Below are 56,831 nucleotides of genomic sequence, written 5' to 3' on the forward strand. Positions count from 1 at the left end.
GCAAGTGGCCCGACTCCACCAGGCGCACAACTTCCAGCCGGACGGCCATTGAATAAATCTCATATTTCTGGCGCTCCTTGCGCGGCCGATTCTCGTTCATGGAATTCAGAACTAGTGTACAGCTCTGGACGGACGAGACACAGCCAAGTAGTGTGACGGCACCCTTGGTGCCAGCGCGACGTGAGATATTCCGTTACTTTCGCTTGACACTGGTTTATCAGCCCGGTCATACCCTAATTCACACGTCGCTTTGTCTAAAAATCTAATTCGCTTCATGTCCTACCCTCAAACTGAGCCACCAGCGCCATTTGTGGAGAAGATAGTTTCAGTGTTCCGTCAGCATTTAGACGCCATCGGTACAATCGAACTGAAGAAAGGATTATCCAGTGACGCTGTACTTGCTCTTCTGCGCGACGACTTGTTGCTCCTGGGCTTCGTGGCTGAGGCAGGCAAACGTGCTACAGAGAAAATTGCGCGTCCTGTGTTTTTCGGTGAGAACGGCGTGCCCAGCCTGCGCTATGAAATTGATGCGTTTCACAGCGAATGGCGGTGCGGCTTAGAAATTGAAGCCGGTCGGGCATGGATGGGCAATGCCGTTTATCGTGACCTGATTCAAGCATTGGTAATGGTCGAAGTAGACACACTTGTACTAGCGGTGCCCAACACTTACCGCTATGTTACTAAGGACAAAGGTGTCATAAGCAAGGACTACGAGAACACCGTTTCGATAGCAAATGCGCTTTACGGTCACTCCCGGATGCGTTTACCCTATAATCTGGTAGTTATCGGCTATTAGCCAATCATATATACTACAGCGTCGGCTCTCCATCGTACCATTCACCTAACACCGCCCGCCACGCATCGAGCACCGCCGGAGCCAGCAGCCGCGCCTTGTCCTTGGCGTATCGGTCCGTCACGTCCTCGTCGGCGTGCCCGAGCACCAGCTTAGCCAGAGCCTTGTTTCCGTTACTGACCTGCTTCAGCAGCGTGCCCGCCGTGTGCCGCGCCGTGTGGGTGCTGATGACCTGCCAGATGGGCCGCCAGTTGTGCATCACCTTGCCGCCCGTAATCAGCCGGTCATCCCATTCACGGGTGAGGCCCGCCCCCTGCGCTATTTCCTTAATCCAATCTCCGCGCTGCTGCCAGTTGCGGGCCGGAAACTGCCAGCCCCACCGCTCACCGATTTTCAGGGCAATGGGAGGCAACGGTACGGCCGCGTCATTGCCGGTTTTACCCTGCGCGTGGAGCAGCGCAGGCACTTGGCTGCCATCTTCCAAGGTCAGCGTGATTCGTTCGCGCTTGTCGAATTTTTCCAAGTCCTCGTAACGCCGCCCGCTGAATAGCTGAAACAGCCACCGGTCCCGCTCCTCCGCTAACTGCTCGGAGGTCGGCCGCCACCGAATCAGTTTGCGCACTTCCTCAATCTCCAAATCCAGTTGCGGCGCGTTCTTGGCCGAGTACTGCAGCCATGCCATGTCGGCCGGTAGCCCCAGTTGCTCCAGGCATTTGCGGATGCCTCCAAAATGCACCTTCACCGTCGCGTCGGATTTCTGCAGGTCAAGCAGGTGCTGCTGATACTCCTTCGCTACTTTCTGCGTCACCTGGTCCGGCCGCAGCTCCGGCCGCCAGACTTCCATCATCGTAGCCAGCTGGTCGTACTTGCGTAGTGAGTCCTTGGCCAGGTTGCGGTTTTCCGCTTTCCATTCTTCCAGTACTTGCCGGAAGGTGCGGCTCACCGCCGGCACAGCTTTTGGCGCAGTCTTCTCTTTACCCGGCACCAACTCTGCCGCCAGCACAGCTTTAGGAATTCTGCCCGGCTCTCCATTGTCAAACAACCGGTAGAAGGTGTCTTCAACTGTTTTCCTGCGCGACATGAGATGCGCATTGATGTTGGTAGCCGTGTCGGGGTGCGTGGGTACGGTGGCCATTTCTTTCAGGGTCAGCTTTCGCTCATCCATTGCCCGCTGCGCCTTGGTATCCCACAGCGCTTCGACCCCTTGACCGTTCGGACCAGGCCGCTCCGGCAGCACCAAAACTCCGGCATCTAACTGCAATTCCTGGCCGTGCCACCGCAATGTCATGCGCACCGGGCAGTACCCGCGCTTGTTTCGGGCGGCCAGCCGCAGGTAGAACTGCACGCTGATGGTGCGCTTATAGAGGGTAGGAGTGAGCATCTGTTTGGCCTTTATCCCAGGTTCTGTCCCGGTACGTGTCCCGGTTTATGTCCCGGTCTAAGCCAAAGTTAATCGGAGATGCCCGCAGATGCAAACTGTAAATGTGCCCTGGGTGGCCTGAAAACGAAGAAAGTCCGCCTGGATGGGCGGACTTTCTAAGCTGTGGCGCTCCCTCCTGGGCTCGAACCAGGGACCCTCTGATTAACAGTCAGATGCTCTAACCGGCTGAGCTAAGGAAGCAATTGTTTACCCGAAACCCGGTTACTGTTGTTTCGGACTGCAAACTTACGACCTTCTCCAAAAAGGCACAAGCTGAAATCGTATTTTTTTCTATAAACTTGCTCCGGCAGCCTAGTTCGTGATACTGAGCAGGGTACCCTGTAAGCTGGTACTGTATTGCTTTAAGGGTCTCGGGGCCGGGCCGCCGGTAATTTGCCCGCGCAAATCGAATTGTGAACCGCAACAGGAATCGCGCATGAACTGCCGCGAGTTTCGGTCTACGCTCACCACTGCGCACGCGTCGTAGGGCTGGTACGGACAGTTACGCTCAAAAGCTAGGTAGCTGCCCGCGCTTTGCCGCACCACGATAACACCCCGAACCCCCCCGGTGCCCGCGGGCCCAGTCACCGGCAACGTCACAGCGCCGTTGTCGAAGCGCAGGGCAGCGTATTGCTGGTTGGTGGTGTTGATGATTAGGTTTACGGGGGCCTCGGGAATCAGCGGCTGGTCACCGTTTTTGGACCCGCAAGCGGAAGCAATGAGAAATGAGGAATGAAGAATGAAGAATGCACATCGGCGGCTGGCGAGACTCAATTGGTAATTCTTCATTCCTCATTCTTCATTAATAAATATAAAAGCCCCGGCCCGTTTTGCGGCCGTGGTGGCCGGCGTCCACTTTTTGCTGCTGGATGCGGCTGGGCCGAAACTTCGCGTCTTGGTGAAAGGAGGCGAACATGGCGTTGGTGACCGAAAAGTTCGTGTCGACGCCAATCAGGTCCATCAACCGGAACGGGCCCATTTTGAATCCACTGGCTTCCAGCAGTTCGTCCACCACCTCAAACGGGGCCACTTGTTCCTCCACAATTTTCAAACTCTCGACGTAGTAATGCCGGGCCACCCGGTTCACGATGAAGCCCGGCGCATCGGCGGCGCGCACCGGAGTTTTGCCCAGGCGCCGGGCCAGGGCTTCCACCGCGTCGGCCACGGCCGGGGCGGTGGCCACACCGCTGATTACTTCCACCAGGGGCATCAGGGGCGCCGGATTGAAAAAATGCAGGCCCACCACTCGTTCCGGGTGCGGCACGGGCGCGGCCAGTTGGGTGATGGGGAGCGAGGAAGTGTTCGAGGCCAGGATGGTTGCCGGCCCGTTCAGAGTCGCCAGTTCCTGGAACAGGCGGTGCTTCACGTCGAGCCGCTCCACCACGGCTTCGATGATGAGGTCGGCCCGCACCAGGCTCATATCAGTTGTTGCGGCGAGGCGGGCCAGGGCCGCGTCGCGGGCCTCGGGGGTAAGCTTGTTTTTCTCCACCAGCCTGCCCAGCCCAGTGGCAATGGCTGCCTGCGCCTTCTCCAACGCCGCCGGATTCAGGTCGAACAAAACCGTGGGCAAGCCGTGCTGGATGGCCAACTGGGCAATGCCCAGCCCCATGGTGCCCGCCCCCACAACGGCTATTGTCAGTACATCATTCATGGCACGAAAGTAAACGGCCCGCCCCGGCAGGTGTTGCTTGCCGAAACGGGCCGCGTGGGTGGCTCCGCTTGCTCAGCCACTACTTTTTGAACAGGGAATCGACGAACGTGTGCCGGTCGAACAGTTGCAAGTCGGTCATCTTTTCCCCCACCCCGATGTAGCGCACCGGAATGCTGAACTGCTCCGAAATTCCGATGACCACGCCGCCGCGGGCCGTGCCGTCGAGCTTGGTGATGGCCAGGGCCGTGACTTCGGTGGCTTTGGTGAACTCCTTGGCTTGCAAAAACGCATTCTGGCCGGTGCTGCCGTCCAGCACCAGCAGCACTTCGTGCGGGGCGTCGGGAATTACCTTTTGCATCACGCGCTTGATTTTGCTGAGCTCGTTCATCAGGTTCACCTTGTTGTGCAGGCGGCCGGCCGTGTCGATGATGACCACGTCGGCGCCCAACTCCACGCCCTTGCGCACGGCGTCGTAGGCCACGGAGGCCGGGTCGGTGTTCATGCCGTGGCTCACCACGGGCACGCCCACCCGCTGGCCCCAAATGATGAGCTGGTCCACGGCCGCGGCCCGGAAGGTATCGGCCGCGCCCAGCACCACTTTTTTGCCGGCACTGTGGAAGCGGTGGGCCAGCTTGCCGATGGTCGTGGTTTTGCCCACACCGTTCACGCCCACCACCATGATGACGTACGGTTGGCCGGAGCTGCCCGCGCTGTCGAGCACCGCCGTCGAGCCCGCGTTGTTGTCCTCCAGCAAAGCCGCAATTTCCTCGCGCAGAATGCGGTCCAGCTCCGAGGTGCTCACGTACTTGTCGCGCGCCACCCGGGCCTCAATGCGGTCAATAACTTTCACCGTCGTTTCGATGCCCACGTCGGCGTGCACCAGCAGGCTTTCCAAATCGTCGAGCACGGCTTCGTCCACGGTGTTCTTGCCCACCACGGCCTTGCTCAGCTGCTCAAAGAAATTGGTTTTGGTTTTTTCCAGGCCCGCGTCCAGCGACGCTTGCTGCGCGGTGCTTTCCTTGTCCTTTTTAAAAAAATCGAAGAGGCCCATAGACTATTCTCATCCCGGGCATACCGCGGATGTAGCGGTGACGAAGGCCCTTGTCACGCCCACGCCGCCGGATTCACTAAATATGACGAAAGCAGCCGTGGTGAGACGCTTCCTTGGCCGACGCCGACCTTCGGTTCGTCAGCATGACAGACGCATTACACGCAAAAAGTCCCACGAAGGTGGGACTTTTTAGCCTTTTACGAAGCCGAAGCCGGCGGGCAGTTACTTGTTACCGGTGGCCAGGTACTCCTGCACTTTGTCGAGGAGCACCATTTCCTCGCGGAAGGTGTAGGCGCCGGTCTTCTCCGATTTCACGGCGCGAATCACCTTTGCCCAGTTCTTGGCGTTCTCTGTCGATTTCAGAGTTGCTACTACTTTCTTAGCCATTGTTCAGGTTATTTAATTTCCTTGTGAACGGTCATTTTCTTGAGGATGGGGTTGAACTTCTTCAACTCGATGCGCTCGGGGGTGTTCTTGCGGTTCTTGGTGGTGATGTAGCGCGAGGTGCCCGGCATCCCCGAGTTTTTGTGCTCGGTGCATTCCATGATAACCTGCACCCGGTTTCCTTTCTTGGCCATCTCGACGGGGGTGTGTTTAAAATTTAGGACTGCAAAGGTACGGGGCTTTTCGGAAACGACCAAGGGAAAGCGCCGGCAACTTTCAGACGGCGAAGCAGAACGCCGCGAAAAAGTTATGCTCATCTGGCGTCCGCTTGCCGAGACATCTCGCTCGCATCGTTGAACGATTGAATTACTTCCCCACGCAAGATGCTTCGGCTGCGCTCAGCATGACGTGGTTTTTTCGTCTGCTGTCAGCCTACTTCAGCACCGGCAGCTGCCAGGCTTCGAGCGCGCTGGGCACGGCCATTAGCTGTTCGATGTCGGCCACGGTGCGCGGGGCTTCGGCCGAGAGGTTTTCGTAGCCGGTGGCCGTAATCAGCACATCGTCCTCGATGCGCACGCCGATGTTCCACCACTTGGGGTCGCAGGGCGAGCCGGCGGGGATGTAGATGCCGGGCTCGACGGTGATGACGTTGCCGGCCTTCAACGGGCTGTAGCTGCCCCGGTCGTGCACGTCAAGGCCCAGGTAGTGGCTGGCCCCGTGGGGGTAATACTTTCGGAATTCCTCCTTCTTCTTGCTGATGCCGAGCTTAACCAACCCGCTGGCCACCACGTCCTGGGTGGCTTTGTTGGGGGCGTCGAAGTCGGCGCCGGGACGGCAGGCGGCGAAGCCCGCTTCCTGCGCGGCCAGCACCAGCTCGTAAACCTGGCGCTGCGCCGGGCTGAAGGTACCGCCGGGCGGCGCGGTGCGCGTGACATCGGCCGAGTATCCGTGGTATTCGGCGCCGCAGTCCATCAGCACCAGGTCGTTGTCGAGGCGCTGGCGGTCGTTGGTTTCGTAGTGCAGCACGCAGCCATTGGCCCCGGCGCCCACGATGCTGGGGTAGCCCTGAAACTCGGCGCCGTAGCGGCGGTACACGTATTCGTGCAGGCCCTGCACGTCCATTTCGCCCATGTCGGGGCGCATGAGCTTCATTACCTCGCGCTGGCCCACGGCGCTGATGCGGATGGCGCGGCGCAGCAAGACCAGCTCTTCGGGCGTTTTCACGGCGCGCAGCGCGTCCAGGGCGTCGTTCAGCACGCCCTCGTCGAAACGGCCGGGCGGGTTGGCGTTGATGGCGGCCTGACGGGCCGCGTCGGTGGCGGCGGCCAGGTAAGCTTTGATTAGGGGCGCATTGGCCAGGGCGGGGTTTTCCTTTGCTTCGCTGGCAACGTACCCGCTCACGCCCTTGGCGTTGCGGATGCCGTTGCGGCGGATGACGTTGCTGAGTTCCGAGACGGTGGAATTGTAGTCGGCCGGCACGCCCGCCTGCTGCCGAAACGTGGCCACCAGGCTGTGCAAGTCGCCGGCGTCGCCGGCATCGTCGCGGGTATCGGTGGGCAGGTTGGTGAACAGGACGTGGTCAAAATCGGCCCAGTTGATGCCGGCCGCCGCAAACTCTTTATTGTCGGCGGCAAGCTGCAGTCCCAGCTGCTTTTTGGCTCCCGCGGCGCCCAGGCGGCGGCCCGTCCACTGCTCGCGGGCGGGGTTGCGGGGCTGGGTAAACAGCGCCTCGGTGACGCCCGCCTGCCCGGCCGCGGTGCGCGCCTCTTTGAAGAGCAGCAGCACGGCGTCGGGCTCGGGGTAGCCGGTCAGGTAGTAGAGGTCTGGGTTTTGGTGGTAGATAAAGTCCACGTCGTTGGCCCGGTTGCGCACGGGCGCGGCAAACACCACGGCTACGCTGCGCGGCGGCAGCTGCGCCCGCAGCAGTTCGCGCCGCTGCTTGTGGAAGGCGGCCGGCAAGAAATCGGTGGGCCGGGCGGGCGCCGCCGCCAGCAGCGGCTCGGGCACGGAAACGGGTTGCTGAGCCGCGGCCGCGAAGCCAGCCAGCAGCAGCCCACCCGCCAGCAGCACCCGAGAGGTCCGGCGCCACGCGGGCACCGGCAGCAAAAAGGAGAGGAACAGACGTTGCATACGATTCAGAATCAGCAGAAAAATCAGGCGATAGTGCAAGATACCCGCTAACGGACAAAGCCAGCGCCGATACCGTTGCCGCGAGGGCAAGCGTATCGGCGCTGGCTTTGTATCTGGCTGAAAACAGGCTGCGGACGGGTGTTAGTCGAACCCGACTCGTGCCTACTATCAGCTGCTTACAAGTAGTTAGTACACGATGAAGCCCTGCTCTTTGGCCTTCTTCAGCACGGCCATGATGCCGTTCTTGTTGATGGTGCGGATGGTGGACGTGGCCACTTTCAGGGTTACCCAGGCGTCTTGCTCGGGAATGTAAAAGCGCTTTTTCTGCAGGTTCGGGTAGAACTTGCGCTTGGTCTTGTTGTTCGCGTGCGAAACGTTGTTGCCAACGCGGGTACGCTTGCCGGTCAAATCACAAACACGGGCCATGATATCGGAGGGTTAATTAATTACAAAGCAGGGAAACGGGCCGCAAATATCGGTAAAAGTTTGGCAATCGCCAAATTGCTTTCTCAATTAGGCTGGGAAACAGGCCGCTGTCTGCCCACTGACAACGTCCCCAACGAACCCGGGAGCGGAAGGATGCCAGAACTTGGGGAAACCCGTAGTTTTGCAGGCTGCTGGCGCAATTGGCCCGCGGCCGTATCTGCCCTGTTATATGCTCAAAGAACTATACCGGTTCGTTTCGCCGAAATATCAGAACCTGTTTCTGGACTATAAAGTCGCCTTCGAGCCGCGTTATGGCCACGGCAAGCCGCCCCACCAGCCACTGTACGACCTCATCGACGGCCACCGCACCACTTACCGGGAATTGCTCGTCGGCATGCTGGCCTACCAGCCCGCTTTCGAAGGCATCAAGGACGCCAAGGCCGAAACCGACCCCAGCCAGCCCACCTGGAACAACACGTTTTTGCCGGGCCTCGACATTGTGGGTATTTACGGCATGCTGGCCCATTTCCGGCCGGCCCAGTACGTGGAAGTGGGCTCGGGCAACTCGACCAAAGTGGCCGCCAAGGCCGTCCGCGACCAGGGCCTCGCCACCCAGATTACGTCCATTGACCCCTACCCGCGGGCCGAAATCGACCAGCTCGCGCAACGCGTGGTTCGCCGGCCGTTCGAAGACATCGACTTCTCGTTTTTGTACGAGCTGCGGGCCAACGACATTCTGTTCATCGACAACTCGCACCGGGTGCTGCCCAACTCCGATTCCACGGTGTTCTTCTTGGAAGTGCTGCCCCGGCTGGCGCCCGGCGTCATCGTGCACATCCACGACATCTACCTGCCCTACGACTACCCGCAATTTATGTGTGACCGGGCGTATTCGGAGCAATACCTGCTGGCGGCTTTCATTCTGGCCAACCCCGCCAAGTACGAAACCATCCTGCCGAATTATTTCATCAGCCAAGACCCGGAACTAAGCACGATTCTGGCGCCGCTGTGGCAGCGGCCGGCGCTGCGGGGCGTCGAAACCCACGGCGGCTCTTACTGGCTGCGCGTGAACTAAGCCGGGCCCGGCCGGGTCAGCTCAATGGCTGGTCAGGCGCATTCGGTGCGGTTGGTTTGGCCCGGAAATTCCAGGGGCAGTGGCGGCAGCCGCTCTGGCAGCAACTGCCCCGGCGCCGGTGGTACTGCGCGGTGAAGACGAGGTAGCCCTCGGGCGTGTAATAAAAATCGCCGGGTTGCAGGGGCTGGGGAACGGGGGTGGGCATCGGTGCATCAAAGTTACGGCGGGCACCGTTGGAAGAAAACCGGCCGGTGCCTTGTTATCAATTCCGGCAATTTTCCATGACTAAGCCCCTTCGTTTGGCACTGCTGCTAGCGGCCGCGGCGTGGCTGGGGCCGCAGGCCGGGGCCGCGCAGGCGCCCGCGCCGGTGGTGCTCACGGCGGCCACGGCGCCAGCCAACGTGCGGCCTGCTTTGGTTCGCGACGAATCCGCTTTGGCCGACCCCGTGCGGGAGGCGTTGCGGACCCTTCCCCGGGCCAAAAAGCGGTTTTTGGCCGGCCTGCCCAACGGCGACCAGCTGCTGCTTTCGGTGCGGGTGGTGGCATCGGATACCAGCTTCCGGCGGGCCTCGGCGCGGGTGCTGGGCTGGCGCGGCGGGGCGGTGCAGGCGCTGCTGCTGCCCGGCGCGGCGGCTTCGGCCGGCTCCACCGAGCCGGTACCGGTGAGCTTTCCCGAAGCAGCCGTGTTCGACTGGACGCTGCTGCGGGCCAGCGGCCGCGCAGAAGGAAACTACGTGGGCCGGTACCTCGACACGGCGCGCCAGTTGGAGCGGCTGCCACTGCGCTAAGCCCCGGGCCTGCTGGCTGCGCCGGAAAATCGTAATTTCGTGCCCTCACCACCACTCCCACCCACTTCATGCAAACCACCTTCCCCATCGCCACCGCCAGCCGCGCCGAGCAGCTGATGCAGCTCGAAGACCAGTACGGCGCGCACAACTACCACCCCCTGCCCGTGGTGCTGAACCGCGGCGAGGGCGTGCACCTGTGGGACGTGGCCGGCAAGCATTACTACGACTTCCTTTCGGCGTACTCGGCCGTGAACCAGGGCCACTGCCACCCGCGCATCATTGGCGCGCTCACGGCGCAGGCGCAGCAGCTCACGCTCACGTCGCGGGCTTTTTTCAACGACCAGCTGGGCGCCGCCGAGCAGCAGCTGTGCGCGTTGTTTGATTACGACAAAGCCTTGCTGATGAACTCCGGCGCCGAAGCCGTGGAAACCGCCCTGAAACTGGCCCGCAAGTGGGGCTACCAGGAAAAAGGCATTGCCCCGAACCTGGCCCGCATCATCGTGGCCGAGCACAACTTCCACGGCCGCACCACGGGCATCATTTCCTTCAGCACCGACGGCGACAGCACGGGCGGGTTCGGGCCGTTCGCGCCCGGCTACCAGGTAGTGCCCTACAACGACATCGAGGCGCTGGAAGCCGCCGTGCGGGAGCCGCACGTGTGCGCTTTCATGGTGGAACCCATCCAGGGCGAGGCGGGCGTGATGGTGCCGGCGGTGGGCTACCTGGCCCAAGCGGCGGCCATCTGCAAAGCGCACAACGTGCTGTTCATCGCCGATGAGATTCAGACCGGGCTGGGCCGCACGGGCAAACTACTGGCCTGCGACCACGAGGCCGTGCACCCCGACATCCTCATTCTGGGCAAGGCGCTGAGCGGGGGCGTGCTGCCAGTATCCGCGGTGCTGGCCGCCGACGAGGTGATGCTCACCATTCGGCCCGGCCAGCACGGCTCCACGTTTGGCGGCAACCCGCTGGCCTGCGCCGTGATGCGTGCTTCGCTGGATGTATTGGTGGAAGAAAAGCTCGCGCAAAACGCGGCGAAGCTGGGCGAGGTGTTCCGGGCCCGGATGCGCCAGATACAGGCCCAGCGCCCCGAAGTGGTGGAATTGGTGCGCGGCAAAGGCCTGCTCAACGCCATCATCATCCGGCCCCACGCCGACGGCCGCACCGCCTGGGACGTGTGTGTGACGCTGATGGAGCGCGGCGTGCTGGCCAAGCCCACGCACGGCGACATCATCCGCTTCGCCCCGCCGCTGGTAATCACCGAGGAGCAGCTGCACGAGGCCTGCGACGTGATTGAGGGCGTGATACTGGAGTTCTGAGCGCGAAGTTTCGCAACGTGTTAAGGTAAGTTTCGCCAAGTTTGGTGGTACAAGTTTGGTGGTAAAAAAACGTTGCGAAACTTACTTTAACACGTTGCGAAACTTCGCGCTATCGTACTGGGAACACCACAGTTTCTTCGGCCCGGCCGACGTGGCCATCATTGGCGCGGGACTGGTGGGGCTGACGGCGGCCTTGTACCTGAAGCAGCGCCGGCCCGCCTGGCGCGTGGTGGTGCTGGAGCGGGGCGCCCTGCCCAGCGGCGCTTCCACCAAGAATGCGGGCTTCGCTTGTTTCGGCTCGATTTCCGAACTGATAGCGCAGGAGAAGCGCGGCGACTTACTGGCCGTGGTGGCCGCCCGCTGCGAGGGCTTAGCGCGGCTGCGCGAACTGGTGGGCGACGCGGCCCTGGACTATCAGCCGGTCGGCGGCTACGAGCTGTTTCGCCCCGAGGAAGCGGCATTGGCGGAAGAGTGCCGCGCGAAAATCAGCTACTTCAACGACTTGCTGGCCCCGGTGGTGGGCCACGCCCGCACCTTCCGCGACGCCAGCGGCGAGGCCGGCCGCCTGGGTTTGCGGGGAGTGAGCACCCTGCTTAAAAACGAGCACGAAGGCAGCCTCGACGCCGGCCGCATGATGCGCGCCCTGCTGGCCCGGGCCTGGGCGGCGGACGTGCCCGTGCTTACCAATTGCGCGGTGGAAACCATAGAATCTTCGGCTGCGGGGCACCGCGTGCACTTGGCCAACGGGGCCGTCATCGAAGCCGCTCAGGTGCTGCTGGCCACCAACGCCTTTGCCACCGAACTCCTGCCGGAGCTGGCCGTGACGCCCGGCCGCGGCCAGGTACTGGTGACCGAGCCCCTGCCCGCCGTGGTTTTGCCGGGCACTTTTCACTACGACCACGGCTATGCCTACTTTCGCCAGCTGCCCGACCACCGCCTGCTGCTGGGTGGCGGCCGCAACCTGGATTTCGCGGCCGAGGAAACCACCGCCCCTGGCCTCACCACCCGGGTCCAGGAATACCTCGAAGCGTTGTTGCGCGAGGTCATTTTACCCGGCCGACGGCCCCGCATCGATTACCGCTGGAGCGGAGTGATGGGCTTCGGGCCGGCGCTGGCGCCCCTCATCGACTGGGTGCGGCCGGGGGTGCTGGCCGCCGTGCGCTGCAACGGCATGGGCGTGGCCCTGGGCGCCGGCACCGGCTGGCAGGCGGCGGCCAAGTTGGCCGGGGCGTAGCAGAATCCGTTCCTTGTCCGTACAGCACTGCTCCGATTCAACCCTCAACCATTCCCATATGTCCTCTTTTACGCCCAAGCCCTGGTTGCAACGAAGTCGAAAAACCCTGCTGGTCCTGCTGTCCCTGGGCCTCGTAGGCGCGGGCACAAGCTGTCAGAGCGCCCGGCCCGGCTACTCGTTCCAGCCCGGGCCGCGGGCAGTGCGCGTAGCCGAGCCCTCGGCCCCGCGCGGAGTGGCTGCGGAGGCAAGCCCGGCCGCGGCCGCAACGGTTGCGGAGCCCGCGGCTTTGCTCCGCTCGGCTCGTAAGCCACGCTGGCAAGCGGCAGCCCCAGCCCTTCAACCAGCCCAGTTGCCGCGGCCGCCACGGGCCGTTTCGCGCGGAAAAGTCCGCCTGCCAGTATCTGCTTCTGTGCGGCGTCTGAAACCCGAGGGGCCGGCCGAAGCGGGGCTGGGCACCACGGTGCTGGGCGTGTTGGGCCTGGTGGTTTTGCCGGTGGGGTTGATAGGGCTGCTACTGGGCGGCGGGCTGGCATGGGGCATAATTGCCGGACTCGGAGCCCTGGCTGTGCTGGTGGCCTACCTCGACCCGGACGGACGATAACCGGCATCCTGGATAAACTTTGCGGGCAAATTTTGCCTCTACCATTGCCAATCCGCCCCTCTCTTTGCTGCGAAGACCTGTGGCACGCGTTCCTTGCTTTTTTTGCACCGTAGCCGCGGCCTGCTGGGCGGTTTACTTGGGCTCGGGCTGCTGGCCGGAGGCGGCCTTCCGTGTTAGCTCCGCCCCAGCTTCTTATTTGAAAGAACACCCGCGCGTAGGGCCGGGCCGCCCAAAGCTTGCGACTGAACGCTGCCCGCCGGAGCTGTGCACGGCCCGTCTCGGGGCTCGCAGCACCTGCGACAAGCCCCATCGGCCCCCGGCCCCAAGCCGGCGTCTGCTTCCAAAGGCGAGGGAAACGCCCCGGGCCGTGGGCGGGCGCCGAGTCCGCAAATGCAATCCGCAACCTTCACTAGTTTTCCCGATGGTCCAGCCGCCTTTGTTGTCAGAAGTCCCGGGTAGTTCTCCGCAACCTACCGGGCGGGCAGAAACTCCTACGCAGATGAATGCCGTGTTTTTGTTCTTTCTGGGGGGCGTCGTATTCGCGGTGGCGGGAATTCTGGTGGGCATCGCCTTGGCCAATTGGTGGGGACTGGCGGCGGCGATGGGAGGGCTGGGGGCCGGCTTACTGACAATTATGGCGGGCGTTTTTGGCATTACCGGCCACGGCAGCACCGCTAAGAGCCGGTTCAACCCCGTTACGCTGGCGGGCGTGCTCATTTTACTGGGCGGCCTGGTCCTGGGCTGGCACATCGGCGGCCTGCTCGGGGTGGGGGTGGGTCTGGCAGTGCTCGGATTCGGGGCCCTGGTGACCGGCGTGGGCGTAGTAGTGGGAATACCGAACGAGGCGCCCCCGCCCGCAATCAAATAAACTCCGAGACCCAGCGGCGGACCTTTTTTCCGCGTGCTGGTTGTAAAATCATACGTTTTTGTTTTTTCTCCCCCATGCTCCCCACCCACCGCCCCCGCCGCAACCGCAAGTCCGCCGTCATCCGCGACATGGTGCAGGAAACCCGCCTCACCACCCACGACTTCATCTTTCCCCTCTTCCTGATTGAGGGCCAGAACCAGGCGCTGGAAGTGAAGTCCATGCCCGGCATCTACCGCTACTCGGCCGATAAAATCATCGACGAAGTGGGCCGTTGCGTGGAGCTGGGCATCAACGCCTTCGCCCCCTTCCCGAGCATCAACGACGCCTTGAAGGACCGGCTGGCTAAGGAATCGGCCAACCCCGAGGGCCTGTACCTGAGAACAGTGGCCGACCTTAAGCGCCAGTTCCCGGACATCGTGCTGATGACCGACGTGGCGATGGACCCCTACAGCAGCGACGGCCACGACGGCGTGGTGGACGCCGAATCGGGCGAAATCCTGAACGATGCTACGCTGGAAGTGCTGGGCCAGATGGCCCTGGCTCAAGCCCGCGCCGGCGCCGACATCATCGGGCCCAGCGACATGATGGACGGCCGCGTGGCCTGGATTCGACGGGTGCTGGACGAGCAGGCCTTCCAGCACGTGAGCATCATGAGCTACACGGCCAAGTACGCCTCGGCCTTCTACGGCCCCTTCCGCGACGCGCTGGATTCGGCTCCGAAAAAAGGCGATAAAAAAAGCTACCAGATGAACCCGGCCAACAAGCGCGAGGCCCTGCGCGAGCTGGCCCTCGACGAGGCCGAAGGCGCCGACATGGTGATGGTGAAGCCCGCCCTGAGCTACCTCGACGTGATTCACGCCGTGAAGGAGCGCACCCACCTGCCCGTGACGGCCTACAACGTGAGCGGCGAGTACGCCATGGTGAAAGCCGCCGCCCAAAACGGCTGGCTCGACGGCGAAAAGACCATGATGGAGGTGCTCACCAGCATCAAGCGCGCCGGGGCCGACGCCATCCTCACGTACTTCGCCAAGGAAGCCGCCGCCGTGCTGCGCCGGGGCTAAGAGTCGCATATTTTATTTAATGATTGCTATATAGTACAAAAACGCATCATGATGATGCGTTTTTTTGTTGGTGACTGCTCGCGAGCTGGTAGAGTCGCATCCTCCAAAACGCCGTAACAAAATTTTAACGCGAATATGTGTGCTAAATCAGCTGAAAAACTGTAACTTACCTATCCTTCCGTTGCCGGTATCCTGGTTCGATTTCCTGTCTTCAGCGACGGCGGGTGCCTGCTTTAACGATGTTCACCCCTAGCCACCCTGCCCATGAAGTAAACCCCAATACCCCGCGTTGCCCGCCCCTACTTACGCTTGAAAAGCTGGCTAATGACCAGATTTTAGGCTTTTCCACGCCAGAATTTAACTTACCTCTTCCTTATGAAAACTTCTTTCCCCCGATTACAGTCCGCCGGGCCGCCGGAACAAGCGCCGCGACATTGGCTTGTTATTATCATATTTTTTACCATCATGGTCCTTTCGGCCAGCATGGGGGCCGGGGCCCAGACGTTCCCCGCCGGATTTAGCGCCTCGTTGGTCACCACCGGCATCCAGAGCCCCACGGCCATGGCGTTTGCCCCGGACGGCCGCATCTTCGCCTGCCAGCAAACCGGCCAACTGCGCGTCGTCAAGAACGGCGTCCTGCTGCCCACGCCGTTCGTGGCGCTGAGCGTGAACTCCAGCGGGGAGCGGGGGCTGATTGGCATTGCCCTGGACCCCAATTTTGCCGTCAATCAATACATCTACCTTTACTACACGCTGGCTGGCGGGGCCAACAACCGCATCAGCCGCTTCACGGCCAGCGGCGACGTGGCCGCGGCGGGCAGCGAAATCACGGTGCTCACCCTCGACCCGCTGAGCAGCGCCACCAACCACAACGGCGGGGCCATGCACTTCGGCCGCGACGGCAAGCTGTACGTGGCCGTGGGCGACAACGCCAACCGCGCCAACGCCCAGAACCTGGACTCGTACATGGGGAAGATGCTGCGCATCAACGCCGACGGCTCGGTGCCGGCCGGCAACCCGTACGTGGGCGGCGGCCTCTCGGCCCAGCGCCAGCGCATCTGGAGCCAGGGCCTGCGCAACCCCTTCACCTTCGCGGTGCAGCCGGGCACGGACAGAATCTTCGTCAACGACGTAGGGGAGGGCAGCTGGGAAGAAATCAACGACGCCGGCACCAGCGGGCGCAACTTCGGCTGGCCCTCCTCGGAGGGCTACAACGTGCGAGCGGGCGAGACGGCGCCCTTTTTTGCCTACCCGCACCAGGGCGGCTTTCCCGACGGCACGGGCTGCTCCATCACGGGCGGCACGTTTTTCAACCCGTCCAGCACCAACTACCCCGCGGCCTACGTGGGCAAGTACTTTTACCAGGACTACTGCGGCAAGTGGATTAACTACGTCGACCCGGGCAGCGGCACCACGCCCCCGGTCCGCTCCGCGTTTGCTCAGAACATGCCCGGCGACGCACTAGCCCTGCAAACCGGGCCCGACGGCAACCTCTACTACCTGGCCCGCAACGGCTCGAACCTCTGGAAAGTGGTGTACACGGCCGGCAGCAGCGCGCCGGTCATCACCACGCAGCCGGCCAGCGCCACCGCAACGATCGGCGCGGCGGTTATGTTTTCGGTGGCGGCGGCCGGCACGGCGCCGTTCAGCTACCAGTGGCAGAAAAACGGCGCCAACATCGCCGGGGCCACAGGCAGCAGCTACACCATCGCGGCCGTGGCCCCGGCCGATGCCGGCCAGTACCGCGCGGTGGTGACCAATAGCGTGGGCACCGCGACGAGCAGCGCGGCCACGCTGACCGTGACGGCGCTTAACAACCCACCCACGGCCCAGATTCTGACGCCCGCCAGCGGCACGACGTACGTGGCGGGCACCGAAATTCAATTTTCAGCCGATGCCACCGACCCGGAGGACGGCCCGCTACCGGCCAGCGCGTTTGTGTGGCAGGTTGATTTTTACCACGACACCCACAAGCACGACGGCACCCCATTCAACCAAGGCAGCAAAACCGGCATTTTCGCAATCCCCAACTCCGGGGAGCTGGCCGACAACGTGTTCTACCGCCTCATCCTGACCGTGACCGATGCGGGCGGGCGGCAAACCACCACCTTCCGCGACATTCTGCCGCAGAAGTCCACCATTGGCTTGGCCACCAGCCCCGCTGGCTTGCAGCTCAATCTCGACGGCACGGCCCGCGCCACGCCGGCCTCGGTGCTGGGCGTGGAAGGCATATTGCGCACGCTGGGGGCGCCTTCGCCCCAGACCGTGGGCGGGGTGACCTACGAATTCGTGTCGTGGTCGAACGGCGGCACGCAAAACCAGACCATTGCTACCCCCCCGGACGACGCCACCTACACGGCGACGTTCCGGGTGGTGCCGGCCTCGGCGCAGGCCGTCGCGTCGTTCACCCTGATTAATGCCGACACCGAACTGCCCATTGCCGGCTACGACCCGCTGCCCGGCGGCGCCACGCTCAACTTGGCCGCGCTGCCCACGCGCAACCTCAGCATCCGGGCCAACACCAACCCCGCCACGGTGGGCAGCGTGCGCTTCGGTTACGACGGCAACGCCAATTACAAGCTCGAAAACGCGGTGCCCTACGCCATTGCCGGCGACAACGGGCCCAGCGACTACCTGCCGTGGACGCCCGCCGTGGGCAGCCACACCCTTACGGCCACCCCCTTCACCCAGAGCGGCGCGGCCGGCAGCGCGGGCACTCCGCTCACCATCAGCTTCGCGGTGACCGACGCCGCCCTGCGCCCGGCCGACAATCCCGCCAACACCACGGCCGGCCTCAATTACGCCTACTACGAGGGCAGCGGCTGGAGCGTCCTACCCGATTTTGGGGCCCTGACCGCGGCCAAAACCGGGACCACGACCGACGTGAGCCTGGCCCCGCGGCTGCGCAACGAAGATTTTGCCTTTCGCTACACCGGGTACGTGAGCGTGCCCGCCGGCGGGGTGTACACGTTTTACACCACTTCCGACGACGGCTCCCAGCTCTTCATTGGCTCGACGCTGGTGGTGAACAACGACGGGCTGCACAGCGCGCGGGAGGCGGCGGGCAGCGTGGGTCTACGGGCCGGGCTGCACGCCATCACGATTACGTTTTTTGAGCGGGGCGGCGACGAAGTGCTGAACGTCAGCTACGCCGGGCCGGGCCTGAGCAAAACCGCGGTGCCAGCCGGGGCCCTGTTCCGCACCAACCCAGGCCGGGCCCTGGCAACCACCGCCAGCGCGGACCACGCGCTGGCGGTGCAGCTCTACCCCAACCCGACCCGCGACGCCGTCACCATTCGCCTGCAAGCGGCTACGGCGCAGGAGGCCCGGGTGGATGTGCACGATGCCTTGGGCCGCCGCGTGGCCGGCCTAACTCGGCTCACCCACGCGGGCCCGAACGAGCTGCTGCTGTCGCTCGACGGGCTGTCCAGCGGCTTGTACACGGTGACGGTGCAGCACGGGGCCGCGCGCAGCGCGCAGCGGCTGGTGGTGGCCCGGTAGACCGGCCATGCTTTACACATTAAAAGGGGCTGCCTGCGCAAGGCAGCCCCTTTTTTTCGTGGTTACTACCCAGCGGCCATTGTGAAGTACCTGTCTGATGCTCTTTACAAGGGTAGGTCAAATACCAAAGAAGAAGTGAAACAAGGCTTGTGACTGTACTGTAGACTTTTTTCACCCTGAATTGAGATTAGTTAATAACTAAATAAATTAGTAAATTTTCACTTAAAGCTTGCGAGTGCATCCTAATTTATGTAGCTTCGCATAGAAAATCACTCTCATTATTTCTCACTTAATTAGCAAATCCAATGACCCCGACCAGCTTTTTGTATCGCCACGGCGATGTCCTCATTGCGCCCGTTGCGGCGCTGCCGACGGGCGCGGTACCCCGGCCCGGCCTGGTGCTGGCGCACGGCGAGCACACTGGGCATTCGCACCGTATTCGGGAAACCGGGACGGCCAGCCTGTACGTCTACGGCAAGGACCTGTACTTGCTGATTTCGGCCCCGACGGCTACCTTGGTGCACGAGGAGCACCGCGCCATCGAGCTGCCCGTGGGCGTGTACCGCGTCTGGCAGCAGCGCGAGTACACGCCGTCCGCCATCCGAACCGTCATCGACTAAACGGCTTATGTTCAGCATCAACGCTCGGGGCCGGCAGCTGCGCCGGCCGGCCGCCGCGCCCACGCAAGCTGCGGAGCCGGCCGCCACTTTCCGCGCCGGTCCGGCCACTCCGCAGCAGCAAGTTGCCGCGGCCCAACCGGCCGGCCCTCTGCGGGCCACGCCGGAAGCCGCCCGTGCCCTGCTCCTCAGCGGCCGAGTGCCTGATGAGCTAATCGTGAGCGGGGCCCTGCGCCTGAGCCACGAGCCGCGGCTGCGCGAGCTGCCTCGCTGGCTGGAATGCACCCACTTGGACGTGAGCGACTGCCCCAATCTGAACCTGCTGCCCGAGCGCCTGCGCGCCACCAGCGTGCAGGCCGCCCGGACCGGCGTGCGGGAGCTGACCGGCGACTGGCTGGTGCGCGAGCACGTGAACCTGAGCGGCAACCGGCAGCTGCGCCGGCTGCCCGAGCGCCTCACGGCCCGCTCGCTGGACGTGGGCAACTGCGCCGCGCTTGCGCAGCTGCCCGCCACGCTGCACCTCACTAGCTGGGTAGAAGTGGCCGGCAGCGGCCTGACGGCCTTGCCGAGCGGGCTGCGGGTGAACATTCACTGGCAAGGGACGGCGGTGGACGAGCGCACCGCCTTCCGGCCCGAAGACCTGAAAGCCGGGGAGATTCTGAACGTGCGCAACGTGACGCGGCGGCGCGTGCTACTGGAGCGCTTTGGCCTCGACCGCTTCATTCAGGAAGTGGGTGGCCTCGTCATCGACCGGGACCGCGACGCGGGCGGCGAGCGGCAGCTCATCCGCATTCCGCTCGACGACGACGAGCCGGTGGTGGCCCTGCGGGTGCGGTGTCCCTCTACGGCCCATACTTACGTGCTGCGGGTGCCGCCCCACGTGCGCACCTGCCGCCGGGCCGCTGCCTGGCTGGCCGGCTTTGAGAATGAGCAGGATTACCGGCCGCTCATCGAGACCTGAGGGGTTTTCAATTCTCCCATTTCGTTGCTATTTTTCCTCGTTGCCGGCGTTTGCCGCGCATTGCTTTTTGCCTATTTTCTCCTTTTTCTTCCTTCTCATGCAAATCACGCAGCAACCCGCCAGCCCGGTCATCCTCGAAAGTTTGGCCGACACGACCAGCCTCCTGTTAAGCTTTCGTGAAGACGTGCCCAACCCCCAGCGCCGGCCGCTGAACGTGGCCTTGGTTATTGACCGCAGCGGCAGCATGGCGGGGGCGCCGCTGAAGTACGCGCTGCAGGCGGCCGCCGACTTCGTGGACCGGCTCACGGCCGACGACCGGCTGAGCATCGTGGTGTACGACGACGAGGTGAAGACGCTGCTCGACGCGGAGCTGGTGACCGACAAGGACGCCATCAAGCGCCTCGTGCAGGGGGTGCGGGCCGGGGGCCTCACCAACCTGAGCGGGGGCTGGCTGCGCGGCTGCGAACTGGTGGCCAAGCACAAAACCGACCGGCACGTGAATCGGGTGCTGCTGCTCACCGACGGGCAGGCCAACCAGGGCATCACCGCGCCGGGGGTGCTGACTGCCACGGCCGGCAAGAAGGCCGAAGAAGGCATCACGACCACGACCATGGGCTTCGGCGGCCACTTTGAGGAGGATTTGCTGATTGGCATGGCGCGGGCGGCCGGGGGCAACTTCTACTTCATTCAGTCGCTGGACGACGCGGCCGACGTGTTCGGCATCGAGCTGGACAGCCTCAAGGCCATTGCCGCCCAGAACCTGACCGTGACGCTCACGCCCGTCGGGCCCACCGAAATTGCCGACGTGCTCAGCCTGGCCCGCGTGGAACCCCAGGCCGATGGCCGGCTGGTGCTGCACCTCGGCGACGTGCACGAGAACGAAGACAAGCTGCTCGGGCTGCGGCTGCGGCTGCCGGCGCTGGCGGCCGGCGGCCACCCGCTGCTGCACGTCGCGTACCGGGCCGATGCCATCCGCGAAGGTCGCATCGAGTCCATTTCGGGCGAGCACACGGTGCAGGTCACGGCCGGCGCCATTGAGGCCGTGGCGGCGGCCACCGACGGCGGCGTGACGATGGATTTGGCCCGCCTGCGCATTGCCCGCGACAAGGAGCGGGCCGTGGAGCTGGCCGACACCGGCCAGCACGCCGAAGCCGAAGCGCTGCTGCACCAGCTGGTGGCCGAGCTGACCGCACAGGGCCTGCACGAGCACTTCGAGATTGCCGAGGAAATCGACCAGATTAACCACTACGCCCAGCGCATCGCCAGCCGCCACCTCGACAACGAGAGCCGCAAGGAGCTGCGCGACCAGGCTTTTCAGGGCCGCCGCGCCCGCGTGGACCTGTCGGGCCGCGGCGTGAGCGTGGACCAGGCCGCCCACGCCCTGCCCGTGGTGGCCGAGCCGGGGGCTGGCGTCGAGTTGGCCTGCTTCCGCGAGGGCGGCAAGCTGCGGGTGCGGGTGGTGTCGCCGGGCTACGACGATTTGAACATCCAGTTTCCACGGGCCATCCGGGCCGAGGGCGCCCACTACGTGGTAGAAGAGCTGGAACGCAGCCTCGACAATACTTTCTACCGGGCCAAGGGCGTCATCACGCGCCTCGTGCGGCCGGGCGAAACCGACCCGCTGGCCGGCGGCCACCACGGCTCCTCGTCGCGTAGCCGGAGCAGCGCGGCCAGCGTCCGACCGGCCCGCACCCCCACCACCCTCGCCGATTTGGAGGAAACCGACACCATCGGCTCGGGCGTCCTCATCCAGTGCGTGAAGGACGGCAGCAAGCTGCGCGCGCGCGTGGTGAGCGACGGCTTCGACCCGAACTGGAACATGCGCTTCCCGCGCGGCATCCGCGAGGAAAGCATCCTCTTCGTGGTGGACCAGGTGAACACCGCCCCCGACGGCAAGTCCTACATCGCCAGCGGCGACATCAAGCGCTTCGTGCAGACCACGTAATCCTGTTTTGAACATCCACGCGGAGCAGTCCGGCAGTCCTGAAGCAGCAGGCGCGTCCGGGCTGCTTCTTTTGCTGAAATATTGTCGAAGCGCCATTGGGCCTTGGTTTATCATTCCCGTTTTCTATGCTGCTTACCCGCCGCGCCACCGCTGCCGACGTACCGGCCATCCTCGCCCTCATCCGGCGCGTAGTGCCGCTGATGCACGCCAGCGGCAATTTTCAGTGGTCAATTGATTACCCAAATGAAGCAGCGTTTCAGCGCGACATCGAGCAACATCAGCTGTGGGTGGCGGAGCTGGACGGCACGGTAGCCGGCGTGGCGGCCCTCACCACCGACCAGGATGCCGAATACGCCCAGGCCGACTGGGACGCAACAGAAGCCGCCCTGGTAACGCACCGCCTGGCGGTGGACCCAGGTGCGCAAGGAAAAGGCGTGGCCCTGGCTCTACTGGAGCAAGCCGAAAAGCAAGCCCTAGCGCAAGGCCTGCGGGTGTTGCGAGTGGACACCAATTCCGAGAACGCGGCCACGCAACGGCTGTTTCCGAAGCTGGGCTACCGCTTTGCGGGCGAAATCCCGCTGGCGTTCCGGCCGGGACTGCGGTTTTTCTGCTACGAGAAACGGCTGGGGTAATTTTAAGCTGTGGGTTGTTTACTACAACTGATTAAGGTACTGCTGTTGACAGGCGTGTTGCTTTGGCTTATTTTTCCGAGTCAGCTTTTCGTAAAGCTGACTCATTCGGAGCAAAAGAACCTGAGCGACGGAGGCTTCTTTTCCGGTAGGATTGGTGCTAGCGCTTTTTACCGTGATGATGTACCTGGGATTTCGCTCCCGGAATGAAAAGCACTAGCAGCTAGCCAATGAGCCGCGAAGCAACAGTTGACACTTCATTGACATGGCGGGTTGGACAGCTCGTGGTTTGCTCCTGTGACTGATTTTATCCGACTTGGCTTGGTGCTGCTATTGCTCGGGTTAGGCATGGCCTACAGCGTGCGGGCCGGCAAGTTGACCACGGCCGCTGCCGGCACGGGCGGGGCGCTGGGCCTGCTCATATTTCTGGGCGGCGGCTTTCCGGAGCTGGCGCTGCTGGCCCTGTTTTTCGGCTTAGGAACGGCCGCCTCCAGCTGGCGCGTGGCCGACAAGCGCCGCCTGGGACTGGCCGAGGAAAACCGGGGCCGGCGCACCGCCGGCCAGGTAGTGGCCAACGCCGGCGTAGCGGCCCTGCTGGGCCTGGTGGCCTGGCAACTGCCGCGCGCCGCGCCGCTGGCTCAGCTAATGCTGGCCGGCAGCTTCGCCGCCGCCACTGCCGACACGCTGGCTTCGGAGCTGGGCAATCTGTACGGGCGCCGCTACTACAACATTCTCACTTTGCGGCCCGACGCGCGGGGCCGCAACGGCGTGGTGAGCCTGGAAGGCACCGCCCTGGGGCTGGCCGGGACGGCTACACTGGCGGCCGTGTACTGCCTGTGTTTCGGCTGGAGTACGGCGTTTTGGTGGCTGCTGATGGGCGGCACGGCCGGCAACCTAGCCGATTCGGTGCTGGGGGCCACCCTGGAACGGCGCGGGTTGCTGAACAACAACGCGGTTAATTTTCTGAATACGCTGACCGGGGCGTCAGTGGCAGGCGGACTGGGGTACTGGCTGGGCTAGCCGATGCCGCCGGGTTATTTTGCCGTGGCAAAATCGGCTAGCTCGGCCAGCTCACTGGCTATTTGCCTTTCCCATTCCAGCTGCTTGTCCAGAAACAGTCCGTATTTGGTTTCGTCGGAATACTGAATTACCCGTTGGCTCGCTGCTTCGAAAGTGGTTCTCAGCAGCTCACTGGCATCAGGCTTGCCCCACAGAATTATTCTTGTGGCCGCGCCCCGAAGCTGCTGCCGGAGCCGCCGGGCCGCTATTTCGTAAATATCCCACTCCGTTTGCAGATAACGAAGCTGTAAGCTGGTGCTCAGCGTATCGGCCGGGTCCAGGTACGAGCCGGGGCGGTGGACGTAGTTCTGAACGACATGGTTTGCGTTCTTGCCCAGCAAATCCATATTGTTTCCGCTCAGCTGTACGCCGAAACTGGCGAAGCTCTGGCTTAGGTTGTTTCGCGGACGCACTTTTAACTGAAAGTCCTGGGCCTTTAGGCGACGAACGGGGCTCCACAGCAAATAGTCGGCTGACAATACTTTCGCCGGCTGCCAGAATTGCGCCGAGCTTTGAAAACCAGCCAGCAGCCAGAGCAGCAGCAGGGCGTAGCGAGTAATCATAAAAACACGAAAATGAGGTAAACGAAAGCATTATCTACCGTTCAAACGGCCAGCGCTGCAGCCGCCGGCTCCAGAGCAGGAAGGCCCCCACGCCCAACGAGATAACCAACAGGCCCGAGAGCATGAACTTGGCCCCCGTGCTGTAGAACACCAGCAGCCACACGATGATGGCCAGCACCACGGGCAGCGGGTAGAGCGGCATTTTGAACGGCAGGGACGCCGTGCCGCGCCGACGCCGCAGCAGCACCAGCCCCACGGCCTGGCCCACGAACTGCACCAGGATGCGCATGGCCAGGATGGCCGTAATGACCTCGCCGAGCCGGAACAGCAAGCTGAATACGAAGCCCGTGCCGCCCAGAATGAGCAGCGACACGTGCGGAAACTGCTTGGTGGGGTGCAGCCGACCGAAGAGCGGCAGGAACTCGCCGTCGGCCGCCGCGGCGTAGGGAATGCGCGAGTAGCCCAGCAGCACCGCAAACAGCGAGGCAAAGGCCACCAGCAGCACCAGCGCCGTGGCGGCCTGCGCGGCGGCCACCCCGTAGAGCCGTTCCACGAAGAGGCTGACGATGAACTGCGACTTGTCGGCCACGGCGCCCGCGCCGGCGGCCTGCCAGCCCTGCACCTCCTGCCACGGAATAACGGTGCCCACGCTCCAGTTCAGCAGCAGGTACAGGGCCATGATGCCGAGGATGCTCAGGAAAATGCTGCGCGGAATCACGCGCTGGGGGTTCACGATTTCGCCGCCCAGGTGGCACACGTTATAGTAGCCGAGGTAGGAGTAGATGGTTTTGATGGCGGCCTGGCCCATGGCGGCCGAGAGCAGCACGCCCGGCAGGGCCGCCGCGCCGCCCGTGGGCAGCCAGGCCACCGCGTGGTGGGCGTGGGTGAGGCCGCCGAAAATCAGCCAGCCCATAAGGCCCAGCACGCCCACCCACAGCGCCACGCCCAGCCGGCCAATGTCCTCGATGCGGCGGTAGAGCAGCGCGATGAGCAGCAGCACCACGGCGCCCGACACCAGCTTGGGCTGCCACCAGGCGGTCATCGGCACGAGGTAGCCGAAGTACTGGGCGAAGCCGATGGCGCCCGAGGCCAGCACCAGCGGCGACTGCACCAGCGTCTGCCACACGTAGAGAAACGACATCAGCCGGCCCCACTTCTGCTCGCCGTAGGCCAGCTTGAGGAAGCGGTAGGAGCCGCCGGCTTCGGGGTGGGCCGCGCCCAGCTCGCTCCAAATCAGGCCGTCGACCAGGGCCAAACCGGCGCCCACCAGCCAGGCCAGCAGGAAATTCGGCCCCATAAACCCCATAACCAGTGGCAGCGTGACGAATGGTCCTATTCCGACCATATCAATCATATTGAGCGCGGTGGCTTGCACCAGGCCGAGGCGGCGCTGCAGCGTGGGAGTAGAGTCGGGAGTGTCGGGCATAAGAACGAACGAGTGGGGCCGCAAAAGTGGCGCGGCACGGGCCGGCAGCAGCGAAGGTAACGGGCCGCGGGTGCCTAACTTGGCCCCCCTCAACCTTCCTGCTTCTCATGAAAACACCTTTGCATTCCTTGCCGCTGCTGGGCCTGGCGCTGCTGGCCGCCGGACCGGGCGCCGCGCAAACCGCCGCCCCAACCGCCGCGCAGCCGGCCGACGCCTTTGTCGAAAGCATTGGGGTGAACACCCACTGGCAAGCCGGCAACGTGTACACCACCCGCTACGCCGACCTCAAGGCCAAGCTGGTCCGCGCCGGCATTCGCCACGTGCGCGACGGCGACGTGGGCGGGGTCTTCCCGCGGGCCCGCGACCTGTTCGCGACCCACGGCATCCGCACCACGTTCATCACCGCCCGGCGGCCCGACAACTACCTCTCGCCCTTGCAGCCGGCCCGCATCCAGGAAGAGCTGAACGACATCAAAGCCAACGCGCTGGCCGCCACCGAAGCCATCGAGGCCCCCAACGAGTACGACCTATTCCACGACGCGCGCGAAACGGACTGGGTGGGCAAGATTCAGGCCTACACCCGCACGCTCTACGCCCTGGTGAAGGCCGACCCCGCCCTGGCCAGCCGGCCGGTGCTCGGCCCGTCCCTCACCTCGGAGGGGGCCTACGCGGCCGTGGGCAACCTCGACGCCCACCTCGACCACCCCAACTTCCACCCCTACCAGTCGGACCGCTGGCCGGGCTCGCCGGGCTGGGGCGGCAACGGCTACGGCGGCCTCGACTGGGCTTACAATTACCTGCTCGCGCGCCAAAGCCCCTCGGGCAAGCGGCCCCAGGCCACGGAATGCGGCTATTCCAACGACCTCAGCGCCGACGGCCTGAGCGAGGAAGCCGAGGGCAAATACACCGCCCGCATGTACGCCGAGTTTTTCCGGCGCGGCATCGTGCGCACGTTCAAGTACGAGCTGGTGGACGAGGGCACCAGCGGGCGCGAGCAGCTCTTTGGCCTGCTGCGCAACGACCTGAGCGAGAAGCCGGCCTACCGCGCCGTGAAGCAGCTGACTGACGTGCTGGCCGACCCCGGCCCGGCCTTCGCGCCCGGCACGCTGGCCTACGCCCTGGCCGGCAGCACCGCCAACGTGCGCCAGCTGCTGCTGCGCAAGCGCACCGGCGACTTCTACCTGCTGCTCTGGCTCGAAGTGCCCAGCTGGGACGTGAACGCCGACGTGAACTTGTACCCAGCTGCCCAAACCGTGACGGTGAGCCTGCCGCCCGGGGCCGTGACCCAGGCCACGGGCTACACGCTGGACAACAATGCCACCCCGGGCACGGCCACCTACCCGCTCGCCAATAACGCGTTTGCACTGGCCGTGACGGACAAGGTAACCGTGGTGAAGCTCACGACGGCCCAGCCCCTGGCCACGGCCGAAGCCGCCGCGCCGGGCGGAGTCTTCCCCAATCCCCTGGGCCCCGGCGACCGGCTGACGGTGGCGGGCGCCCCCGCCGGCACGGCGGTGCAGGTGCGCGACCTGCTGGGGCGCGCCGTGCGCACCGCCCCGCTGGGGGCCGGCGGCACCCTCGACCTCGGGGCGCTGCCCCCCGGCGCCTACTTCCTGACCGTGGGCGCCGCCGGCCCGGCAGCCCGCACCTACCGGGTGCTGAAAACCGCGCCGTGAAGCCGCGCCGCGCGGCCGGGGGCCGGGGTTGGGCCCGGTTGCCAACGCGGGCCCCCGTTGCTGCGTATGGCGGGACATGAGTGCAAGCGCTTCCTCTTCCAAATTCGCCATTTACGGGGCCATCGGGGCCAACGTCGCCATTGCCGTCAGCAAGTTTGTGGCGGCGGGCTTCACGGGCTCGTCGGCCATGCTCTCAGAGGGCATCCACTCGCTGGTCGACAGCGGCAACGGCGTCCTAATTCTGTACGGCGTGCGCCAGGCCGAGCGGCCCGCCGACGCCCACCACCCCTTCGGCCGCAGCAAGGAGCTGTACTTCTGGGCCCTGATTGTGGCCGTGCTGGTGTTTGCGGTGGGCGGCGGCATGTCGTTCTACGAGGGCATCGAGCACCTGAAGCACCCCGCCCCCATCACCGACCCCACCTGGAACTACGTGGTGCTGGGCCTGTCGCTGGTGTTCGAAGGCATTTCGTGCTACTTGGCCTTCAAGGCCTTCAACCACGAGCGGGGCGACCAGCCGTTCTGGGCCAGCATCCGCAGCAGCAAGGACCCGGCGGTGTTCGCCATTCTGCTCGAAGACCTGGCCGCGCTGCTGGGCCTCATCATTGCTTTGGCCGGGGTGTTTTTTGGGCACCTGCTGGAGAAACCCGCCCTCGACGGCATTGCCTCCATCGGCATCGGCCTGCTGCTGGTGAGCGTGGCCATCTTTCTCATCTACAAGACCAAGGGCCTGCTGGTGGGCGAGGGCGTTGACGACAAAACCCTGGCTGACCTCGACCGCATCGTGCGGGCGCAGCCCGGCGTGGAGCGGGCCGGCGCACCGCTCACCTCCTACCTCGGCCCCAAGGACATCGTGCTGGCCCTCGACGTGGAGTTTGCCAGCGCCCTCACGGCTGAGGAGATTGAGCGCGCCATCGACAAAATGCAGGACGCCATCCGGGCCGAGCACCCCGAGATGAAACGCATTTTTGTGGAGGCCAAGTCCCTGACCAAGCGCGAAGGCCAGCCCCACGTGGCCCCGATTTCCTCGTAACGCCCTGCGGCGCCAAGCGATAGCGGTTGAGGCGGCGGAGTTAATTTCCAGCCGCTGGCGACGGCTGCTTGCGTTATTTTTTACTTATCGCAGTTTTCAGGTTCGTGTGCACCTTTCACCTCACCCCCAGCCCCTCTCCCGCGGAGAGGGGAGCCGCTCCCGACCTACGGTTGGCCCCCCTCTCCGCGGGAGAGGGGCTGGGGGTGAGGTGAAATGGAAAGCAGAACGTACACACTGACCTGGAAACAGCTATAGCGCAGTTTTCAAAGTCCTTGCAGTCGAGTTAAAAAGTGAAGGGTTGAAAGTCAAAATGAGTCAACTGCTTTTTAACTCTTCACTTTTAACTCCAACACACAACGCACACCGATTCTGAAAGCACGACATGACCCCATTGCCCAACCCGGCCAACCCATTTCGCTCGTTCTGGTGGGGCGGCTACGAATGTACCGACCAGCTCAACTGCTTCGGCCAGCGGGTTGACTTTCTGCCGCTCACCGGCCACTTGCAACTGATTGACGAAGACTACGCCGACCTGGCGCCGTTCAACATCCGCACCGTGCGCGAGGGCATTCGTTGGGCCCAGATTGAAAAGACGCCTTACCAATACGACTTCAGCACCGTGCAGGCCCAGCTGGCGGCCGGCCAGCGCCAAGGCATCCAGCAGGTGTGGGACCTGTGCCACTTCGGCTACCCCGACGACCTCACGCCCCTGCATCCGCTGTTTGCCCGGCGGTTCACGGCGCTGTGCCGGGCGTTTGTGGAGTTTTACCGCCGCCAGCGGCCCGACGACGTGCTCATCGTGACGCCCATCAACGAGGTGAGCTTCATTTCCTGGCTCGGCGGCGACGCCCGCGGCACTTCCCCCTACTGCATTCATCAGGGCTGGGAAGTGAAATACGGCCTGATGCGCGCCTACATCGAGGGCGCCCACGCCCTGCGCGCGGCCGACCCCGGCATCCGCCTCCTCACCACCGAGCCGCTGGTGCACATCGTGCCGCCGCCGGGGGCTACCCCCCAGCAGCGGCAGGCGGCCCAGGACAGCCACAACAACCAGTTTCAGGCCACCGACATCCTCGCCGGCCGTATGTGTCCCGAGCTGGGCGGCCGGCCCGAACTGCTCGACATTGTGGGCTTTAACTACTACTACGACAACCAGTGGCAGCACGGCACCGACCTCAAGCTGGGCTGGAACGAGGCCGTGCCCGACCCGCGCTGGTTGCCGCTGCGCGAGCTGCTGCGCGCCGCCCACCAGCGCTACGGCCGCCCCTTCGCCCTCACCGAAACCAGCCACCCCGGCCGCGACCGGCCCCAGTGGCTGCGCATGGTGGCCCAGGAGTGCGCGGCGGTGCTACGCGCGGGCCTGCCGCTGTGGGGCATCTGCCTCTACCCCATCATCGACCGGCCCGACTGGGACCACCTCGACCAGTGGCACCAATCCGGCCTCTGGGACGCCGACCTCACCCAGCCCGGCCCCGCCCGCGTGCTACACCAGCCCAGCGCCGAAGCCCTGCGCGCAGCGCAGGCGCTTTTGCTTAATGAGCAATGAGCAATGAGCAATGAGCAATGAGGAATGAGGAATGAGGAATGAGGAATGAGGAATTTCGCACACATTTGCTAATTCCTCATTCTTCATTCCTCATTGTTAATTAAAATTATGCCCACTGCTTACCTCGATTCGCCCCTGGGCTTGGTGACGCTGGTGGGGTCCGAGGCGGGGCTGAGCGTCGTGAGTTTCCGGGAGCCCGAGGGACACGCGCCCACGGCGTTTGCCGCGGTGCCGGCCTGCCTGCGGGAAGCCCACCGGCAGCTGCGGGCGTATTTCGGCCGCGAACTGCGCGCGTTTGACCTCAGCTACAGCCCCGCTTTTGGCACCGATTTTCAGCGGCAGGTGTGGGCGGCGCTGCCGGGCGTTGGCTACGGCCGCACGGCGTCGTACCTCGACGTGGCCAAGGCGCTGAACAACCCCAAATCCGTACGGGCGGTGGGCGCCGCCAACGGCCAGAACCCGCTGGCCATCGTGTGGCCCTGCCACCGCATTGTGGGCGCCGACGGCAGCCTGACTGGCTACGCCGGCGGCCTGCCCCGCAAAAAGTGGCTGCTGGAATTCGAGCAGCCCACGCGGCAAGGCGGGCTATTCGGGTGACCTCACCCCCTGACCCCCTCTCCCGCGGAGAGGGGGCACCGGTTTATCAATTAAAAATGAAAGAATTAAGAATTAAAAATGGGAGAGGCCGGTCATTTTTAATTTTCTCATTTTTAATTCTTAATTCTTCCCGCCTCCACCATCTTCAGCAGCCCCTTGTAAATAATATTATCCTTCCAGTATAGCTGCAATACCATGGGCACGTGGTGCCGGCCGGGGATGACGGTGTACGGCGCCGGCTGCCCGATGGCCTTGAGCCGGTCGCGGAAGCGCCCCGAGCTGCCGCTGATGCTGGGGTAGGTTTCGCCCCCAATGAAAAAGAGGAACGGCGGAATGCCCGGCCGAATCTTGTAGATGGGCGACTGCGCCTTCCACACGGCCGGGTCGGGGCCGAAGGGCACGAGGTATTCCTGGTCGCCCTCATACTTCATTTCCTTGAGGTAGCTGTACATGTCGAGCCCGGCGGGGTCGTCCATGACGGCGCCGCGCACGGGGTTTTGGGGCAACCCATGGGTGGCGAGCAGGGCGTCGTCGGTGGCCAGCAGGGCGGCCAGGCCGCCGCCGGCCGAGTGGCCCATCACGAAAATGCGGGCCGGGTCGCCGCCGTATTGCTTGATGCTGCTCACGGTCCAGGCCAGGGCGCGGGCGCAGTCGGCGGCCTGCTCGGGCACGTGCACGGCCGGGGCCAAGCGGTAGTTGATGACCACGGCCACCACGCCCTGCTTGGCCAGCCGCCGGCCGATGAAGGTGTAGATGTTCTTGCTGCCGCTGGTCCAGCTGCCCCCGTGGATGAACATTACCACGGGGTAGCCCACCCCGTTGGGCGCCGCTTTCTTGGGCGAGTACACGTCCAGGATGTGCCGCTCCTTGTCGAAGTCGGGGGCGGTGGCGGCCACGTAGGCTACGTCTTTGGCGCGGCGGCTGGGGCGGGCCACCACGTATTCGGTGGCCAATACGATTACCAGGGCAACCAGCAGCCCGGCCGCGGGCAGCAGTAAAAGGAAACGACGCATGAAGTCAGAAATCTGTAAAACCAGCCGCTCAGTGCCGGCGGGCGGTGCACCTACGCCCTGCCGCCCGCCGCAGTTTGCGCCGGGCCGCAGAACGGCCGCGTCCAGGCCCGGGCCGCCGTTGGCTTTATCTTTGCCAACAGCCGCGCCGGGCTCGTTTTTAGCTGGGCCGCGTTCACTCATTATTCGTTCGCATTCTCCTTGATTTCCATTTCCCTCAAATTCGTTTCGCCGGCGCTGGCCGCCGCGCTGCTGCTCGGGCTGCTGCTGGCGGCTCCCGCCCGGGCCCAACGCAAGGGCAGCCCCAACGCCGCCGCCAACCCCGACGGCAGCCTGACCACCGCTCCGGTTGCGGCCCGGCCCGCGCGCTTGCTGCCCTTGTTTGGCGGCCTCACTCCGGCGCAGGCCACCCAGTTGCTCGGCGAGGCGCGGCTCAAGGCCATTGCCGCCAGCTTCGCCTCCACGGCCGAGGCCAGCGCGTTCTTCACCACCAAGGGCTTCGAATACCTGCGCGAAAACCAGCCCGACACGGCCGCCTACCGCTTCAACCTGGCCTGGCTCCTGAACCCGCAAAACGCCGAAGCCTACCGCGGCCTGGGCATCATCGCCAGCGCCCAGCCCAGCCCCGATGCCGCCATCGGCCTGCTAACCAAGGGCCTAGTCCTGGCCCCCACCAGCGGCTTGCTCCTGAGCGACCTGGGCGCCAGCCACCTCATCCGCTACGGCCAGACCAAGAAAAAGAAAGACCTCACCGCCGGCTTGGACCTGCTCCAGCGCGCCACCGTCGCCGACCCCACCAACGCCGTGGCCTGGCAGCAGCTGGCCCGCGGCCTGTACTACCAGGAAAAATACCCCGAAGCCTGGGCCGCCGTGCACAAGGGCCAGGCCCTAAGCGTGAGCAGTCTCGACTTCGAGCTCATCAGCGACCTGCAAGCCAAGCTGCCCGACCCCCAGGGCACCTTCAAGTAGCCGGCACCGCCAAGCGGCGCTGGCCCCGCGGGGGTTTGGGGCTGAGAACGGCACTGCGATTATCCGTGCGCGAGGCCAGGCAACGGCGGGGCGATACGCTCCGGGCAGTAAACCCCAGCGGCGCACCGGTTTTCGGCGTTTTCTCGTTACAGCGATTCCGGGCGGGCGTTTCCTTCAACTTTATTCAGACACCATGCGGGTTCGCACGTTAATTTTTGGGCTGCTGGCGGCCGGAGTACTCGGCAGCCAGCCGGTCCTGGCCCAGCACCAGCGGCAGGTGCGCCACTACAACCGGCAGGGCCGGCCCTTCTACACGGGTCCGTTGCGCGGCACGCTCGGCGGCGGCACGGCCCTCTACAACGGCGACCTCGGCAACCGCCCCGGCGACAACTTTCTGGGCCCGGCCCTGAGCCTGGGCGTGCTTTACCGCCTCACGCCCCACCTGCACCTGGGCGGCGAGTTTTCGTTCGTCAAGCTGGGCGCCCGCGACCAGGCGCCGGAGCGCGGCTTGGCCTTCGTCAGCACCAACGGCCTGGGCACGGTGCTGTTCCGCTTCGATTTGCTGCCCGACCAATCGGTGTTTGCCTCTTCCACCACCGATTCGCCCACGTTCCAGGTGTTCGTGCAGGGCGGCGCGGGGCTGCTGCTCTACAGCCCCGAGTCGTACCGCGGCACCGAACGCGCCACCGACAACACCTCCTTCCTGGCCCCCGAACGCAACGACTACCCCGCCCTGGCCGGCGTGGCGCCCGTGGGCGGCGGCTTGGGCGTGCGCCTCACCGAGCAGCTGCGCGCCAACATCGAAGGCAACTACTACTTCACCACCACCGACCAGCTCGACGACGTGAGCAACCAGCGCCTCGGCGGGGCTTCGGCCAGCAACGACGGCTTCGGCACGGTGCTGCTCAAACTGGAGTATTCGCTGCGCTGACGCCTCGAAAACGGCCAGCTATGGTTGTTTGGGAAGCTGTTGAATGGACCTACAAACGGGGGTAGAGACGCATACTTGCGTCTCGTCATCCGCACCGCGTGTGCCCCGTTCGCTAATATTTACCGAATTGCCGTTCAACGAGGAGACGCAAGTATGCGTCTCTACCCCGTTCCGATATCCTGACAATTATTAACTAACTGCGTAGGGCCCGTGGCCGCTGGTTTCACATCCAAGCCGCGAACAATAATCGGTGACCTTCGCAGCCAATATTCCGGTAAATAAAAAAGCCCCGTCAGCAATGCTGACGGGGCTTTTACTATTGCGCCATGAGAGAAAGTTACTCTTTCACGAAGCGCTGGTGGAATACTTTCTGCCCGTCGCTCACGCTCAGGGTGTACATGCCTTTGGCGAGGCGGCTGATGTTCAGCGTGCCGTCGCTGAACGTGGCGCCGGCCACGCGGGCCCCGCGGAGGTCGGTTACCGTCACGCGGACAGCCGGGGCGTTGCCGGGCAGCACGAGACGCACGGCCTCGGTGGCGGGGTTCGGGTACAGCTCCAGGGTGCGGGCCAACTCGTTGCCGAGCGGGGTGGCGCCGCCCGTGAACGTGGTGGGGCCGGTGGCAATGGCCGCGCCGCCCGTGATGTTCACGGTGTAATCCTCGGCCTCGCCGTAGGTGAAGGTGCCGCAGCTGGCGGTGGCCGCGTTATCGCTCAGGACGAGGCGCAGGCGGGTAGCGCCGGTGCGGGCCGTGGCGGGCACCGTGAAGTTGCTGCTGAGAGTGGCCGCGCTGCTGCTGCTGCCGCTCACCACCAGCTCTCCGGCGTCGGTGAACAGGCCGTTGGCGTTGTAGTCGATGTAGATTTTCCAGTACTCGGTGTAAGCCGTGCCAGCAAACCCGACCGAGAAGCGAATGGTCTGGGCCGAGCCCGCGGCGATGCTGGTGCTCAGGGCCGTGCCGTTGTAGTAGCCGGCGTCGGAACCCGAGGTGCGGTTGATGCTGCCCAGATTCACGAGGTCAATCCACTCATAGGCCTGGTTGTTGCCCTTCACGGTGCAGTACGTGGCACCGGTCGGGGGCGGGGTGGTGCCCCCGGCGGCGGCGCCCACGCCCACGGCAAACCAGGCGTTGGTCACGGCCGTCACTTCGGCCGAGCCCGCGCCGTAGAGGTCGGTGGCGGCCTGGATGGAGAAGGTGCGGGCGTTGGCGTAGGTGCTGTTGCCGGAGAGGTACACGCTTTCGGTGCGGTAGGCGATGCGGGCGGCTTTGTCGATGCCGATGGTGGCCACCGAGTAGGCGTTGCCGATGTCGTTGGTGCCGCTGCCGCCCACGCTCAGCAGGTAAAACCAGAAGTTGAGCACGCCCGAGTTGGTGTGCACCCCGCCGTAGTCGTTGGCGCTGGTGGGGTTGGTGGTAGTGGCGCGCCAGTTGGTGCCCTTGTAGGTGTCGGGCTGGCCCTCAGCGTTGGGGTTGCTCATCGAGCGGAGCGCCGGGCGCACCTTATCAATGTCCTCGCCGATAAGCCAGGTGGCTTTGGCCGGGGCCGCGTAAAACTCCACGGCCGCGCCCCAGATGTCGGAGAAGCCCTCGTTCATAGCGCCCGACTCGTTCTCGTAGGCCAGATTGGCGGTGCGCTCGCACACGGCGTGGCCGATTTCGTGGGCGCACACGTCGAGCGAGGTCAGGGGGCGGAAGCGCGAGGCGCCGTCGCCGTAGGTCATCACCGAGCCATTCCAGTAGGCATTCTCGAAGCCCACGCCGTCGCCGGGGGTGTCGTCGAAATGAATGTAACTCTTGATTTTGGCGCCGCCGTTGTCCCAGGAGTTGCGGCCGTGCACGTTTTTCCAGTAGTCGTAGGTGCTCTGCGCGCCCCAGTGGGCGTCGAGGGCGGCATCGTCGAAATTGGCGTTGTTGTACTCGGTCCAGCTGTTGTCGGCGTCAATGAAATCAACGGCGGCGGTGTAGCTGCTGCCTTTGCGGGCGTTGTAGGTCTCGATGCCCAGGCCGCGGGTCAGCTCGCGCAGGCGGAAGCCGCCGGTGGCGGTTTCGGTGGCGCTGCTGCGCGTGCCGCTGTAGCGGGTGGCGAAAGTGCCCGTGGCCGCCGCGTGCTTGATGATGGCGTCCTGCGACACCACCTGGCCCGACTGCGCGTCGACGTACACGTAGGCGCGGCTCACCGGCTGCTGGGCGTAGATGTTGAATTTCCAGGCCAGGACCCGCTGCCCGGTCAGGGAGCTGCGCACAATCACCAGCTCACCGGCGGGGCGGTAGGTGGCGGCGGGGTTGTCTTCCTGCTGCTTCAAGCCGGCTTCTTCGGCGGCGTCCTGCCACATGTAGCGGCGGGCGCCCACGAAGTCGAGGGCCCGGCTCAGGGCCGCGGCGGCGCTCAGCTTCGGGGTGGTGCTCAGGCCCGCAATCTTCTCAAAGTCGCCGCTGATGCTTTCAATGGCGCCGCCCTTCAGGTGCACGGAGTAATCGGCGCGCTCCACCCGGATTCCCTTGTAGTGCTGGGCAAACTTCTGGTGCGAGAGGCCGAGCTGGTCGGTTTCGGTGCGCAGGGGCAGCAGCTGGTCGTCGGCGGTGAGGGCCAATTGCTGCCGGAGCACCTGCTGAGCATCAGCGGCGCGGTAGGCGGCCTTGCCGGCGGGGCTGAACCGCACCAGCTCGGGCTGGCTGTCTTCGCCCAAAACTTTGGTTTGGATGCGCGCGGCATCCTGGGCCCGGGCCGTGGTAGCGGCCAGGGTACCGAGCATCAATAATGCTGCGGCGGAGTAGTGTTTTTTCATGAACTAAGTACGGCGACGGTGGAAAGAATGGGGTTTGAAGATTTAACGATTTCGTATCGAATCTTATGCAACCTAGTCATTTTTACGGGTTTCGCCGCCCTTCGTTCAAAATTCAACTACAAATACCCGAATTGTATGTCTCCTGCTTTAGATAAATTGCACTCTTATCAATTGAAACATTTCTTTAACCCGAACCAGCCCAACTGGGCCTATTTTTGCGGTGGCAGCTTCGCGTTGAGGTAATCGGCGGCCAGCGTGGCTAGCGTTTTCACGCCCAGCGTCAGGCCGCTCTCGTCGATGCGGAAGCCGGCCGTGTGGTGGTCGGCGGTGGTGGCCGGGTCGGTGCCGGGCGTCATGCCGCCCACGAAGAGGAACAGGCCGGGCACTTTCTCCTGATAGAAGGAAAAGTCTTCGGCCCCGGTCACGGCTTTGATTTCGCGCACGTTGGCGGTGCCGGCGGCGGCCTGCAGGGTGGGCAGCATTTGAGCCGTGAGGGCGGGGTCGTTGGTGGTCACGGGCACGTAGGGCTCGATGGTGACGTCGGCCGTAGCGCCGGCGCTCGCGGCAATGTTGGTGGCAATGCGCCGGATGGCGGCCCAGATTTGCTTTTGCACCCCGGGGTTGAGGGCCCGAATGGTGCCGCTCAGCTCCACGTCGGGCGGAATGACGTTGTAGCGCACGCCGCCGTTGATGGTGCCCACCGTCACCACAGCCGCGTCGTCGATGAGCTTCACTTCGCGGCTCACGATGGTTTGCAGGCCCATAATAATCTGAGCGGCCGTCACCACCGGGTCCACGCTGTTCCAGGGGTAGGCGCCGTGCGCGCCCTTGCCGCGCACCTTGATGGCGAACCGGTCGGACGACGCCATTTCGCCGCCCGGACGGTAGGAGAGGCGGCCCACTTCGGTTTGGGCGTTGATGTGCACGCCAAACACGGCGTCGACCTTGGGCTGGTCGAGCACGCCCTCCTTCACCATGAGCTTGGCGCCGCCCTCCACGCCGGGCAAAGAGCCTTCCTCGGCGGGCTGGAAGATGAATTTTACGGTGCCGGGCAGGTCCTTTTTCACCTGGCTGAGCACCTCGGCTGCACCCATGAGCATGGCCACGTGGGTGTCGTGGCCGCAGGCGTGCATCACGCCCACGGGCTGGCCCAGGTAAGTGGCTTTGGCCTTGGAGGCAAAAGGCAAGTCGTTGGCTTCGGTGAGGGGCAGGCCGTCCATGTCGGCGCGCAGGGCCACCACGGGGCCGGGCCGGCCGCCGCGCAGCACGCCCACCACGCCGGTGCGGGCCACGCCGGTCTGCACCTCCAGCCCCAGCTTTTTGAGGTGGGCCGCCACCAGGGCGGCCGTGCGGGTTTCCTGGTTGCCCAGCTCGGGGTGGGCGTGCAAGTCGCGCCGCCAGGCAATGACCTTGGGCTCTTCCTGGGTAGCCAATTGGGCAATGCGGGCGTTGAGGGCGGTATTTTGTGCCGCGGCGGGCAAGACGCTGGTCAAAACCAAAACGCTGGCCAAAACGATACCGGCCGAGATAAGGAGAGGAAAACGCATGACGGCAATATAGACGACGAATGGAAACCAGCACGGCTGGCTGGCAATGTTACGTCAGAGTTCCCGACCAGCGCGCCGCTGTTCAACCCTTAGCTTGCTTTCGCTCTTTGAGCGGTTGGTTAAGCATCATCCGGCCGGGTTGTGCTCGTGGCAGCGGAATCTGGGGACGGGACCGGCTACAGGTACTTTTCGTAAATACCGGCCGCAATCTTCTCCACCAGGCTTTTGGGCACCACGCTGGTCAGGCCCGCCGACACTTTGTTGAGCACGCCGGGAATGATTTCGGCCTCGCCCGCCAGCAGGCCAGCCACCGCGGCTTCGGCCACGGCGTCGGCACTCATCGAAACCTTATTGGCGGTGGCCTGCAGCTCGGCGCCCATGCCGGCGCGGTCGGCAAAGCTAGTGGCGGTGGCGCCGGGGCACAGGCAGCTCACCGACACGTTGGTGGCCTTCAGCTCGTAGCGCAGGCCGCGGCTGAAGCTCAGCAAAAACGCTTTGCTGGCCGCGTACAGCGTCAGCGACGGCACGGCCTGGTAGGCGGCGGTACTGGCCACGTTCAGCACGAAGCCGTGCGGGGCGCGGTGCAGGGCCGGCAGCAGAGCGTGGGTCAGGGCCACGGGCAGCGCCATGTTCAGTTGCAGCATGTTCTGCTGCTCGGCCAAACCCAGCTGCTCGAACCGGCCCCAGAGGCCGTAGCCGGCGTTGTTGACGAGCAACGCCAACTGATTGGTTTGTTGGGCGGCCCAGGCCACCACGGTTTCGGCCGCGCCGGGAGCGGCCAAATCCAGCGCTAACACGTGGGCTTGGCACTGATGCTTCGCCCTGATTTCCTGGGCCAAGGCGGCCAACTGGTCCTCGGAGCGCGCCACCAGCAGCAGGTCGTAGCCGCCCTGGGCCAGCCGCAAGGAGATGGCGCGGCCAATGCCGCGCGAGGCGCCGGTAACGAGAGCGTACATTTTTTCAGTTAACAGTGAGCAATGAGCAGTGAGCAATTAATAGTGGGCAATAGAGAGATGCTCACTATTAACTGCTCACTGCTCACTGAAATCATTTGACCAGGTGCAGAAAGCGCAAATAAAACGGGGTGGGGCTGTTCTCGCTTTTGGGCTGGTACTTGCCGGCGATGATGGGCACGTAGAGCACGCGGCGGCGGCTGGCTTCGCCGGTGAGCGGCGACTGGGCCACGCGGTGCCACATGCGGCCGTCGTGCACGGTCAGGTCGCCGGGCTCGGTTTCGATGGCCACTTCGTCCGGGTCGAAGTGCACGTCTTTGAAGTATTTTTTGCGAAACAGCATCCGGGACAGGCCCTGGCGGTGGGTGCCCGGAAGTACGCGCAGGCCGCCGTTGGTGGCCGGGGTGCTGTCGAGGTGCAAGCCTACGTTGAGCATCGGGCCGATGCGCTTGCCGTAGAAGACGTCGCGCAGCGAGTCGGTGTGCCAGCCCATCTGGCTGAACGCGGAGCCCGGCACGTTCACGTAATGGTTCACTACGAGGCCGTTCTTTTCGTTTTCGCCCACCCGGCCGCCTGCGGCTTCGAGCAGCGGAAACAACGCCCGAAACCGGACGTCCTTCAGCAGCTCGTGCAGCACGGGGTGGTACTGCGAGGCAAACGCGAAGCGCTGCACGATGCGCGCACCGTCGACGTCCTGACCGTATTTAATGGGCACCCCGTTTATTTTTTCCAGGCCCTGGGCCAGCCAGTTGGCTTGCACCTCCTGAGTAGCCCGGAGAATTTGCTGGACGTGTTCGGGCGAGGCAAAGGGGCGAAAATGAAGAAAGCCGTGTTTAGCGAAAAAGGCCTGCTGCTCGGTGGAAAGAGCGTGCCCGAGCGCAAAGCGTGGGTAATCGGAAGATGAGGACATAGCAGAAGAAACGGTTGGCGGGCAATTCCGACAACACGCAAAAGAAACACTCCCAGCTTGGCCCCTGCCGTTTGGCCGGCCCGCTGGAAGGCAACAAGGCGGCTATAACCGAGCCGACAGGTAAGGGTTTTTAATCGTTTAGCTACGAGCTAGCGGGCCAAATAGACTGTGACTCCATCGGCGCTGCCGTCTACCGTAAACGAAAATACCTGACAATTACCTTATTTACTTACTTACCAAAATTACCGCTACATTACGCGGACCGATTGCCGCGCTGCTCCCCGGGAAGCAGTGCCCGTCAGGCCAGGGCCGTTTTGCCCATGTTTTTGAATGGCCGCGGGCTTGAGCAGCGGCCGGCGTGAGATTAACCCCAAAACCCCCATCTTCACCCCCACGCCGCGGCCGTTTTCCTTTCTCCTCACCTCAAATTCCCGACTCCAATGGTTTTCACCCCCAGCCCCATGCTCCTCAAGCTGCTCTACACCCGCGGCAGCCTGCACAACCTGCCCCAGGCCGCGGGCGTGGCCTTCAGCATCAAAAACCGGCTTGATACCGCCCGCCTCACGGGCTTCCAGCGGGTGCAAATCGGCGACGTGGTGATTCCGGCCGAGCAGGTGCAGATTGATTTGGGCAACGGCGAACGGCGCCCCGCCGCCAGCATTGCCGCCGACGGCCAGGCCATTGAGCTGCCCGTGGGCCGCTCGCTGACGTTTGTGCTCGACACCCCGGCCCTGGCCGAGGGCATCCACCCGGTGCAGGTGTGGTTTTCGACCGATGCCTTCGGCGACCTGCACGTGGAGGTGGAAGACGCCATTGTGGGCGCGGCCAGCCCGAAGCCCCGCATCCCGCGCTCCGACGAGGACGACTACTCCGACGCCGCCATTGCCGCCCGCCAGCGCTTTGCCGAGCAGTTTAGCGAGCGGGAATTCAAGCACCTCAAGCACTACTCCTTCGACGCCCACCAGTTGCAGGGCAACTGCGAGCATTTCGTGGGCGTGGCCCAGATTCCGATGGGCCTGGCCGGGCCGCTGACCGTGAACGGCGAGCACGCCCAGGGCGACTTCCTGATTCCCATGGCCACCACCGAGGGCACCCTGGTGGCGAGCTACAACCGCGGCATTCAGGTGCTCAACCTGTGCGGCGGCGCGAAATGCACCGTCATCGGCGACGCCATGCAGCGGGCCCCGGTGTTCGTGTTCGCCGACGCCCGCGGGGCCCGCGATTTTGGCCAGTGGGTGGAAGACCACCTCGACCAGATTCGGCCCCAGGCCGAAAGCACGTCGAGCGTGGCCAAGCTGCAGTACATCGACACCTACCTCAGCAATAAGTTCGCCTACCTGCGCTTCAACTTCAGCACCGGCGACGCCGCCGGGCAGAACATGGTGGGCCGCGCCACGTTCGCGGCCTGCTCCTGGATTTTGGAGCAGTACCGGGGCCCCAAAATCGAGCATTTCTACCTCGAATCCAACTTCGCCACCGACAAGAAGGCCTCGCAAATCAACGTGATGCGCACCCGCGGCAAGCGCGTGGTGGCCGAAGCCGTGGTGAAGCGCGACGTGCTGCAGCAGCGCATGCGCGTGACGCCCGAGCAGCTGGCCTACCACGGGCAGGTGAGCAACGTAGGCGCCTTTATTTCGGGGGCCAACAACAACGGCGCGCACTCGGCCAACGGCATCACGGCCCTGTTCATCGCCACCGGCCAGGATGTGGCCAACGTGAGCGAGTCGAGCGCCGGCATTCTGTATTCGGAAGTGACCAAGGACGGGGACTTGTACATCAGCATCACCATCCCGAGCCTCATCGTGGCCACCCACGGCGGCGGCACCGGCCTGGCCACCCAGAACGAGTGCCTGCAAATGCTGGGCTGCGTGGGCCGCGGCACGGTGCGCAAGTTTGCCGAGATAGTGGCCGGCGTGGTGCTGGCCGGCGAGCTGAGCCTGGGCGCCGCCATCAGCAGCAGCGACTGGGTGAGCAGCCACGAGCAGTACGGCCGGAATCGGTAGGGGGGCCTGGGGGGTCAAGCGAAATCACAGAACGTCATGTCGAGCCTGCCGAGACATCTCGCTCGCTTCACCCCTAACAAGCTGGATTACCTACCCACGCGAAATGTCTCGGCAAGCCCGACGTGACGTTCTCGCCTAAGAGCCTATCCAAATAGGCAATTGATACTGATAGGGCGTCATGCAGAGCGCAGCGAAGCATCTCGCGTGCCTCGTCGAACGATTGGTCTACTGCCGCACGCGAGATGCTTCGCTGCGCTCTGCATGACACCCTAGCTGGATAGATTCTAAGCCGGACGGCCTCCCGATAGCAACTACGCCACCATTTCTCCGCATGAAATCCGCTGCCCCGCTCCTGCTGCTCCTGGCACTCCTGGCCCGGCCGGCCCGCGCCCAAACGGCGCGCGACCTGACCGACATCGGCCTGGCCCTCTACCAGCAGGCCAACGCGCCCGGCGCCCTGGAGCGCCTGCGCCAGGACCTGCTCAACGCCCCTGAAGCCTACGTGGTGGGCATCGCCCAGCCCGGCACGCTGGTGCTGCTCACCAAGCGCCGCGTGCGGGTGCCGGCCCTGAAGTACAACGCCGCGCGCCACCTGCTCGAAGTACAGGACTCGACCGGCAGCCACGTCTGGCCGCCCGGCAGCCTCGATGGTTTTTACCTGGGCCAGGGCGCCGGGGCGCGGCATTTTCGCAGCTACGCGGTGCGCGGCGGCAGCGCCAAGGATGACTTTGTGGAGGTGCTCACCGCCACCGACGACAGCCCCCTGGTGCTGGCTTTGCAGCACGTTTACCTCCACGAAGACGCCGAAATCAACCCCGTCCTGCGCACCGAAACCCGGAAAGCGCGCACCCAAATCAGCCAAGTGGTACTGGCGGGCCCCGGCGCCCAGCCCCTGCGGCCGCTTGCGCTCAACCAGCGCGGCGTTGCGCGCCTGTTTGGCTCCCGTGCCCCGCAAATTGACGCTTACGCAACCAAAGAAAACCTTGGGTATACGGACCTGGCCCAGGTGCTGCGCCTGGTGGAGTACTACAACCAGCAGGCCGCTAAGTAGTCATCCACCAGTAAGCGAGTTGTCAGTTATTCGTTGTCAGTTGTCAGGCGTTTGTCAAGAGGCTAACAACTGACAACGAACAACTGACAACTACTTAAAAGCCTGGGCTACCTACAGCGGGTCGGCCGTGACCTTGAATTTTGAGTCGGAGCGCACCACGAAAGAGTTGGAGCGAGAGGTCGTGAGCTTGGTGTCCACGGTCAGTTCGTAGGTTTCCGCCTTCAGGTACTCGTCGAGCTTGGCGGTGGTGGGCACCAGCTTGATGGTGTTGACGCCCTGGGGGATGACGTGCAGGTAAGCCAGCAGAATTTTGTTGTTGGTGTTGGGGGTGTTGATGTACAAGTCAATTTTCTCCAGAAAATCGAACGTGTTGCCGGCGGGGCTGGTCACCGTGAGCACGAGCTGGTCGAGCAGCACGTTTTTGACTTTGTCGCGGGTGGTCTTGTTGTTGCGAAACGACTCGTCCGACTTGGTAATCACGCTCACCGGGGGCAGCTGGGCGCCGGGCCCGAAGAAGCCGGGAATGGTGACGCTCTGGCTCACGTCCACGGTGAAGGTCAGGAGTTCGTCAACTTTCTTGCAGCCCACCAAGGCCAGCACCAGCACCAGCGGAACCAGGAGAAGTATCTTTTTCATCGGGCTGAAATAAATAAGGGTAATGGTTGAAGGTTAAAAGACAACAGAGGAAACTACTCCCCCAAGCTCAGGTCAGTCCATCATGTCCGCCGCACGGGGCGGGTCGGGCACGAAGCCGGGGTTCCAGCTCATCGGGTAGCGGGCATCCACGTAGGGCAGCGCGGCTTCGGTGAGGTAGAGCGGGCGGAAGGTGTCGAGCATCACGGCCAGCTCGTGGGTTTCCTTTTTCCCGATGCTGGCTTCCACAGTGCCGGGGTGCGGGCCGTGCGGCAGGCCGGTGGGGTGCCAGGTGAAAGACGCCAAATCGACGCCCTTGCGCGACATAAAGTTGCCCGCCACGTAGTACAGCACCTCGTCCGAGTCGACGTTGGCGTGGTTGTAGGGCGCCGGGATGGCCAGCGGGTGGTAGTCGAACAAGCGCGGCACGAACGAGCAGATGACGTAGTTGTGCCCCTCGAACGTCTGGTGCACGGGCGGCGGCTGGTGCAGGCGCCCGGTGATGGGCTCAAAATCGTGGATACTGAAGGCGTAGGGGTAGAAATACCCGTCCCAGCCCACCACGTCGAACGGCGAGTGCGCGTAGGTGAGCTGGTGCAAAAAGCCTTCTTTTTTGACTTGCACCAAATAGTCGCCCTCCGGCAAATCCCCGGCTACCAGCTCGGTGGGCGGGCGCAGGTCGCGCTCACAGTAGGGCGCGTGCTCCAGCAGCTGGCCGAAGTGGTTGCGGTAGCGCCGCACGGTTTCCACGGGGCTGAACGACTCGATAATCAGCAGCCGCACCGGGCCTTCGTCAAAGCGCAGCTGGTGGATAATGGTGCGCGGCACCACCACGTAGTCGCCGGGCTCGAAGGCCACGATGCCCAACTGGCTCCACAGCTCGCCGCAGCCCTCGTGCACGAAAATCACCTCGTCGGCCTGGGCGTTTTTGTAGTAGTAATCCATTCGCCGGTCGGTGGGGTTGCAGATGCTCATGGTGACATCCGCGTTTCCCAACAAGGTTTGGCGGGCGGCTAGGTAGTCGCCGCCGGTGCTGGTTTGGGCCAGGGTGCGCAGGTGCTCGGGTTGCAGCGGCCGGTCCTTGAGCAGCTTCGCGCCGTATGGTTTTGGCGGGCCCACGTGCTTGATTTGGGTGGGCGGGTGCACGTGGTAAAGCAGCGACGACACGCCGTGAAACCCCTGCGTGCCCACCAGCTGCTCCGAATACAGCGTGCCGTCGGGCTGGCGGAACTGGGTGTGGCGCTTGCGCGGAATCTGGCCGAGGCGGTGGTAGTGAGCCATGAGTGCAGGGGTGGGATTGGGCCCGTGAAGGTACAGCGGCCCCTTGTCATTGCGAGGGCAGCGCAGCACGGCCATCCGTCTTTTGAACGCGACACACTCTGCGTTGCGACGAGTTCCGGTGCCGCGCAGTACCGGAGTTTGGCACCGCGCCAGGTGTTTGGTTTCAAAAGGACGGAGGGCCGCGCTGCGCTCCACCCGCAAGGACAGCCGCGGCCTACTTTCCCAGCAGGGCCAGTTGCGCGGTGCTGTCGTTAGCGGCGTGCAGGGCGCGCTGCAATTCGGGGTCCTGCTCGCGAAGCACGGTGTAGTAAGCCACCGGCCCGTAGGCGCTGCGGGCAATGTAGGCCTTGAGCTGGTTGCGCAGCAGCGGCGCGTAGCGGCGGGCCGCGGCGGCGTTCGTCGTCACGCCATCCAGTGACGCTTGCGCGGCCAGGCTGACTAGCTGCGCGTCGGTGATGCGGAAGGTGGCGTTGAACTGCTCAAAGCGCAGGGCTTCCAGCTCCGCCTTGTGGGCCTGGTAGAAAGTCAGGGCAAAGGCGCGGGCCACGCCGTGGCTCAGCAGCTTGGTGAAGTACGCGGAGTGGGCCAGCGTGTCGCGGGGCACGAATACGTCGGGCATGATGCCGCCGCCGCCGTACACGGTGCGGCCGTGGTCGGTGCGGAAACGCAATTGCTTCGCGAAGTGAATGCTGTCGGCCGACGCCAGCTCGCCCCGGGCCGAGCGGCCGGTGAGCTCGCGGCTGTATTCGGCGTAGCTGGAGCCGTAGGGCTTCTGAATGGAGCGGCCGGCCGGCGTGTAGTAGCGGGCAATGGTCAGGCGCAGCTCGCCGCCGTCGCTCAGGGCAATGGGCTGCTGCACCAGGCCTTTGCCAAAGGTGCGGCGGCCCACCACGATGGCGCGGTCGTGGTCCTGCAAAGCACCAGCCACCACTTCGGCGGCCGAGGCGCTGCCTTCGTCCACCAGCACCACCAGGGCCCCTTCCTCAAATTCGCCGGCCACTTTGGCGTAGGTCTGCGAGTCGTACTGCTCGCCCTTGCCGTCGGTGTACACAATTTTGCGCGAGCCGGCGATGAACTCGTCGGCCAGGCGGGTGGCGCGGTCGAGGTAGCCGCCGGGGTTGCCGCGCAGGTCCAGCACGAGCCGGGTGAGGCCCTGCCGGCGCAGGTCGGCCAGGGCCAATTTAAACTCGTCGTAAGTATTCGACGCAAACCGGCTGACCTTGACGTAACCCGTCTGCTCGTCCACCAGATAAGCGGCATCAATCGACGAGTTGGGAATGCGGCTGCGGGCAATGGCGAGGCTGAGCGGGCGCGCCAGCCGGGGGCGGCGCAGCTCCAGCACGAGGCTGCTGCCGCGGGGCCCGCGCAGCAGCTCGGTCAGCCGGACCGTGCTCAGGCGCGCCCCCGACACCCGCTTGCCCCCGATGCTCAGAATCTGGTCGCCGGGCTGCACGCCGGCCTGCTCGGCCGGGCCGCCGCTGAGCGGGGCCACCACGGTCATCGTGTCGCGAAACAGGTTGAACTCAATGCCGACGCCATCGAAGTCGCTTTGCAGGAAGGCGTCGGTCTTCTCCCGGTCGCGGGCCGGGATGTACACCGAGTGGGGGTCGAGCTTTTCGAGCATCTGCACCACGGCGTAGTCAGCCAGTCCCTCGGTGTCGACCGAGTCGGCATAATCGCGGTCCACATAACTCAGAATCTCCTTGAACCGCAGGTAGCCCCGGGCCGTGGCGTCGGGGTTTTCCGACGAAGGACGGAAGGGATTATTGGCCACCAGCACGCCGCAGCCCACGGCCAGCAGCAGCAAAGCGCCCTGCCGCAGCCCGCCGCGCCGCCACCACAAGGGAGCGGGCCGGCCTGTTGACGAGGCAGTGGGCGAAAGGGCAGGCATAATAGTTATAGAAATAAGAGTGCTAGCAAATAACTTGGAATCGAATAGGCACCAAAATTATTGAAATTTTCTTAGCCAAGCGGTCTGACTCAACCCGACTATGTGATTTCCTAAATCAATACAATAGTTTACTTTGAAAAGGCAAATTCACCTCATATTACCGGTATATTACAATTGCTTGTTCGCCTGATGAGGAGCTTAAATTTCGTGCAATCTATGACTTTATTCAGAGTATGCTAAATGGGTTTCGATGAAACGACTTCGCTGCCCGTTGAGCCGGGCGGTAATTGATGCGGATGCCTGAGCCCGCCGCCCGGTTCAGCTACGGCGGTGGGTTATCCGGCGGATTGGGGGCCTTTGCGCCTGCCGTATCTTTGCGCCGGCAATAGCTGCCACTCCTTCACCCCGACACTCCAGCACCAGGCTCATGGGCCGCATCCTAGCCATCGACTACGGGAACAAGCGCGTGGGCCTCGCCGTCACCGACCCCCTGTGCCTGATTGCCTCGCCCCTGGAAACCATTCACAGCCAGGATTTGGTGGCCTACGTGCTGGCCTACCACCGGCGCGAGCCGCTGCGGGCCGTGGTGGTGGGCATGCCGCGCACCCTGCTCAACGAGCCCACCGACGTGACCAGCGCCGTGGTGGGCCTGCTGCGCCGCCTGCGGCGCGAGCTGCCCGCCGTGCCCGTGCACGAGCTCGATGAGCGGTTTACCTCCCGCATGGCCCACGCCGCCATGCTGGCCGGCGGCCTCGGCCAGAAAGCCCGCCGCGACAAAGCCACCGTGGACCGCATCAGCGCCACCATCATCCTCCAGTCCTTCCTCGAATCGCCGCTCATGCGGGACCTTGCGTTTTAGTTGTCCGTTGCTAGTTGTCCGTTGTCAGGTCGCTGCTGACCGCCAAAAAACAGACAATTACCAACTAGCAACGGACAACTAAAAACCGACAACTATTAAGCTTAACATGATTTACTCCATTGTCGCCATCGGCGACCCCGTGCTGAAAACCAAAGCCAAAAACTTGGCCCCCGACCTGCCCGCTGCCGAGTTGCAGCAGTTGATTGCCGACATGTTCGAAACCATGTACTACGCCCACGGCGTGGGTTTGGCCGCGCCCCAGATTGGCAAAGGCGTGCGTCTGTTCGTGATGGATTCGGGGCCGATGGTGGAGGTGGACGAAGAAGACCGCGAAGAAGGCGAAGTGCCGGAGCCGCCCGTGAAGCGGGCCTTCCTCAACCCCGTGATGGTGAGCGAAACCGGCGAGGAATGGGGCTTCGAAGAAGGTTGCCTGAGCATTCCGGGCGTGCGGGAGCTGGTGAGCCGTCCCGCCGACATCGTGCTGCGCTACGAGGACGAGCACCGCCAGGTGCACGAGGAAGCCTTTTCGGGCATGGCCGCCCGCATCATCCAGCACGAGTACGACCACCTGGAGGGCATACTATTTACCGACAAGCTTTCGGCGTTCAAAAAACAGCTGCTGAAAGGGAAGTTAGCCCGCATCAGCAAGGGCGAAGTAAAACACGACTACCGGATGAAATTCGCGGGCGAGGGCAAGCGGCGGTAGCGCGGCTTTCTTGGGACGCGCCGGCTACTGCCGCACCACGCGGCACGCGGCGGCGGGCCGTCCGGCCCCTTGCCAGCGCAGCAAGTACAGGCCCGCTGCCTGGTCGGCCAGGTCCACCTCGACGCTCGCCGCGCCCGCTGGCACCGCCAGGCGGCGCACCGTCCGGCCCTGCGCGTCGCTGACGACCAACTGGGCCGCGGCGGGGGCGGGTGGGGTCACGGTGAGACGGCCGGTGGCGCTGGGGCTGGGGTAGGCTTGCAGCGGCGGGCGCACGCGGGCGCGGGGGCTGGCCGTGGCAATGCTCTGGACGTCGGCCCGCCACAGGTCGGCCAGCGTGGTCGCGTTGGACGAGGCGGTGTTGCCGCCCCACACGTAAAGGAAGCCGCCCGCCACAGCCGCAGCGGCGTTGCGGCGCGGCGGTAGGTTCGACGTGAAGGTGCGCAATTGGCCGGTGCGGGTGTCGTAGGCGGCCAGGTAAGCTTGGTTGGTGAAGTCGCCCACGAGCCAGATGAGTTCGCCCAGCACGGCCACGGCCTGCGAGGCAACCGTGGTGGGCAGCGTGCCCAGGGCTTGCCAGGTGTTGGTGGCGATGTCGTAGGCGTCGACGCGGTTGGAATTCACCATGCCGTCGAAGCCCCCGAAGATGTATATTTTGCCGTTCACGGCCGCCCCAAACACGGACTTGGCTTCGGCCATGGGCGCCAGGGTGGCCCAAACGCCGGTGGCGGGGTTGTAGGCCCGCAGTTGGTTGGTGTAGGTGCTGGGGGTGGGGGCCGCCTGGCCCCCGTAGGCGTACAGCAGGCCGTTCCAGACGGCCGTGCCCGCCGAGGAAGCGGGCGTGGGGTTGCCGAAGCTGCCTGCCGCCACGCCGTCGCTCGCCCGCACGTTCTGACCCGTGGCTATGGCTACGGGACCGGTACTGGCGGCCCCGTTGAGCACGAAAAGCAGGCTGGTGCTGGTGTTCGGCGCCAAGATGGCCGCCGTGCCGAAGCGCTGCGGCGATACTTGCCCGCGACTGAACGGCCCCGCGCCCCAGCTGTTGGCGGCGGGGTCGTAGCGGAACACGTCGCCGGTGAAGGCCGTTGCCGGGCTGCCCCCGCCCACCGAGTAAAAGAAGTTCTGGTCCTGGCAGTAGCCGGCTCCGTAGCGGCCGCCGTCGGGCATGGCGGCCAGGGGCGTGAAGGTGAGCGGGGTCTGGGCCAGGATGGGCGCCGCGGTGCTCAGGAACAAGGCAAAAGCGAAAAGTCGGGGCCCGTGCATCGGTGACTTCATGGCATATTAATTAAACTATATATTTATAATCTTTAATTTACTATACATCACTTGACTAATTTATTGAATTCCCATGAATGCTGGCTAATGCGACGAAATTGCCCAGTCTTTTAAAACAGCCCGTTGTTCGTATGTAAATAGCAGTTGTTAGCGAATGAGCCTATAAATTATTAGGTCATCCTCAAAACATAATTACTACTTTGTGATATATTACATAAATTTTGTGAGTCTTTTGCCAATAACTGATTTTTCAACCAATGCCAGCTGTCTATGAAAAGAATACTACTCTTGAGCTTACTGCTTGTGCTGAGCGCATCGCAATATGCTTTGGCCCAGGACCGGAAGATTACCGGCCGGGTGACCGATAAACAAACTGCGGAAGGCCTGCCGGGCGTGACCGTGCTGCTGAAAGGCACGGCGGTGGGCAACTCCACCGGTGCCGACGGCTCCTTCACGCTGAGCGTACCGGCCAGCGGCGGTACGCTGGTGTTCAGCTCCATTGGGTACGCCACGGGGGAACAAGCTCTGGGCACGGGCTCGGAGTACAACATGGCCCTGGCCAGCGACAGCAAGCAGCTGAACGAAGTGGTGATAACGTCCCTGGGCATTGAGCGGGACGTGCGGGCGGTGAACACCACCCAGCAGCAGATTAAGGGCGAAGACCTGGCCCAGAAGTCGGAGCCGAACGTGCTGAACGCGCTGGCCGGCAAGGTGTCGGGCGTGAACATCACCAGCGCCAGCGGCCTGCCGGGCTCGTCGACCAACATCAACATCCGGGGCATTACTTCGCTGCAGGGCAGCAACCAGCCGCTGTTCATCGTGGACGGCATTCCCATCAGCAACTCGCTGGACATCACCAACGGGACCACGCTGGGCACGCTGGGCGCGGCCCAGTCTTCGAACCGCGCACTGGACATTGACCCCAACAACGTGGAGAGCATCAACATCCTGAAGGGGCCGGCGGCGGCGGCCCTGTACGGGTCGCGGGCGGCGTCGGGCGCGGTGCTTATCACCACCAAGTCGGGCCGCAACGTGAACAAGAAGCTGGAAGTGACCGTGACCTCGGACCTGAGCTTCCAGCGGGTGTACGGGCTGCAGCAGCTGCAGAACGACTACGGCCAGGGCACGGGCGGCGTGCTGGTGACCACCGGCGGCGACATCAACACCGGCACGGTGAATTCCTGGGGGCCGCGCTTTGGCACGGCGCCCACGGACGCCAACGGCATTGGTGGGCTCCAGCTGGCCGACGGCACGCCGGTGCCCTATCAGCCCTATGCCGACAACATCAAGGACTTTTTTCAAACCGGGCGCATCCTGTCGAACGGCGTGAACATCGCCGGCGGCAACAAGGACCAGAACTTCAACCTCAACGTCAACAACACCAACCAGACGGGCATCACCGAATTTGCCGACTTGCAGCGCACCAGCGTACAACTGGGCGGCAATACCACGCTGATTAACAAGCTGAAGGCCGGCGGGTCGGTGAACCTGATTCTGACCAACCAGCTGGGCGCGCCCATCGGCAACGGGAGCAGCGCGTTTGGCCAGCTGCCCAACGTGCCGCGCAGCTACGACCTGCAGAACCTGCCCAACACCAACCCGGTCACGAACGGCAGCATCTTTTTCGTGGGCGCCGACAACCCGTACTGGAACCTGCGCAACAACCCCACCACCAGCGACCTGACGCGCTTCATCAACGTGGGCAACCTGAGCTACGAGGTGGCGCCTTGGCTGAACGTGGCCTACCGCCTGGGCCTGGACACCTACACCGACCGCCGCAAGGCCGTGTACGCCGTGGGGGCGGCCCGCGTGCCCTCAGGCCAAGTGCTGGACCAGTCGGTGTTTCGCAGCGAGCTCAACGGCGACCTGCTCATCACCCTGAAGAAGGACAACATCGGCGTGGCCGGGCTAAACGCCAACCTGCTGCTGGGCCAGAACGTGAACCAGCGGCGGTTCCAGACCATCTCCTCGCAGGCCGACAACGTGATTCCGGGCTTCACCAACTCCTCGGCCGGCGGCGTGTTCTCGAACCAGCCCCCGGAGCAGTCGGAGCTGCGGCGGCTGCTGGGCTACTACGGGCAGCTCTCGCTGGCTTACAACGACTACCTGTTCGTGGACGTGACCGGCCGCGTGGACCAATCGTCGACCTTGCCCACGTCGAAGAACTCCTACTTCTTCCCGTCGGCCACCATCGGCCTGGTCTTCACCGACGCCCTGAAGCTGAACTCCGACGTAATTTCTTACGGCAAGGTGCGGGCCAACATCGCCCGCGTGGGCCGCGACGCCGACCCCTACGCCCTCTACACGCCCTACCAGGTGGTGCGGCAGGGCAACAACGTGGCCGCGGTCAACTTTCCGTTCGTCGGCACCGCCGGCTTCCGCATCAGCCCCACCCTGGGCAACGCCGAGCTGGAGCCCGAATTCACCAAGTCTTACGAGGCCGGCCTCAACCTGGGCTTTTTCCGCAACCGGCTGACGCTGGACTTCACGGCTTACCAGACCATCAGCGACAACCAGATTGTGCCCATCACCACGCCGGGCTCGACGGGCTTTACGCAGCGCTACGCCAACGTGGGGCGCCTCGACAACAAGGGCCTGGAGGCGCTGGTGACCATTACGCCGGTGCGCACCGACAATTTCCGCTGGGACGTAACGGCCAACTACACCCTGAACCGCAACAAGGTGGTCTTCATCACCGACGGCGTGGAGCGGGCCCGCATCAACGGCCAGGGCTTCATCGGCAGCCTGCCCTTCATTGTGGAAGGCCAGCCCTACGGCGTGATTGTGGGGGGCAAAAAAGCCCGCTCGCCCGACGGCCAGTACCTCATCGACGGGCGCACGGGCTTGTTCGTGGCCGACATTCCGAACTCCACCATCGCCGACCCCAACACCCGCTGGCAGGGCGGCCTGACCAACAACTTCGCCTACCGCGGCGTCAGCCTGTCGTTTCTGGTGGACACGCGCCAGGGCGGCGACGTCTTGTCCTTCACCAACGGTGCCTACCGCGGCAACGGGGCCCTGGAAGAGACTGGCAAGGACCGGGAAGCGCCCCGCGTGATTCCGGGCGTGATTCAGAACACCGACGGGACTTTCCGGCCCAACAACATCCAGGTGGACGCCCAGGCGTACTGGCAGTCGTTTGGCCTGCAGAGTGACCTGAACGTGTACGACGCCACGGTGTACCGTCTGCGCGAGGTGGCCATCGGCTACGCCCTGCCCAAAACGCTGCTCACCAACCTGCCTTTTGGCGCGGTCAGCTTTTCGCTCACGAGCCGCAACCTGTATTACTATGCGCCCAACGCCAACTTCGACCCGGAGCTGAACACCCAGGGCGCCGGCAACATCCGCGGGCTGGACCTGCAGGGCCCGCCCAACGCGCGCACCTACGGCGCCAACATCCGTTTTACTTTCTAAGCGGCCGCGGCCGACTTTCTCATGCAACTGACCTCTTCGATTATGTTTCGCGGCGCCCAGCTCGCCGCGCTCGCCCTGGTGCTGGGCGGCTGCAACACGAGCGAGTTTCTGGACGTGAACCAGACCCCCAACAACCCGCTGAGCGTGTCGCCCTCGGCGCTGCTCAACGGGGTGGAGGTGACCACCGGCTTCGCGGTGGGCAACGACCTGGGCCGGGTAGCGGACCTGCTGGTGCAGCACACCGCGGGCATCGCCAACCAGCCCCGAACCTACGACACGTACTTGCTCCGCGGCAACTACGATAACCAGTGGAACAACGAGCTCTACGGCGGCTCGCTGATTAACGCCCAGCAAATCATCAACCTCACCCAGGAAGCGAGCCCGGTGTACGCCGGCTACGCGAAGATTCTGAAAGCGTACAACTTTGCCCTGGCCACGGACCTATGGGGCGACATTCCCTACTCGGACGCCTTGCAGGGCAACCTGGCCGCGCCTAACCTGCAGCCGCGCTTCGACAAGCAGGAGGACATTTACAAGGGCAATGCGGCTCTAGGCATTCAAAGCCTGTTTGACCTGGTGCGCGAAGGCCTGGCGGACCTGGACAAGCCCAGCGCCCTGCGGCCCGGCACCGACGACTTGATTTACTTCCGGGGCAGCGTGACCACCAGCGCCGCCGCGGTGGTGAAGTGGAAAAAGTTTGGCAACACCCTGCTGCTCAAGCTGGCCAATACCATCAGCAAGAAGGAGCCGGCACTGGCCGCGAGCGTCATCAACGAAGTGGTGGCCAAGGGAACCGGGGCCTACATGACCGACAACTCGGACGACGCCGAGGTGCCCTTCGGCACCACCGTGGGCAACCAGAACCCCTTCTACGCCTACAACTTCGTGAATCGCCCCGACGACCAGATGCTCAGCCAGCGCTTTCTCGACTCGCTGAACCGCTTGAAGGACCCGCGCCTGCCGCAGTTTTTCACCACCGTGCCGGCCACCGCGGGCATCGTCACGCCGTTCGGCCGGTTTGCGGGCTACGACAACGGCGGCACGGCCGCGGTGCCCGTCCGGGGCAGCCGCTCGCGCTACGCCAGCTACGTGGTGGGCGCCAGCGGCGAGGCACCCGTGCGGCTGGTCACCAACTTCCAGCGGGCCTTCATCCTGGCCGAAGCGGTGCTGACGCTGCCGGGCGTGACCGTGCCCGGCCAGACCGCGCAGTCGCTGTTCGAGGCCGGCATCCGGGCCTCGATGGCCAAGGCCGGGCTTTCGGCCGTCGACATCACGACGTACTTCGCCGCCAACCCCGGCGTGGTGACGCTGGCCGGCCCCGTGGAGCGCCAGCGCAACCAGATTATCACCCAGAAGTGGATAGCCTGGACGGGCAACGGCTACGAGGCCTACAACGACTTCCGGCGCACGGGCTACCCCAAGCTGGCCCTGGTGACCAATCCCAGCTCGGAAAGCCCGGTTTCCATTCCGGCCCGGCTGTACTACCCGAACGTGGAAATTACCTCGAACGCCGCAAACATCCCCACGCCCCAGCCCCTGACCACCGTCAAGGTGTGGTGGGCCGAGTAAGGCGGCCCCTTCTCTCAGCTTGCATTTCGACTCTTTCTCATGAAAAAGCAACTCGCTCGTTTCCTCATTCTCAGCCTGCTTGCGCTGGGGGCCTTCTCCTGCAAAAAGGAGTACGATGACAACAGCCTCTCGCCACTCCAGGACAGCGTGGCGGACGTGCCAGTTACGGTGCCCAACCAGGAGTTTTTCGAGCGGTTTCCCATCGTCACGGCTTCGGTGAAAAACACGCCGGGCGCGGGCGTCGTCGGGCCGTTCACCATCGTGCTGGAAATTCCGGCCGGCAAGGGCATCATCCGGGAAATTACGAAGATTACGACCGGCACCGCTGGCCTGGCCAACCTGCAAGGCGCCGACGCCCTGAGCTTCAACTACGACGCCGCGGGCACGCGCCTGGTGCCCATTGCGGGCAATGGCACCAACCAGATTACGTTCGCATCCAGCCTGGACCGGTACACGGCCTACCGCGCCCGCGTGGGGCCGGGCGCGGCCGGACAGCCCGCCGTGGTGGCGCCCAACGCGTCGTTCACGCCCCAGAACCCCAACCAACTGCCCTACTATTTCCTGCTCACGCTGGAAGACGGCCGGCAACTGGTGTCGACCGCCGTGCGCGTGCGCGTGGTGGAGTAAGAGCCGCAGCCGTTGCCGTAAGAAGGCCCTTCGCTCGCCGCGGAGGGCCTTTTTGTTGGCGGCTTCGGAATGCAATCTGTTCGGAGTAAATTGCCGGGCGGGCTTGCAACGGAAGCCGGTTTCCTCATGAAAAAACCGCTACTCTTTCTGCTGCTCGCGGCGGCCCTGGTGTTGTGCGCGCGGCAGGCCCAGGCCTGGGGCTTTTTTGGGCACCGGCTGCTCAACCGGCTGGCCGTGTACACGCTGCCGCCGGCCATGGTGGGCTTTTACAAGGCCAACATCGACTACCTGACCGCTAACGCCACCCGGCCCGACTCGCGGCGCATGGTAATACCCGGCGAGGCCCCCAGGCACTTCCTCGACGTGGACCGCTACGGCGACAGCGCCGCGTATAAGCTGCCGCGCCGCTACGCTGACGCCGTGGCCCGCTACGGCGAAGACTCGCTGCTGCGCCACGGCATTGTGCCCTGGCACGTGGTGAGCATGAAAAACCAGCTCACCGCCGCCTTCCAGGCCCGCGACACCGACCGCATCCTACGCCTCTCGGCCGACTTGGGGCACTACATTGCCGACGCCTGCGTGCCGCTGCACACCACCCGCAACTACAACGGCCAGCTCACCGGCCAGCGCGGCATCCACGGCCTGTGGGAGTCGCGCCTGCCCGAACTGCTGAGCACTGACTACGACCTGTTCAGCGGCCAGGCGCAGTACCTGGAACGGCCCAGCGACGCCATCTGGGGCGCGGTCGTCCGCTCGCACGCCGCCGTGGACTCGGTGCTGCGCTTCGAGCGGGAGTTGACGGCCCAGTACCCCGGGGACCAGAAGTTTGGCTACGAGCAGCGCGGCACCCAAACCATCCGCACGTACTCGCGCGAGTTCAGCCGGGCCTACCACGCCCGGCTCAACGGGCAAGTAGAGCGCCAGATGCGCTACGCGGCGGCCCTCATCGGCGCCTTCTGGTTCACGTGCTGGGTCGACGGCGGCTCGCCCGACCTGAACCAACTGCCCCGCACGCCCTCGGCTAAGGAGCAGCAGCGGCTGGAAGTGGAAGCCAAGGAAACGGCCGCCTCGCCCGCGCTGGCCGCGCCGGGCCACGACGAATGACGGAAGCTGGACGCTGCGCTTAATGAGCAATGAGCAATGAGCAATGAGCAATGAGCAATGAGCAATGAGCAATGAGCAATGAGCAAAAGGAACGTCATGCTGAGCGCAGCCGAAGCATCTCGCCCGCTTCATTGAACGATTAGATTACTACCCCGAGCAAGATGCTTCGGCTGTGCGGACGCCAGATGAGCATGACGTTCCTTTTGCTCATTGCTCACTTTTCATTCCTCATTGAACGAAGCGCAGCGTCAGCGTCCAGCGCTTCGGTTTCGTGCAGTTGGTCCAGGTCGAGCACGGCAATGCCGTTTTCGTTCACCTCGTAGGCGCGGACAAAGCGGCGGTGCCACTCCATTTCGTCGTGGGTGTAAGAATTGCGGGCGTGCACGTCCTGGGCAAAAGTGTCGTCGTAGCCTTTCAGCTGGACGATGATTTCGGCGTCCAGCCGCTCGTAGTCGGCCGGGCCGAGGCCGTGCAGCGGGCTCTCCGGGGTAATGTCGTGCACCACGGTCCAGCTGAGGGGAAAGAAGCTGACGGAATCACGCTCCAAGGGCAAAAAGGCGTACTTCTGGTCGTTGGTGGCCGCCTCGGTGGTTTTGAACAGCACCCGGGCCTGCAAGTCGATGAGGATGTTGGAGCGCTGGTTGGCGATGCGGAACTGCAGGCTGGGCGTGCCGTCGGCCCGGCGGGTGATGATGGCCGTACGGCTGAATTGAATGCGGGCCGTGGGCCGCGAAAACCGCCCGTAGAGCAGGCCCGTGGCCAGCGCAAATGTGAGCACGCCCACCAGCGCCTCCAGGCTCGACACGAAGCCCGTGCCGTTGCTGCCGGGGTACACGTGCCCGTAGCCCACGGAGGTAAAGGTCTGAATCGAAAAGTACAGCGCACTCAGGTAGTCCTGAAACCAATTGCCGGGTGGTTCCACGCCGGGCAGGCTTTCGAGGCCCAGGGCCAGGTAGACCAGCGCG

General features: G+C 64.1%; 49 protein-coding genes and 1 tRNA gene (1 of these 50 running past the window's edge). 28 read left to right on the forward strand and 22 right to left on the reverse strand.

Annotated features, from left to right (window positions below; translation table 11 throughout):
* The first annotated feature begins 274 nt into the window (after positions 1 to 274).
* On the forward strand, positions 275 to 796 hold the full coding sequence (locus tag RMO51_RS10430) for a hypothetical protein (RefSeq protein WP_310394425.1): 522 nt from the start codon (positions 275 to 277) through the stop codon (positions 794 to 796).
* Between the two features lie 13 nt (positions 797 to 809).
* On the opposite strand, the gene RMO51_RS10435 is transcribed toward RMO51_RS10430, so the two are convergent.
* From RMO51_RS10435 to rpmB, 9 genes are all read right to left on the reverse strand, one after another.
* A complete protein-coding gene (locus RMO51_RS10435; RefSeq protein ID WP_310394427.1) occupies positions 810 to 2,174 on the reverse strand; it encodes a hypothetical protein in 1,365 nt (454 codons plus the stop codon).
* A gap of 163 nt (positions 2,175 to 2,337) precedes the next feature.
* Positions 2,338 to 2,414, reverse strand: a tRNA-Asn gene (locus RMO51_RS10440).
* A 111-nt stretch (positions 2,415 to 2,525) separates the two neighbouring features.
* Entirely contained in the window at positions 2,526 to 3,002 is a 477-nt protein-coding gene (locus RMO51_RS10445) for a Rieske 2Fe-2S domain-containing protein (protein WP_310394429.1), read from the reverse strand.
* A 13-nt stretch (positions 3,003 to 3,015) separates the two neighbouring features.
* Positions 3,016 to 3,864 carry a 3-hydroxyacyl-CoA dehydrogenase NAD-binding domain-containing protein gene (locus RMO51_RS10450; RefSeq protein ID WP_310394430.1) on the reverse strand — a complete coding sequence of 283 codons (849 nt, stop codon included), beginning with the start codon at positions 3,862 to 3,864 and terminating at the stop codon, positions 3,016 to 3,018.
* A gap of 79 nt (positions 3,865 to 3,943) precedes the next feature.
* Positions 3,944 to 4,915, reverse strand: coding sequence for a signal recognition particle-docking protein FtsY (gene ftsY, locus RMO51_RS10455; protein WP_310394432.1), 972 nt, complete (start codon positions 4,913 to 4,915; stop codon positions 3,944 to 3,946).
* A gap of 222 nt (positions 4,916 to 5,137) precedes the next feature.
* Positions 5,138 to 5,302, reverse strand: a complete 165-nt coding sequence (locus RMO51_RS10460; protein ID WP_071885836.1) for a DUF4295 domain-containing protein — start codon at positions 5,300 to 5,302, stop codon at positions 5,138 to 5,140.
* Between the two features lie 8 nt (positions 5,303 to 5,310).
* On the reverse strand, positions 5,311 to 5,493 hold the full coding sequence (gene rpmG / locus RMO51_RS10465) for a 50S ribosomal protein L33 (RefSeq protein WP_046245291.1): 183 nt from the start codon (positions 5,491 to 5,493) through the stop codon (positions 5,311 to 5,313).
* Positions 5,494 to 5,731: 238 nt separating this feature from the next.
* The gene (locus RMO51_RS10470) at positions 5,732 to 7,429 is read right to left on the reverse strand and encodes an aminopeptidase P family protein (protein ID WP_310394434.1); all 1,698 of its coding nucleotides are present in this window, start codon (positions 7,427 to 7,429) and stop codon (positions 5,732 to 5,734) included.
* Between the two features lie 186 nt (positions 7,430 to 7,615).
* Complete coding sequence (gene rpmB, locus RMO51_RS10475) at positions 7,616 to 7,855, reverse strand: 50S ribosomal protein L28 (RefSeq protein ID WP_088462723.1); 240 nt, start codon at positions 7,853 to 7,855, stop codon at positions 7,616 to 7,618.
* Positions 7,856 to 8,084: 229 nt separating this feature from the next.
* Between rpmB and RMO51_RS10480 the strand changes: the two genes are divergently transcribed.
* Positions 8,085 to 8,930, forward strand: a complete 846-nt coding sequence (locus tag RMO51_RS10480) for a class I SAM-dependent methyltransferase (RefSeq protein WP_310394437.1) — start codon at positions 8,085 to 8,087, stop codon at positions 8,928 to 8,930.
* 16 nt (positions 8,931 to 8,946) lie between these two features.
* Here the strand turns inward: RMO51_RS10480 and RMO51_RS10485 are convergent, their stop codons facing one another.
* Positions 8,947 to 9,135: a DUF5522 domain-containing protein gene (locus RMO51_RS10485; RefSeq protein WP_310394438.1), complete on the reverse strand. Its 189-nt coding sequence runs from the start codon at positions 9,133 to 9,135 to the stop codon at positions 8,947 to 8,949.
* Positions 9,136 to 9,211: 76 nt separating this feature from the next.
* Here RMO51_RS10485 and RMO51_RS10490 point away from each other — a divergent pair, with 76 nt between their 5' ends.
* The 12 genes from RMO51_RS10490 (at position 9,212) to RMO51_RS10545 (ending at position 23,474) form a co-directional block, all read left to right on the forward strand.
* A complete protein-coding gene (locus RMO51_RS10490; protein ID WP_310394440.1) occupies positions 9,212 to 9,718 on the forward strand; it encodes a hypothetical protein in 507 nt (168 codons plus the stop codon).
* A gap of 68 nt (positions 9,719 to 9,786) precedes the next feature.
* Positions 9,787 to 11,037: an ornithine--oxo-acid transaminase gene (gene rocD, locus RMO51_RS10495; protein WP_310394442.1), complete on the forward strand. Its 1,251-nt coding sequence runs from the start codon at positions 9,787 to 9,789 to the stop codon at positions 11,035 to 11,037.
* 94 nt (positions 11,038 to 11,131) lie between these two features.
* Positions 11,132 to 12,271 (forward strand): FAD-binding oxidoreductase, encoded by a 1,140-nt coding sequence (locus RMO51_RS10500; protein WP_310394443.1) that lies wholly within the window; start codon positions 11,132 to 11,134, stop codon positions 12,269 to 12,271.
* Positions 12,272 to 12,680: 409 nt separating this feature from the next.
* On the forward strand, positions 12,681 to 12,872 hold the full coding sequence (locus tag RMO51_RS10505; protein WP_310394444.1) for a hypothetical protein: 192 nt from the start codon (positions 12,681 to 12,683) through the stop codon (positions 12,870 to 12,872).
* Between the two features lie 499 nt (positions 12,873 to 13,371).
* Positions 13,372 to 13,740 carry a hypothetical protein gene (locus RMO51_RS10510; protein WP_310394446.1) on the forward strand — a complete coding sequence of 123 codons (369 nt, stop codon included), beginning with the start codon at positions 13,372 to 13,374 and terminating at the stop codon, positions 13,738 to 13,740.
* Positions 13,741 to 13,814: 74 nt separating this feature from the next.
* Positions 13,815 to 14,801, forward strand: a complete 987-nt coding sequence (gene hemB, locus RMO51_RS10515; protein ID WP_310394447.1) for a porphobilinogen synthase — start codon at positions 13,815 to 13,817, stop codon at positions 14,799 to 14,801.
* Between the two features lie 465 nt (positions 14,802 to 15,266).
* Complete coding sequence (locus tag RMO51_RS10520) at positions 15,267 to 18,302, forward strand: PQQ-dependent sugar dehydrogenase (RefSeq protein WP_310394449.1); 3,036 nt, start codon at positions 15,267 to 15,269, stop codon at positions 18,300 to 18,302.
* A gap of 305 nt (positions 18,303 to 18,607) precedes the next feature.
* A complete protein-coding gene (locus tag RMO51_RS10525; protein ID WP_310394450.1) occupies positions 18,608 to 18,922 on the forward strand; it encodes a hypothetical protein in 315 nt (104 codons plus the stop codon).
* Positions 18,923 to 18,929: 7 nt separating this feature from the next.
* Positions 18,930 to 19,880: a DUF6745 domain-containing protein gene (locus tag RMO51_RS10530; protein ID WP_310394452.1), complete on the forward strand. Its 951-nt coding sequence runs from the start codon at positions 18,930 to 18,932 to the stop codon at positions 19,878 to 19,880.
* Positions 19,881 to 19,977: 97 nt separating this feature from the next.
* Positions 19,978 to 21,825, forward strand: coding sequence for a VWA domain-containing protein (locus RMO51_RS10535; RefSeq protein ID WP_310394454.1), 1,848 nt, complete (start codon positions 19,978 to 19,980; stop codon positions 21,823 to 21,825).
* Between the two features lie 125 nt (positions 21,826 to 21,950).
* On the forward strand, positions 21,951 to 22,457 hold the full coding sequence (locus RMO51_RS10540) for a GNAT family N-acetyltransferase (protein WP_310394455.1): 507 nt from the start codon (positions 21,951 to 21,953) through the stop codon (positions 22,455 to 22,457).
* Between the two features lie 321 nt (positions 22,458 to 22,778).
* A complete protein-coding gene (locus RMO51_RS10545; protein WP_310394511.1) occupies positions 22,779 to 23,474 on the forward strand; it encodes a DUF92 domain-containing protein in 696 nt (231 codons plus the stop codon).
* Positions 23,475 to 23,488: 14 nt separating this feature from the next.
* Here the strand turns inward: RMO51_RS10545 and RMO51_RS10550 are convergent, their stop codons facing one another.
* A complete protein-coding gene (locus RMO51_RS10550; protein ID WP_310394457.1) occupies positions 23,489 to 24,076 on the reverse strand; it encodes a hypothetical protein in 588 nt (195 codons plus the stop codon).
* A gap of 34 nt (positions 24,077 to 24,110) precedes the next feature.
* Positions 24,111 to 25,502: an APC family permease gene (locus RMO51_RS10555; RefSeq protein ID WP_310394458.1), complete on the reverse strand. Its 1,392-nt coding sequence runs from the start codon at positions 25,500 to 25,502 to the stop codon at positions 24,111 to 24,113.
* Positions 25,503 to 25,609: 107 nt separating this feature from the next.
* On the opposite strand from RMO51_RS10555, the gene RMO51_RS10560 reads away from it, so the two are divergent.
* The 4 genes from RMO51_RS10560 to RMO51_RS10575 all read left to right on the forward strand — a co-directional run bounded on the left by RMO51_RS10560 (position 25,610) and on the right by RMO51_RS10575 (position 30,351).
* Positions 25,610 to 27,178, forward strand: coding sequence for a T9SS type A sorting domain-containing protein (locus tag RMO51_RS10560; RefSeq protein WP_310394460.1), 1,569 nt, complete (start codon positions 25,610 to 25,612; stop codon positions 27,176 to 27,178).
* Between the two features lie 76 nt (positions 27,179 to 27,254).
* Positions 27,255 to 28,208 carry a cation diffusion facilitator family transporter gene (locus RMO51_RS10565; protein WP_310394462.1) on the forward strand — a complete coding sequence of 318 codons (954 nt, stop codon included), beginning with the start codon at positions 27,255 to 27,257 and terminating at the stop codon, positions 28,206 to 28,208.
* Between the two features lie 382 nt (positions 28,209 to 28,590).
* Positions 28,591 to 29,754 carry an amine oxidase gene (locus RMO51_RS10570; protein WP_310394463.1) on the forward strand — a complete coding sequence of 388 codons (1,164 nt, stop codon included), beginning with the start codon at positions 28,591 to 28,593 and terminating at the stop codon, positions 29,752 to 29,754.
* 108 nt (positions 29,755 to 29,862) lie between these two features.
* Positions 29,863 to 30,351, forward strand: coding sequence for a methylated-DNA--[protein]-cysteine S-methyltransferase (locus RMO51_RS10575; RefSeq protein ID WP_310394465.1), 489 nt, complete (start codon positions 29,863 to 29,865; stop codon positions 30,349 to 30,351).
* Between the two features lie 113 nt (positions 30,352 to 30,464).
* Here the strand turns inward: RMO51_RS10575 and RMO51_RS10580 are convergent, their stop codons facing one another.
* On the reverse strand, positions 30,465 to 31,364 hold the full coding sequence (locus tag RMO51_RS10580) for an alpha/beta hydrolase (protein ID WP_310394467.1): 900 nt from the start codon (positions 31,362 to 31,364) through the stop codon (positions 30,465 to 30,467).
* A gap of 198 nt (positions 31,365 to 31,562) precedes the next feature.
* On the opposite strand from RMO51_RS10580, the gene RMO51_RS10585 reads away from it, so the two are divergent.
* Positions 31,563 to 32,330 carry a hypothetical protein gene (locus RMO51_RS10585; RefSeq protein ID WP_310394469.1) on the forward strand — a complete coding sequence of 256 codons (768 nt, stop codon included), beginning with the start codon at positions 31,563 to 31,565 and terminating at the stop codon, positions 32,328 to 32,330.
* 193 nt (positions 32,331 to 32,523) lie between these two features.
* On the forward strand, positions 32,524 to 33,261 hold the full coding sequence (locus RMO51_RS10590) for a hypothetical protein (protein WP_310394470.1): 738 nt from the start codon (positions 32,524 to 32,526) through the stop codon (positions 33,259 to 33,261).
* 337 nt (positions 33,262 to 33,598) lie between these two features.
* On the opposite strand, the gene RMO51_RS10595 is transcribed toward RMO51_RS10590, so the two are convergent.
* The 4 genes from RMO51_RS10595 to RMO51_RS10610 all read right to left on the reverse strand — a co-directional run bounded on the left by RMO51_RS10595 (position 33,599) and on the right by RMO51_RS10610 (position 39,456).
* Positions 33,599 to 36,046 carry a M4 family metallopeptidase gene (locus tag RMO51_RS10595; RefSeq protein ID WP_310394471.1) on the reverse strand — a complete coding sequence of 816 codons (2,448 nt, stop codon included), beginning with the start codon at positions 36,044 to 36,046 and terminating at the stop codon, positions 33,599 to 33,601.
* 209 nt (positions 36,047 to 36,255) lie between these two features.
* Positions 36,256 to 37,593 carry an amidohydrolase gene (locus RMO51_RS10600; protein ID WP_310394472.1) on the reverse strand — a complete coding sequence of 446 codons (1,338 nt, stop codon included), beginning with the start codon at positions 37,591 to 37,593 and terminating at the stop codon, positions 36,256 to 36,258.
* A 176-nt stretch (positions 37,594 to 37,769) separates the two neighbouring features.
* Positions 37,770 to 38,549 (reverse strand): SDR family oxidoreductase, encoded by a 780-nt coding sequence (locus RMO51_RS10605; RefSeq protein ID WP_310394474.1) that lies wholly within the window; start codon positions 38,547 to 38,549, stop codon positions 37,770 to 37,772.
* A 91-nt stretch (positions 38,550 to 38,640) separates the two neighbouring features.
* Positions 38,641 to 39,456 carry a phytanoyl-CoA dioxygenase family protein gene (locus RMO51_RS10610; protein WP_310394476.1) on the reverse strand — a complete coding sequence of 272 codons (816 nt, stop codon included), beginning with the start codon at positions 39,454 to 39,456 and terminating at the stop codon, positions 38,641 to 38,643.
* 440 nt (positions 39,457 to 39,896) lie between these two features.
* Here RMO51_RS10610 and RMO51_RS10615 point away from each other — a divergent pair, with 440 nt between their 5' ends.
* A complete protein-coding gene (locus tag RMO51_RS10615) occupies positions 39,897 to 41,459 on the forward strand; it encodes a hydroxymethylglutaryl-CoA reductase (RefSeq protein WP_310394478.1) in 1,563 nt (520 codons plus the stop codon).
* Positions 41,460 to 41,790: 331 nt separating this feature from the next.
* Complete coding sequence (locus tag RMO51_RS10620; RefSeq protein ID WP_310394480.1) at positions 41,791 to 42,510, forward strand: hypothetical protein; 720 nt, start codon at positions 41,791 to 41,793, stop codon at positions 42,508 to 42,510.
* A 111-nt stretch (positions 42,511 to 42,621) separates the two neighbouring features.
* Here the strand turns inward: RMO51_RS10620 and RMO51_RS10625 are convergent, their stop codons facing one another.
* The 3 genes from RMO51_RS10625 to RMO51_RS10635 form a co-directional block, all read right to left on the reverse strand.
* Complete coding sequence (locus RMO51_RS10625; protein WP_310394481.1) at positions 42,622 to 43,146, reverse strand: hypothetical protein; 525 nt, start codon at positions 43,144 to 43,146, stop codon at positions 42,622 to 42,624.
* A 72-nt stretch (positions 43,147 to 43,218) separates the two neighbouring features.
* Positions 43,219 to 44,424, reverse strand: coding sequence for a homogentisate 1,2-dioxygenase (locus RMO51_RS10630; RefSeq protein ID WP_310394482.1), 1,206 nt, complete (start codon positions 44,422 to 44,424; stop codon positions 43,219 to 43,221).
* A gap of 214 nt (positions 44,425 to 44,638) precedes the next feature.
* Positions 44,639 to 46,315 carry a S41 family peptidase gene (locus tag RMO51_RS10635; RefSeq protein ID WP_310394484.1) on the reverse strand — a complete coding sequence of 559 codons (1,677 nt, stop codon included), beginning with the start codon at positions 46,313 to 46,315 and terminating at the stop codon, positions 44,639 to 44,641.
* A 427-nt stretch (positions 46,316 to 46,742) separates the two neighbouring features.
* Here RMO51_RS10635 and ruvX point away from each other — a divergent pair, with 427 nt between their 5' ends.
* Complete coding sequence (gene ruvX, locus RMO51_RS10640) at positions 46,743 to 47,174, forward strand: Holliday junction resolvase RuvX (protein ID WP_310394486.1); 432 nt, start codon at positions 46,743 to 46,745, stop codon at positions 47,172 to 47,174.
* A gap of 106 nt (positions 47,175 to 47,280) precedes the next feature.
* A complete protein-coding gene (gene def / locus RMO51_RS10645) occupies positions 47,281 to 47,880 on the forward strand; it encodes a peptide deformylase (RefSeq protein ID WP_310394487.1) in 600 nt (199 codons plus the stop codon).
* Positions 47,881 to 47,904: 24 nt separating this feature from the next.
* Here the strand turns inward: def and RMO51_RS10650 are convergent, their stop codons facing one another.
* On the reverse strand, positions 47,905 to 49,152 hold the full coding sequence (locus RMO51_RS10650; protein WP_310394488.1) for a kelch repeat-containing protein: 1,248 nt from the start codon (positions 49,150 to 49,152) through the stop codon (positions 47,905 to 47,907).
* Between the two features lie 288 nt (positions 49,153 to 49,440).
* Here RMO51_RS10650 and RMO51_RS10655 point away from each other — a divergent pair, with 288 nt between their 5' ends.
* From RMO51_RS10655 to RMO51_RS10670, 4 genes are all read left to right on the forward strand, one after another.
* The gene (locus RMO51_RS10655) at positions 49,441 to 52,566 is read left to right on the forward strand and encodes a SusC/RagA family TonB-linked outer membrane protein (protein WP_310394490.1); all 3,126 of its coding nucleotides are present in this window, start codon (positions 49,441 to 49,443) and stop codon (positions 52,564 to 52,566) included.
* Positions 52,567 to 52,587: 21 nt separating this feature from the next.
* On the forward strand, positions 52,588 to 54,135 hold the full coding sequence (locus RMO51_RS10660) for a SusD/RagB family nutrient-binding outer membrane lipoprotein (protein WP_310394492.1): 1,548 nt from the start codon (positions 52,588 to 52,590) through the stop codon (positions 54,133 to 54,135).
* A 39-nt stretch (positions 54,136 to 54,174) separates the two neighbouring features.
* On the forward strand, positions 54,175 to 54,762 hold the full coding sequence (locus tag RMO51_RS10665) for a hypothetical protein (protein ID WP_310394493.1): 588 nt from the start codon (positions 54,175 to 54,177) through the stop codon (positions 54,760 to 54,762).
* A gap of 126 nt (positions 54,763 to 54,888) precedes the next feature.
* Positions 54,889 to 55,866 carry a zinc dependent phospholipase C family protein gene (locus tag RMO51_RS10670; RefSeq protein WP_310394495.1) on the forward strand — a complete coding sequence of 326 codons (978 nt, stop codon included), beginning with the start codon at positions 54,889 to 54,891 and terminating at the stop codon, positions 55,864 to 55,866.
* Between the two features lie 214 nt (positions 55,867 to 56,080).
* On the opposite strand, the gene RMO51_RS10675 is transcribed toward RMO51_RS10670, so the two are convergent.
* Positions 56,081 to 56,831 carry the 3' portion of an ion channel gene (locus RMO51_RS10675; RefSeq protein WP_310394497.1) on the reverse strand. 197 nt of this gene lie beyond the right edge of the window, so the window shows 751 of its 948 coding nt (coding positions 198-948); the start codon falls outside the window, past its right edge; the stop codon is at positions 56,081 to 56,083.

Origin of the sequence: Hymenobacter sp. (assembly GCF_031398885.1) — a bacterium.
GTDB lineage: Bacteria > Bacteroidota > Bacteroidia > Cytophagales > Hymenobacteraceae > Hymenobacter.

What these genes read in the sequence shown, in the direction of transcription:
- RMO51_RS10430 (WP_310394425.1), top strand. Translation starts at nt 275, where the DNA reads ATGTCCTACCCTCAAACTGAGCCACCAGCGCCATTTGTGGAGAAGATA.
- RMO51_RS10435 (WP_310394427.1), bottom strand. Translation starts at nt 2,174, where the DNA reads ATGCTCACTCCTACCCTCTATAAGCGCACCATCAGCGTGCAGTTCTAC.
- RMO51_RS10445 (WP_310394429.1), bottom strand. Translation starts at nt 3,002, where the DNA reads ATGAAGAATTACCAATTGAGTCTCGCCAGCCGCCGATGTGCATTCTTC.
- RMO51_RS10450 (WP_310394430.1), bottom strand. Translation starts at nt 3,864, where the DNA reads ATGAATGATGTACTGACAATAGCCGTTGTGGGGGCGGGCACCATGGGG.
- ftsY (WP_310394432.1), bottom strand. Translation starts at nt 4,915, where the DNA reads ATGGGCCTCTTCGATTTTTTTAAAAAGGACAAGGAAAGCACCGCGCAG.
- RMO51_RS10460 (WP_071885836.1), bottom strand. Translation starts at nt 5,302, where the DNA reads ATGGCTAAGAAAGTAGTAGCAACTCTGAAATCGACAGAGAACGCCAAG.
- rpmG (WP_046245291.1), bottom strand. Translation starts at nt 5,493, where the DNA reads ATGGCCAAGAAAGGAAACCGGGTGCAGGTTATCATGGAATGCACCGAG.
- RMO51_RS10470 (WP_310394434.1), bottom strand. Translation starts at nt 7,429, where the DNA reads ATGCAACGTCTGTTCCTCTCCTTTTTGCTGCCGGTGCCCGCGTGGCGC.
- rpmB (WP_088462723.1), bottom strand. Translation starts at nt 7,855, where the DNA reads ATGGCCCGTGTTTGTGATTTGACCGGCAAGCGTACCCGCGTTGGCAAC.
- RMO51_RS10480 (WP_310394437.1), top strand. Translation starts at nt 8,085, where the DNA reads ATGCTCAAAGAACTATACCGGTTCGTTTCGCCGAAATATCAGAACCTG.
- RMO51_RS10485 (WP_310394438.1), bottom strand. Translation starts at nt 9,135, where the DNA reads ATGCCCACCCCCGTTCCCCAGCCCCTGCAACCCGGCGATTTTTATTAC.
- RMO51_RS10490 (WP_310394440.1), top strand. Translation starts at nt 9,212, where the DNA reads ATGACTAAGCCCCTTCGTTTGGCACTGCTGCTAGCGGCCGCGGCGTGG.
- rocD (WP_310394442.1), top strand. Translation starts at nt 9,787, where the DNA reads ATGCAAACCACCTTCCCCATCGCCACCGCCAGCCGCGCCGAGCAGCTG.
- RMO51_RS10510 (WP_310394446.1), top strand. Translation starts at nt 13,372, where the DNA reads ATGAATGCCGTGTTTTTGTTCTTTCTGGGGGGCGTCGTATTCGCGGTG.
- hemB (WP_310394447.1), top strand. Translation starts at nt 13,815, where the DNA reads ATGCTCCCCACCCACCGCCCCCGCCGCAACCGCAAGTCCGCCGTCATC.
- RMO51_RS10520 (WP_310394449.1), top strand. Translation starts at nt 15,267, where the DNA reads ATGGTCCTTTCGGCCAGCATGGGGGCCGGGGCCCAGACGTTCCCCGCC.
- RMO51_RS10525 (WP_310394450.1), top strand. Translation starts at nt 18,608, where the DNA reads ATGACCCCGACCAGCTTTTTGTATCGCCACGGCGATGTCCTCATTGCG.
- RMO51_RS10530 (WP_310394452.1), top strand. Translation starts at nt 18,930, where the DNA reads ATGTTCAGCATCAACGCTCGGGGCCGGCAGCTGCGCCGGCCGGCCGCC.
- RMO51_RS10535 (WP_310394454.1), top strand. Translation starts at nt 19,978, where the DNA reads ATGCAAATCACGCAGCAACCCGCCAGCCCGGTCATCCTCGAAAGTTTG.
- RMO51_RS10540 (WP_310394455.1), top strand. Translation starts at nt 21,951, where the DNA reads ATGCTGCTTACCCGCCGCGCCACCGCTGCCGACGTACCGGCCATCCTC.
- RMO51_RS10550 (WP_310394457.1), bottom strand. Translation starts at nt 24,076, where the DNA reads ATGATTACTCGCTACGCCCTGCTGCTGCTCTGGCTGCTGGCTGGTTTT.
- RMO51_RS10555 (WP_310394458.1), bottom strand. Translation starts at nt 25,502, where the DNA reads ATGCCCGACACTCCCGACTCTACTCCCACGCTGCAGCGCCGCCTCGGC.
- RMO51_RS10560 (WP_310394460.1), top strand. Translation starts at nt 25,610, where the DNA reads ATGAAAACACCTTTGCATTCCTTGCCGCTGCTGGGCCTGGCGCTGCTG.
- RMO51_RS10565 (WP_310394462.1), top strand. Translation starts at nt 27,255, where the DNA reads ATGAGTGCAAGCGCTTCCTCTTCCAAATTCGCCATTTACGGGGCCATC.
- RMO51_RS10570 (WP_310394463.1), top strand. Translation starts at nt 28,591, where the DNA reads ATGACCCCATTGCCCAACCCGGCCAACCCATTTCGCTCGTTCTGGTGG.
- RMO51_RS10575 (WP_310394465.1), top strand. Translation starts at nt 29,863, where the DNA reads ATGCCCACTGCTTACCTCGATTCGCCCCTGGGCTTGGTGACGCTGGTG.
- RMO51_RS10580 (WP_310394467.1), bottom strand. Translation starts at nt 31,364, where the DNA reads ATGCGTCGTTTCCTTTTACTGCTGCCCGCGGCCGGGCTGCTGGTTGCC.
- RMO51_RS10590 (WP_310394470.1), top strand. Translation starts at nt 32,524, where the DNA reads ATGCGGGTTCGCACGTTAATTTTTGGGCTGCTGGCGGCCGGAGTACTC.
- RMO51_RS10595 (WP_310394471.1), bottom strand. Translation starts at nt 36,046, where the DNA reads ATGAAAAAACACTACTCCGCCGCAGCATTATTGATGCTCGGTACCCTG.
- RMO51_RS10600 (WP_310394472.1), bottom strand. Translation starts at nt 37,593, where the DNA reads ATGCGTTTTCCTCTCCTTATCTCGGCCGGTATCGTTTTGGCCAGCGTT.
- RMO51_RS10605 (WP_310394474.1), bottom strand. Translation starts at nt 38,549, where the DNA reads ATGTACGCTCTCGTTACCGGCGCCTCGCGCGGCATTGGCCGCGCCATC.
- RMO51_RS10610 (WP_310394476.1), bottom strand. Translation starts at nt 39,456, where the DNA reads ATGTCCTCATCTTCCGATTACCCACGCTTTGCGCTCGGGCACGCTCTT.
- RMO51_RS10615 (WP_310394478.1), top strand. Translation starts at nt 39,897, where the DNA reads ATGGTTTTCACCCCCAGCCCCATGCTCCTCAAGCTGCTCTACACCCGC.
- RMO51_RS10620 (WP_310394480.1), top strand. Translation starts at nt 41,791, where the DNA reads ATGAAATCCGCTGCCCCGCTCCTGCTGCTCCTGGCACTCCTGGCCCGG.
- RMO51_RS10625 (WP_310394481.1), bottom strand. Translation starts at nt 43,146, where the DNA reads ATGAAAAAGATACTTCTCCTGGTTCCGCTGGTGCTGGTGCTGGCCTTG.
- RMO51_RS10630 (WP_310394482.1), bottom strand. Translation starts at nt 44,424, where the DNA reads ATGGCTCACTACCACCGCCTCGGCCAGATTCCGCGCAAGCGCCACACC.
- RMO51_RS10635 (WP_310394484.1), bottom strand. Translation starts at nt 46,315, where the DNA reads ATGCCTGCCCTTTCGCCCACTGCCTCGTCAACAGGCCGGCCCGCTCCC.
- ruvX (WP_310394486.1), top strand. Translation starts at nt 46,743, where the DNA reads ATGGGCCGCATCCTAGCCATCGACTACGGGAACAAGCGCGTGGGCCTC.
- def (WP_310394487.1), top strand. Translation starts at nt 47,281, where the DNA reads ATGATTTACTCCATTGTCGCCATCGGCGACCCCGTGCTGAAAACCAAA.
- RMO51_RS10650 (WP_310394488.1), bottom strand. Translation starts at nt 49,152, where the DNA reads ATGAAGTCACCGATGCACGGGCCCCGACTTTTCGCTTTTGCCTTGTTC.
- RMO51_RS10660 (WP_310394492.1), top strand. Translation starts at nt 52,588, where the DNA reads ATGCAACTGACCTCTTCGATTATGTTTCGCGGCGCCCAGCTCGCCGCG.
- RMO51_RS10665 (WP_310394493.1), top strand. Translation starts at nt 54,175, where the DNA reads ATGAAAAAGCAACTCGCTCGTTTCCTCATTCTCAGCCTGCTTGCGCTG.
- RMO51_RS10670 (WP_310394495.1), top strand. Translation starts at nt 54,889, where the DNA reads ATGAAAAAACCGCTACTCTTTCTGCTGCTCGCGGCGGCCCTGGTGTTG.